This is a genomic window from Cellulomonas humilata (assembly GCF_013359775.1).
Taxonomy (GTDB): Bacteria; Actinomycetota; Actinomycetes; order Actinomycetales; family Cellulomonadaceae; genus Cellulomonas; species Cellulomonas humilata.
In genome coordinates this window covers 1-57,671 of the sequence record NZ_JABMCI010000053.1, presented here as the reverse complement: position 1 = coordinate 57,671, position 57,671 = coordinate 1, and the positions used below count along the sequence as shown (strand labels likewise).

General features: G+C 71.7%; 42 protein-coding genes (1 of these 42 running past the window's edge). 19 read left to right on the top strand and 23 right to left on the bottom strand.

What is annotated here, in order from left to right; all coding sequences use genetic code 11:
• On the bottom strand, positions 1 to 240 hold the 5' end (the start) of the coding sequence (locus HP550_RS05135; protein ID WP_175346514.1) for an MMPL family transporter. The gene continues 1,863 nt to the left of window position 1, outside the view; only the first 240 of its 2,103 coding nucleotides appear in the window; its start codon is at positions 238 to 240; its stop codon lies beyond the left edge, outside the window.
• Between the two features lie 169 nt (positions 241 to 409).
• Entirely contained in the window at positions 410 to 1,453 is a 1,044-nt protein-coding gene (locus HP550_RS05130) for an aminotransferase class V-fold PLP-dependent enzyme (RefSeq protein ID WP_246280580.1), read from the bottom strand.
• Between the two features lie 65 nt (positions 1,454 to 1,518).
• On the opposite strand from HP550_RS05130, the gene HP550_RS05125 reads away from it, so the two are divergent.
• Positions 1,519 to 1,857, top strand: coding sequence for a hypothetical protein (locus HP550_RS05125; protein WP_175346512.1), 339 nt, complete (start codon positions 1,519 to 1,521; stop codon positions 1,855 to 1,857).
• A gap of 54 nt (positions 1,858 to 1,911) precedes the next feature.
• Here HP550_RS05125 and HP550_RS05120 read toward each other — a convergent pair whose 3' ends face one another.
• The 6 genes from HP550_RS05120 to HP550_RS05095 are packed head-to-tail and all read right to left on the bottom strand — an operon-like array spanning position 1,912 to position 8,261.
• The gene (locus HP550_RS05120) at positions 1,912 to 2,442 is read right to left on the bottom strand and encodes an alpha/beta hydrolase family protein (protein ID WP_175346511.1); all 531 of its coding nucleotides are present in this window, start codon (positions 2,440 to 2,442) and stop codon (positions 1,912 to 1,914) included.
• Entirely contained in the window at positions 2,439 to 3,245 is an 807-nt protein-coding gene (locus HP550_RS05115) for a Cof-type HAD-IIB family hydrolase (RefSeq protein WP_175346510.1), read from the bottom strand. Before HP550_RS05115 ends, HP550_RS05120 begins: the two co-directional genes overlap by 4 nt.
• 12 nt (positions 3,246 to 3,257) lie before the next feature.
• Complete coding sequence (locus tag HP550_RS05110; RefSeq protein ID WP_175346509.1) at positions 3,258 to 4,502, bottom strand: allantoate amidohydrolase; 1,245 nt, start codon at positions 4,500 to 4,502, stop codon at positions 3,258 to 3,260.
• Positions 4,502 to 5,710, bottom strand: coding sequence for a pyridoxal-phosphate-dependent aminotransferase family protein (locus HP550_RS05105; RefSeq protein ID WP_246280578.1), 1,209 nt, complete (start codon positions 5,708 to 5,710; stop codon positions 4,502 to 4,504). The genes HP550_RS05110 and HP550_RS05105 overlap by 1 nt, the downstream gene beginning before the upstream one ends.
• Positions 5,707 to 7,194, bottom strand: coding sequence for an AtzH-like domain-containing protein (locus HP550_RS05100; protein WP_175346508.1), 1,488 nt, complete (start codon positions 7,192 to 7,194; stop codon positions 5,707 to 5,709). The genes HP550_RS05105 and HP550_RS05100 overlap by 4 nt, the downstream gene beginning before the upstream one ends.
• A complete protein-coding gene (locus tag HP550_RS05095) occupies positions 7,191 to 8,261 on the bottom strand; it encodes an acetamidase/formamidase family protein (RefSeq protein WP_175346507.1) in 1,071 nt (356 codons plus the stop codon). The genes HP550_RS05100 and HP550_RS05095 overlap by 4 nt, the downstream gene beginning before the upstream one ends.
• Positions 8,262 to 8,287: 26 nt before the next feature.
• Between HP550_RS05095 and HP550_RS05090 the strand changes: the two genes are divergently transcribed.
• Entirely contained in the window at positions 8,288 to 8,968 is a 681-nt protein-coding gene (locus tag HP550_RS05090; protein ID WP_343047988.1) for a YoaK family protein, read from the top strand.
• A gap of 4 nt (positions 8,969 to 8,972) precedes the next feature.
• On the opposite strand, the gene allB is transcribed toward HP550_RS05090, so the two are convergent.
• From allB to HP550_RS05075, 3 genes are read right to left on the bottom strand one after another with little or no spacing between them, the layout of a single operon-like run.
• Positions 8,973 to 10,310 carry an allantoinase AllB gene (gene allB / locus HP550_RS05085; protein WP_175346506.1) on the bottom strand — a complete coding sequence of 446 codons (1,338 nt, stop codon included), beginning with the start codon at positions 10,308 to 10,310 and terminating at the stop codon, positions 8,973 to 8,975.
• Positions 10,311 to 10,338: 28 nt separating this feature from the next.
• On the bottom strand, positions 10,339 to 11,097 hold the full coding sequence (locus HP550_RS05080; protein WP_175346505.1) for an aspartate/glutamate racemase family protein: 759 nt from the start codon (positions 11,095 to 11,097) through the stop codon (positions 10,339 to 10,341).
• A gap of 2 nt (positions 11,098 to 11,099) precedes the next feature.
• The gene (locus HP550_RS05075) at positions 11,100 to 12,695 is read right to left on the bottom strand and encodes an NCS1 family nucleobase:cation symporter-1 (RefSeq protein ID WP_175346504.1); all 1,596 of its coding nucleotides are present in this window, start codon (positions 12,693 to 12,695) and stop codon (positions 11,100 to 11,102) included.
• A 166-nt stretch (positions 12,696 to 12,861) separates the two neighbouring features.
• Between HP550_RS05075 and HP550_RS05070 the strand changes: the two genes are divergently transcribed.
• Positions 12,862 to 13,476: a helix-turn-helix domain-containing protein gene (locus HP550_RS05070; protein WP_210767689.1), complete on the top strand. Its 615-nt coding sequence runs from the start codon at positions 12,862 to 12,864 to the stop codon at positions 13,474 to 13,476.
• A gap of 315 nt (positions 13,477 to 13,791) precedes the next feature.
• Here the strand turns inward: HP550_RS05070 and HP550_RS05065 are convergent, their stop codons facing one another.
• Complete coding sequence (locus tag HP550_RS05065; protein ID WP_175346503.1) at positions 13,792 to 14,781, bottom strand: ScyD/ScyE family protein; 990 nt, start codon at positions 14,779 to 14,781, stop codon at positions 13,792 to 13,794.
• 278 nt (positions 14,782 to 15,059) lie between these two features.
• Between HP550_RS05065 and HP550_RS05060 the strand changes: the two genes are divergently transcribed.
• The 3 genes from HP550_RS05060 to HP550_RS05050 all read left to right on the top strand — a co-directional run bounded on the left by HP550_RS05060 (position 15,060) and on the right by HP550_RS05050 (position 21,592).
• Positions 15,060 to 17,639 (top strand): ATP-dependent Clp protease ATP-binding subunit, encoded by a 2,580-nt coding sequence (locus tag HP550_RS05060; protein ID WP_175346502.1) that lies wholly within the window; start codon positions 15,060 to 15,062, stop codon positions 17,637 to 17,639.
• A gap of 90 nt (positions 17,640 to 17,729) precedes the next feature.
• Positions 17,730 to 19,184 (top strand): serine hydrolase domain-containing protein, encoded by a 1,455-nt coding sequence (locus tag HP550_RS05055; protein ID WP_175346501.1) that lies wholly within the window; start codon positions 17,730 to 17,732, stop codon positions 19,182 to 19,184.
• Between the two features lie 68 nt (positions 19,185 to 19,252).
• Positions 19,253 to 21,592 (top strand): pectinesterase family protein, encoded by a 2,340-nt coding sequence (locus HP550_RS05050; protein ID WP_175346500.1) that lies wholly within the window; start codon positions 19,253 to 19,255, stop codon positions 21,590 to 21,592.
• On the opposite strand, the gene HP550_RS05045 is transcribed toward HP550_RS05050, so the two are convergent.
• The 4 genes from HP550_RS05045 to HP550_RS05030 form a co-directional block, all read right to left on the bottom strand.
• Positions 21,585 to 22,793, bottom strand: coding sequence for an MIR domain-containing protein (locus HP550_RS05045; protein WP_175346499.1), 1,209 nt, complete (start codon positions 22,791 to 22,793; stop codon positions 21,585 to 21,587). The genes HP550_RS05050 and HP550_RS05045 overlap by 8 nt on opposite strands.
• 143 nt (positions 22,794 to 22,936) lie before the next feature.
• A complete protein-coding gene (locus tag HP550_RS05040; RefSeq protein WP_175346498.1) occupies positions 22,937 to 25,516 on the bottom strand; it encodes a discoidin domain-containing protein in 2,580 nt (859 codons plus the stop codon).
• Between the two features lie 109 nt (positions 25,517 to 25,625).
• Entirely contained in the window at positions 25,626 to 27,014 is a 1,389-nt protein-coding gene (locus tag HP550_RS05035; RefSeq protein WP_175346497.1) for a DUF1996 domain-containing protein, read from the bottom strand.
• Between the two features lie 153 nt (positions 27,015 to 27,167).
• A complete protein-coding gene (locus HP550_RS05030; protein WP_343047987.1) occupies positions 27,168 to 29,801 on the bottom strand; it encodes a discoidin domain-containing protein in 2,634 nt (877 codons plus the stop codon).
• Between the two features lie 325 nt (positions 29,802 to 30,126).
• Between HP550_RS05030 and HP550_RS05025 the strand changes: the two genes are divergently transcribed.
• Complete coding sequence (locus HP550_RS05025) at positions 30,127 to 31,263, top strand: LacI family DNA-binding transcriptional regulator (RefSeq protein WP_175346495.1); 1,137 nt, start codon at positions 30,127 to 30,129, stop codon at positions 31,261 to 31,263.
• A gap of 205 nt (positions 31,264 to 31,468) precedes the next feature.
• Here the strand turns inward: HP550_RS05025 and HP550_RS05020 are convergent, their stop codons facing one another.
• The 3 genes from HP550_RS05020 to HP550_RS05010 all read right to left on the bottom strand — a co-directional run bounded on the left by HP550_RS05020 (position 31,469) and on the right by HP550_RS05010 (position 34,707).
• On the bottom strand, positions 31,469 to 32,779 hold the full coding sequence (locus tag HP550_RS05020) for an ABC transporter substrate-binding protein (protein WP_175346494.1): 1,311 nt from the start codon (positions 32,777 to 32,779) through the stop codon (positions 31,469 to 31,471).
• 61 nt (positions 32,780 to 32,840) lie between these two features.
• Positions 32,841 to 33,764, bottom strand: a complete 924-nt coding sequence (locus HP550_RS05015; RefSeq protein ID WP_082610760.1) for a carbohydrate ABC transporter permease — start codon at positions 33,762 to 33,764, stop codon at positions 32,841 to 32,843.
• Positions 33,757 to 34,707 (bottom strand): carbohydrate ABC transporter permease, encoded by a 951-nt coding sequence (locus HP550_RS05010; RefSeq protein ID WP_056087832.1) that lies wholly within the window; start codon positions 34,705 to 34,707, stop codon positions 33,757 to 33,759. The genes HP550_RS05015 and HP550_RS05010 overlap by 8 nt, the downstream gene beginning before the upstream one ends.
• A 169-nt stretch (positions 34,708 to 34,876) precedes the next feature.
• Here HP550_RS05010 and HP550_RS05005 point away from each other — a divergent pair, with 169 nt between their 5' ends.
• The 4 genes from HP550_RS05005 (at position 34,877) to HP550_RS22640 (ending at position 44,388) form a co-directional block, all read left to right on the top strand.
• Complete coding sequence (locus tag HP550_RS05005; protein ID WP_175346493.1) at positions 34,877 to 36,829, top strand: DUF6807 family protein; 1,953 nt, start codon at positions 34,877 to 34,879, stop codon at positions 36,827 to 36,829.
• A complete protein-coding gene (locus HP550_RS05000) occupies positions 36,826 to 37,977 on the top strand; it encodes a Gfo/Idh/MocA family protein (RefSeq protein ID WP_175346492.1) in 1,152 nt (383 codons plus the stop codon). Before HP550_RS05005 ends, HP550_RS05000 begins: the two co-directional genes overlap by 4 nt.
• An 11-nt stretch (positions 37,978 to 37,988) precedes the next feature.
• Positions 37,989 to 38,495, top strand: a complete 507-nt coding sequence (locus HP550_RS04995; protein ID WP_175346491.1) for a GNAT family N-acetyltransferase — start codon at positions 37,989 to 37,991, stop codon at positions 38,493 to 38,495.
• A gap of 166 nt (positions 38,496 to 38,661) precedes the next feature.
• A complete protein-coding gene (locus tag HP550_RS22640) occupies positions 38,662 to 44,388 on the top strand; it encodes a rhamnogalacturonan lyase family protein (RefSeq protein WP_281362126.1) in 5,727 nt (1,908 codons plus the stop codon).
• A 169-nt stretch (positions 44,389 to 44,557) separates the two neighbouring features.
• Here the strand turns inward: HP550_RS22640 and HP550_RS04985 are convergent, their stop codons facing one another.
• Entirely contained in the window at positions 44,558 to 45,769 is a 1,212-nt protein-coding gene (locus tag HP550_RS04985; RefSeq protein WP_175346490.1) for an alpha-hydroxy-acid oxidizing protein, read from the bottom strand.
• 300 nt (positions 45,770 to 46,069) lie between these two features.
• On the opposite strand from HP550_RS04985, the gene HP550_RS04980 reads away from it, so the two are divergent.
• From HP550_RS04980 to HP550_RS04965, 4 genes are all read left to right on the top strand, one after another.
• On the top strand, positions 46,070 to 47,395 hold the full coding sequence (locus HP550_RS04980; protein WP_175346489.1) for an ABC transporter substrate-binding protein: 1,326 nt from the start codon (positions 46,070 to 46,072) through the stop codon (positions 47,393 to 47,395).
• Positions 47,396 to 47,567: 172 nt separating this feature from the next.
• Positions 47,568 to 48,434 (top strand): carbohydrate ABC transporter permease, encoded by an 867-nt coding sequence (locus HP550_RS04975; RefSeq protein WP_246280584.1) that lies wholly within the window; start codon positions 47,568 to 47,570, stop codon positions 48,432 to 48,434.
• Positions 48,434 to 49,345, top strand: a complete 912-nt coding sequence (locus tag HP550_RS04970) for a carbohydrate ABC transporter permease (RefSeq protein WP_175346487.1) — start codon at positions 48,434 to 48,436, stop codon at positions 49,343 to 49,345. The genes HP550_RS04975 and HP550_RS04970 overlap by 1 nt, the downstream gene beginning before the upstream one ends.
• Positions 49,346 to 49,389: 44 nt before the next feature.
• Entirely contained in the window at positions 49,390 to 50,028 is a 639-nt protein-coding gene (locus HP550_RS04965; RefSeq protein WP_246280573.1) for a hypothetical protein, read from the top strand.
• 3 nt (positions 50,029 to 50,031) lie between these two features.
• Here HP550_RS04965 and HP550_RS04960 read toward each other — a convergent pair whose 3' ends face one another.
• A complete protein-coding gene (locus tag HP550_RS04960) occupies positions 50,032 to 51,030 on the bottom strand; it encodes an alpha/beta hydrolase (RefSeq protein ID WP_175346486.1) in 999 nt (332 codons plus the stop codon).
• Between the two features lie 37 nt (positions 51,031 to 51,067).
• Positions 51,068 to 52,579, bottom strand: coding sequence for an arabinosylfuranosidase ArfA (arfA, locus tag HP550_RS04955; RefSeq protein ID WP_175346485.1), 1,512 nt, complete (start codon positions 52,577 to 52,579; stop codon positions 51,068 to 51,070).
• A 161-nt stretch (positions 52,580 to 52,740) separates the two neighbouring features.
• On the opposite strand from arfA, the gene HP550_RS04950 reads away from it, so the two are divergent.
• The 4 genes from HP550_RS04950 to HP550_RS04935 all read left to right on the top strand — a co-directional run bounded on the left by HP550_RS04950 (position 52,741) and on the right by HP550_RS04935 (position 56,631).
• The gene (locus HP550_RS04950) at positions 52,741 to 54,186 is read left to right on the top strand and encodes a Gfo/Idh/MocA family protein (protein ID WP_343047986.1); all 1,446 of its coding nucleotides are present in this window, start codon (positions 52,741 to 52,743) and stop codon (positions 54,184 to 54,186) included.
• Positions 54,183 to 55,097: a DUF6807 domain-containing protein gene (locus tag HP550_RS04945; protein ID WP_175346483.1), complete on the top strand. Its 915-nt coding sequence runs from the start codon at positions 54,183 to 54,185 to the stop codon at positions 55,095 to 55,097. The genes HP550_RS04950 and HP550_RS04945 overlap by 4 nt, the downstream gene beginning before the upstream one ends.
• Positions 55,094 to 55,825 (top strand): cupin domain-containing protein, encoded by a 732-nt coding sequence (locus HP550_RS04940; protein ID WP_175346482.1) that lies wholly within the window; start codon positions 55,094 to 55,096, stop codon positions 55,823 to 55,825. The genes HP550_RS04945 and HP550_RS04940 overlap by 4 nt, the downstream gene beginning before the upstream one ends.
• Positions 55,826 to 56,118: 293 nt before the next feature.
• Positions 56,119 to 56,631: a hypothetical protein gene (locus HP550_RS04935; protein ID WP_175346481.1), complete on the top strand. Its 513-nt coding sequence runs from the start codon at positions 56,119 to 56,121 to the stop codon at positions 56,629 to 56,631.
• Positions 56,632 to 56,653: 22 nt separating this feature from the next.
• Here HP550_RS04935 and HP550_RS04930 read toward each other — a convergent pair.
• The coding region (locus tag HP550_RS04930; protein ID WP_175346480.1) for an HNH endonuclease signature motif containing protein at positions 56,654 to 57,671 on the bottom strand (1,018 nt) is incomplete at its 5' end.

Sequence of the window (57,671 nt, the reverse complement as noted above, 5' to 3'; positions counted from 1 at the left end):
ACCGGACGAGCGCTCGTAGACCATGACCGCGGGGATGGTGTTGGCGGACACGAAGCTGCCGGCGGCGTCGAGCACCTCGGTCGACTCGGCGTTGGCGGGCAGCCAAGACTTGGCGTCGTTGTCCTGCGCACCCGTGAGCTTGCCCGCGAGGGGCCCTAGGAGCGCGACCACGACGAGCCAGAAGACGATGACGGCGAACTTGAGGTAGCGATGGGTGATCCATCCGGCGACCTGAGACATGGGTGTTCCTCTGCAGAAGGGGGGTCGACGACGACTCGAAAGGTGCGGTCCGCCCGACGGGAGATACCACGTCGGGGTCCGGTCTCGGTGCTGACAGCGATCCTAGGATTTCGGGGTCGGCAGGCCCAGCGATATCAGGGAGACCCCCGAATCGACCCTCAGGTTCCCCTCAGGAGTTGCTCAGGGCAGCCACGGCGCGCGCCACGTCGTCGGCGTCGTTCCAGACGTGGAACGCGAGCCGGACCCCGCCGCCGCGGCCGGCCGCACGGACTCCCTGCGCGGCGAGCCGGGCCCGCCGGGAACCCGCCGCGTCGTCGGGCAGCGCGACGATCGCGCTGCCCCCGGGCTCCAGCCTGAGCCCGGCACGGAAGGCGTCCGCGAGGCCGACCGCGTAGCGATGGACGTCGTCCGCGGGTGCGTCGGCGAAGAGCTCCAGTGCGGGGACCGCGCCCACCCAGCAGAGCCAGGCGGGGGACACGTCGAGCCGACGGGCATCGGTGGCGAGCACCATGTGCGGGCCGTAGACCGACGACCAGATATCCTCGCCCGCGTACCAGCCCGCGCTGGTCGGGCGGAGCCGGTCGAGCACGTCCGGGCGGACCGTGAGGAACGCGGTGCCGCGCGGGGCGGACAGCCACTTGTACGACGCGCAGACGGTGACGTCGAAGGCGGTCGCGTCCACGGGCAGCCAGCCGGCGGCCTGCGTCACGTCGCAGACGGTCACGGCACCGGCTGCGGCGGCAGCCGTGCGGATGGCGTCGACGTCGGCGATCCGCCCGTCGCGCGACTGCACCAGCGAGAACGCGACGGTGTGGGTCGACGTCCGGACCTCGTCGGCCAGCGGCACCTGCCGGACGGTGACGCCGCGGTCGGCGTGCGCGAGGAACGGGAAGACCACCGAGGCGAAGTCGCCGTCGACCACGAGCACCTCGGCGCCGTCCGGCACGCTCGACGCGACCAGGCCGACCAGCGCGGACGTCTGCGATCCGATCGCCACCCACGAGGGGTCGACCCCGACCAGCCGGGCGAAGGCGGCGCGCGAGGCCGCGACCGCCTCGTCGTACACCGCGAGGTCGGCGTCGCCGGCCTGCCAGGTGTCCAGGGCGTCGCGCATCGCGTCCACGGTCGCCCGGGCCGGCAACCCGCACGTGGCCGCGTCGAGGTAGCCGGGCACGGGGGCGAACGCGGAGCGCAGGTGGGTCAGGGCGTCCATGGCGCCGATCATCTCAGCCCGAGGTCGCGCCGAATGGCGCCCGCGTCTGCGCTCCGCTCGCTAGCGTGACGTCTGGCACCGCCGCCGACCGAGGAGTCACCCCCATGCCGCCGTACTGGACCGCGCGCCGCATCCTCTGGACCGGTGTGGTCGTGGCGCTCGGCGCCAGGCTCGTCGTCCTTCCGGCGTTCTACGCCCTCGTGAACGCGGTTCCGTTCGCTGTCGACGTCTACGGCTTCGGGGTGGTCGACGTCTACGGCTGGCTCGAGGCCGTCATCTCGATCGCGGCGTGGGTGGGGGCGTCGATGGTCGCTGCCTCGTTCGTCGTGCGCGTCCTGGAGGAGCGCGGCGTGGTCCCCGAGGTGGTCCAGGGCGCCGACGCCGACCGGTCGAGCGAGCTCTGACAGGTCAGGCGAGCGTCGAGTGAAGACTTCGTCGCTCTGAACGCGACGAAGTCTTCACGCGAGCGTGCTGAGCCAGTCGCGGACCGCGGCGGCCACGGCGGTGTGGCTCGTCGGCTGGTGGGGTCCGGGCAGGAAGACCGTGCTGACCGGGCCCGGGATGACGGACAGGTGGGCGGCGAGCTCGTCGGGGGAGCCGAACGGGTCGGTGGTGCCCGAGACCGCCAGGACCGGGACGCGGAGGTCGGGCAGGTGCGCGGTGCGGAGCTGGTCCGGGCGTCCCGGCGGGTGCAGCGGGTAGGACAGCAGGACCAGGCCGGCGGCGGGCAGTCCCTGCGCGACGGCCATCGAGCACATGCGGCCGCCGAACGAGCGGCCGCCGAGCACCAGGGCCTCGGTGCCGACGCCGAGCGACGACGCGAACGCCTCGGCCTGCGCCCGGACCGCCGCGATCGCCGGAGCCGCGGTCTTCGGGAGGTCGAGCCGCAGCACGGGCAGCGGTGCGACGGCCGCCTCGACCGCGACGAGCGCCGGGCTGTCGCGGTTCCCGCCGAAGCCGGGGGTGAGCAGCAGGCCGGCGACGGTCATCGCAGCCCCAGCACCGAGGTGATCGTCCGGACCACGCCGTTGGCGGTGTTGGCGGGTGCGACGAACCGGGCGTGCGCGCGGACGTCGGGGTGTGCGTTGTCCATGGCGAACGACCAGTACGCCGCGTCGAGCATGCCGATGTCGTTGAAGTAGTCGCCGAACACCATGGTCTGCTCGGCGGTCACCCCGAGCGCGGCCTGGACAGCCCGCAGCGCGTGGCCCTTGTCGGCGGTCGGGCTCATCACGTCCACCCAGTGCTCGCCCGAGACCAGCGGATCGAACGACGACAGCAGCGGGCCGGCGCCGGACGCCGCCGAGCCGAAGTCGTAGACCGCGACCTTCAGCACCTCGTCGTCGACCTCCGTCAGGTCGCCGACCCGCTCGAGCTTCGCGTAGTAGGGCGTCGCATGGTCGAGGAACGCGTCGTCGGTGCGCTCGACGTAGGCCGAGCGCTTGCCGCACAGGACGACGCCCAGGTCGAGGTGACGGGCGGCGCGGACGACCTCGACGGCCTTGCGCGCGGTGCCCAGGTCGAGGCCGTCGGAGCTGATCTCCTCGTCGTGCTGCACCACGTAGGCGCCGTTCTCCGCGATGTAGACCAGCTCGTCGCGACCGAACTGCCGGCGCAGGGTGGCGTACTGCCGACCGCTCGCCGGGCTCAGGCGGATGCCGCGGCGGTCCAGCTGGTCGAGCAGCGGCCAGAAGTCGTCGTGGATCCGCTTCTCGTCGTCGAGCAGGGACCCGTCCAGGTCCACCGCGATGAGCCGGATGTCGGGGACGGGGTCGAAGACGAGGGGTTCCACGGGACGATTCTCTCAGGAGGCCTCGCGGGCCAGGTGCTCGACCGTCGCAGTCAGCGCGCGCAGGCCCGTCTCCACGTCGGCCAGGCTGACGTCCTCGTCGGGGTGGTGGCTGATGCCGTCGGGGTTGCGCAGGAACAGCATGCCGACGCCGGTCACCGCTCCCATGGCCATGGCGTCGTGCCCCGCACGGCTGAACAGGGCCGGGACGTGACGGCGGCCGGTGTCCTCGATCCCCGCGCGGACGACGTCCTGGAGGAGGGTGTCGCACCGGACCGCGGGCGCCTCGTGCAGCTCCCGCGCGGACCAGGTCAGCCCGCGCCGACCGGCGATCTCGTCCATGGCCGACGTGATGCCGCGCCACACGCGGTCGCGGTCGTCGTCGTGCTCGCCACGCAGGTCCACCGTGAGCCGGGCCTCGCCGGGCACCACGTTGACCGCGCCCGGGAACGTCTCCAGCCGGCCGACGGTCCCGATGATGTGGTGCTCGGCGCGGCAGAGGCGCTCGACCGCCAGCGCGACCTCGCTGGCGCCCAGCAGGGCGTCGTGGCGCTTCTCGTACCGCGCGCCTCCGGCGTGCCGGGCCTCGCCGTCGATCTGCACGGCGAACCGCCGGGCGCTCGCGATCGAGGTGACGACGCCGAGGGGAGCGCCGCCGTCGTCGAGCTCCGGTCCCTGCTCGATGTGCGCCTCGAGGTACCCCGCCAGCGAGTCGGGGGTCCGCGCGGCCGCACCGATGCGCCCCGGGTCCAGGCCGAACTCCCCGAACGCCGTGCGCAGCGTGGTGCCGTGCTCGTCGGTCAGGTCCCACCACGCCTCGTTCCAGCGACCGGCAATCGCGGAGGACCCGAGCAGGGCGGTGCCGAACCGGGCGCCCTCCTCGTCCCAGAACGCCACGACGTCGAGCCCGAAGCGCAGCGACGCGGCCTGGGGTCGCAGCGCCCGGACCACCTCGATCGCCATGAGCACGCCGAGGATCCCGTCGTACCGGCCGGCGTCGCGCACGGTGTCCAGGTGCGAGCCGAGCAGGAGCGAGGGTGCCTCGGGGTCCCGACCGGCCAGGTGACCGCACTGGTTGCCGGCCGCGTCCTGCCACGTGTCGAGGCCCACCTCGCGCATCCAGCGGGCCGCCACCCGGTTCACGCGCGCGTGCTCGGGGGACAGGTAGACGCGCTCGATCCCGCCGGTCATCGACGTGTATGCGGCGAGCTCGTCGCAGCGGGCCATGATGCGACGGGCGGCGGTGGGGGCGTCGAGCATCAGAGCTCTGCGTACGCTGCGTCGACGCCGCCGCCCGGCGGGACCTGGGCTCCCGCGCGGCGCAGCACCTGCTCCAGCGCGGCCAGCGTGGTCAGGACCGCGTCGTGCCGTGCGTTCAGACCCATGGTGCCGATCCGCCAGACGCGACCGTGCAGCGGGCCGAACGACGTGCCGATCTCGATGCCGAAGTCCTGGAGCAGCGCCCCGCGGACGGCGTCCCCGTCCACACCGTCCGGGATCTCGACCGCGACCACGTTGTGCATCTTGTGCGCCACGTCCCCGAACACCCCCAGCCCCAGCCCCCGGACCCCCGCGAGCATCGCGCGACCGGCCCGCTCATGCCGGTCGATGACGGCCTGCCGGCCCTCCTCGAGGATGATCCGGGCGCACTCGCGGGCGGCGTACAGCATGCTCGTCGCCTCGGTGTGGTGGTTCAACCGCCGTGGCCCCCAATAGTCGAGGATCATGCCGAGGTCGAAGTAGTTGGAGTGCACGGGTTCGCCGGTGTCCTCGTCGGACTCCTCACGGATCCCCGCCTCGATGCGGCGCCGTCCCCGGATCACGTCGACCGCCTTGTCCGACAGGCTGATCGGCGCGCTCCCTGAGGGGCCGGACAGGCACTTCTGCAGGCCGGCCGTGGCGGCGTCCAGGCCCCACGCGTCCATCTCGAACGCGTTGCCGCCCAGCGACGCGGTGGCGTCGGTGTAGAACAGCACGCCGTGCTTCTGGCAGATCGCCCCGAGCTCGTCGAGCGGCTGGAGCATGGTCGTCGACGTGTCGCCCTGCACGACCGCCAGCAGGTGCGGGCGCACCCGCACGATCGCCTCCTCGATGACGGACGCCGGGAACACCTGCCCCCACGGCACCTCGATGGTGTGCACCTCGGCCTGCGCGCGCAGCGCGATCTCGGCGAGCAGGTGCCCGAACCGCCCGAACACCGGGACCAGGACGCGCTCGCCCGGACGCACCAGAGACACGATCGCCGCCTCGATCCCCGCGCGCGAGGTCCCGTCGACCAGCAGGGTCGCGTCGTTGGTCGTCGCGAAGACCTCGCGGTACAGGGCCATCGTCTCGTTCATGTACCCCGTCATCACCGGGTCGTACTGGCCGACCAGCGGGGTGGACAGCGCGCGCAGCACGCGCGGGTCGGCGTTGACCGGGCCCGGGCCCATGAGCAGGCGGGCGGGCGGGTTCACCGGGGTGGTCATGCGGGTCCTCCGAGGGAGCGGGCGAGGCGGATCAGCGAGAGGTCGCTGCCGCGGGGGCCGACGAAGCAGACGCCGACGGGCGCCGGTCCCACGCGCAACGCGGGGACGGAGAGCGCCGGCAGGCCGCCGATGCCCGCCAGCGCGGTCATCCGCAGGGTGGCCGCGCGGACGTGCTCGAGGTCGTCCGTCCGGGCGGGGGCCGGACCTGGGGTGGTCGGCAGGACGAGGACGGCGTCGTCGACGATCGCGCGGATCACCCCGGAGAGCCGGTCGACCTCGGCCCGGGCGGAGGCCTCGTCCGACGCGGTCACGTCCCGCGCGATCGCGAACCGCTCGCGCACGCCGGGTCCGACGGCGTCCGGGTGCGCGTCGATCCAGGCGCCGTGCGCGCGCCACGCCTCGGCGGCCTGCACCACGCGGAACGCCTCGAACCACGCGTCGAGCGGGCCGACCTCGACCTCCTCGACTGTTCCGGGCGCCCACGACTCGAACGCCTCACGGGTGGCGGGGTCGACCAGACGCAGGACCTCCGAGGGCACGACCAGGCGCGACGGCAGCGGCGGGGCGTCGTCGTCGAGGCACCAGGCGGCGACGAGCTCCAGCGTCGCACCCGTCCGGGTCAGCCAGCCGACCGTGTCGAACGACGGCGCCAGCGGGAGCATGCCCTGCCGCGGCACCAGCCCGTGCGTGGTCCGCAGCCCCCACAGGCCCTGGTAGCTCGCGGGCACGCGGACCGAGCCGGCCGTGTCGCTGGCCAGGCCCACGTCCGCCTGCCCGGTGGCGACCGCGGTCGCGGGCCCGCTGGACGAGCCGCCCGGGAGTGCCCCCGGGACCGCGCCGTTGGCGGGGGTGCCGTAGTGCGGGTTGGCGCCCGCGATCGAGTAGGCGAGCTCGTCGGTGCGGGCCAGGCCACGGACGGACGCCCCGCCCTTGAGCAGGTCGAGCACCGCCGGGGCGTGCTCGCGCTCGCGGGCCGCCTCCCGCAGCCACGTCGGGTTGCCCGCACCGATCCGGTAGCCGCGGACCGCGAACACGTCCTTGACCGCCACGCGCAGACCGAGCAGCGGACCGTCGAACGCGCCCTGGTACAGCGGGTCGCCGACCGTGCGCCACACCGAGGTGTCGAAGCTCCGGGTCCGGCCGGTGACGTGCGCGGCGGTGATCCGCCAGCGGCCCTCGGAGAGCTGCCACACCTGCGTCTGCAACCCGGAGCCGCCGCCCTCGTAGCGGGAGGTCGCGACGATCAGCCAGCAGTCGTCCGCGAGCTGCCGGGACTCCACCCGGTCCAGCACCCGGGGGGCGATCCCGCCGCGCGTGCTGCGGAACGCGCTGATGGCGTCGTGCCCCACCAGCAGGCCGTCGCCGTCGCCGCGCAACGTCCGGGGGCCGGCCGCGAAGGCGTCGTCCAGGGCCGCGACGTCGTCGGTCGCCAGCGCGCGCTCGTACGCGTCGAACGCCTCCTGGAGGTCCGCGGGCAGGCTCATCGGGCGAGCCCGTCGAAGTCGGCGACGCGGATCCGGGCGTGGGCCCCGCAGACCTGGTCGACCACCTGCGAGATGTTGATGTCGGTGGCCGCCGACAGGTACGCGTAGGCGAGGTGCTCGTCGAGCCCCCACCGGGCCTGCAGCAGGGCGAGCGCGGCCCGGACGCACCTGCGCACCGCTTCGTTCAGATCGGGATCCATGCCGGTAGGCACCAGGTACTCGGGGGTCTCGACCAGAGGCCCCTCGAAGGGACCGAACCGGGCGAGCGCCTCCACGGCGGGCACCACGTCGAAGCGCAGCGTGACCCGCAGGGAGGCCTCCAACGCGGTGAGCGCCACCTCGCCGTCGCCCTGCGCGAAGTGCGGGTCGCCCACGTAGGCCAGCGCGCCCGGCACCTGCACCGGCAGGTAGAGCGTGGAGCCCACCTGGAGCAGGTTGATGTCGATGTTCCCCCCGTGCGCACCGGGCGGCACGGAGTGCGGTCGCTCGTCGCCGGCCACCGCGACACCCATGATCCCGAGGAAGGGGGCCAGCGGGAACTCGATCAGGCGCTCGCCGCCCTCGACCGCGGGCAGGTACCCGACGTCTCCGCGGACCGTGGCGAACACGCTGACGTTCTCCGGCCCCCGTGGCAGCTCACCGGCCAGCGCGCCGCGGCCGTGCCGGTTCGAGATGACCCCGTACGGCACCCGCGGGGTGGTCTCGAGCACCGTGATCGCCAGCAGGTCGCCCGATTGCGCGCCCTCGACGTGGATCGGTCCGGTCACCACGTGCGGGCCGTCGGTGGCCTTGCGGGTCAGGGTCCCGACGATCTCGATCGCGTCGGTCAGCACGTCGCCCGGCGCCACCCCGTGGCCGGTGAACCACGCCAGCGGGTCGCTGCCCTGGTCGTCCAGCAGGCCCTCGTGGCTGACCGTGTCGATGGTGACCTCGGTGCCGGGTGCGACGCGCAGCACCGGCTCGTCGGCGCCACAGGGCAGGCGTCCCCACAGGACGGTCTGCGGGGTCGACGGCAGGTACGCCGCCGCCCGGATCGGGCCCGTGCCCGGCTGCAACGTTGCACTCATCGGTCCTGCACCCCCACGATGACGCGGTGAGGACCTGGGACGACGCGCGCCGACACCTGGTGCTCATGCTGGCTCTGACGTTCACGACGGGCATCGTCGATGCCGTCGGCTACCTGGGCCTGGACCGGGTGTTCACCGCGAACATGACCGGCAACGTGGTCATCCTCGGCATGGGTCTCGCGGGTGCCGACGACCTGCCCGTCCTCGGCCCGGCGCTCGCGCTGGTCGGCTTCCTGGCTGGTGCCGCGGTCGGCGGACGCGTGCTGCGGACCGCCCCGGCCGGCTGGTCGCACCGCACGAGCGGCACCTTCGCGGCCACCGGGGTGCTCGCGGTCGTCCTCGGTGTGGGCGCGCTCGTGGCGACCCCGGTCGAGGGGACGTGGTGGGCGTTCGTCGTCACCGCCCTGCTGGCCGTCGCGATGGGGCTCCAGGCCGCGAGCGCCCGCCGACTCGCCGTCAAGGACGTGACCACGGTGGTCGTGACGTCCACGCTCACCGGGCTCGCGGCGGACAGCCGGCTGGCCGGCGGCGCGGGCGACGGGTGGGCGCGGCGCTCGCTGGCGGTGCTGCTGATCCTGCTCGGCGCCGGCGTCGGAGCGCTGCTGCTGAAGGTCGGGGGCGAGCAGGGCGTGGGCGTGGGGATGCTGTTCGCGGGGGTGCTGGCGCTGGTGGCGGCCGCGCTCGGGCACCGGCACCGCGAGGCCTGACGGCTCACGCACGGGCGACCTCCGGCAGGAGCACGCGGCCGGTGCCCGGAGCGGTCACCGCTCCGCCCTGCACGATCGGTGACCCGTGCAGCCACACGGTCCGCACGGCACCGGCGAGCGTGGCGCCGTCGTAGGGCGAGATCGGGTTCCGGTGCTCCAGGGCATGCACGTCGACGACGCGCTCCTGGTCGGGCGCGAACGCGACCAGGTGCGCTGGCGCACCGACGGACAGCCGGCCCAGGTCCAGCCCGGCGACGCGCGCCGGCCCGGTGGTGACCAGCGGAAGCAGGGCCTCGAGCGCGATCCCGCGCCTGCGCGCCTCGGTCCACACCACCGACAGCCCCAGCTGGAGGCCGGCGATGCCGCCCCAGGACAGCCCGAAGTCGGTGTTCTTCAGGTCGGCGGTGGACGGGGAGTGGTCGGAGACGATCGCGTCGATCGTGCCGTCGAGCACGGCCTCCCACAGCAGGTCCTGGTTGCCGGCGTCGCGGATGGGCGGGCAGCACTTGAACTGCGTGGCGGCGGCCGGCACGTCCTCGGCCCGCAGCGCCAGGTAGTGCGGGCAGGTCTCGACGGTCAGCGGCAGGCCCTCGGCCTTGGCGGCGCGCACCAGGTCGAGCGAGCCGGCGTCGGACAGGTGCAGGACGTGGGCGCGGGCGCCGGTGCGGCGCATCGCGTCGATCACCCGGCCGATCGCGTGCCGCTCGCTCACGGCGGGCCGGCTGGCCAGGAAGTCGGCGTACCGCTCTCCCAGCGCGCCGTCGCCGCGCAGGTCCGCGGGGTCCTCCGCGTGCACGATCAGGACGCTGCCGAGGGTGGCCACCTCGGCCAGCGCGGCCTCCAGCTGGGCGGCGTCGAGGTGCCCGAACTCGTCGACGCCCGACGGCGTGAGGAACGCCTTGAACCCCCGGACCCCGGCGGCGTGCAGCGGCGCGAGCGATCCCAGGTTGTCGGGCACGGCCCCGCCCCAGAACGCGACGTCCACCGTGAGCTTGTAGGCGGTCGCGGCTCGTTTGGCGTCCAGCGCCCGGACCGTCGTGGTCGGCGGGACGGAGTTGAGCGGCATGTCGACCAGCGTCGTCACCCCGCCCGCCGCCGCGGCGCGCGTCGCCGACGCGAAACCCTCCCAGTGCGTGCGGCCCGGCTCGTTGACGTGCACGTGGCTGTCGACCAGGCCGGGCAGCAGGACCTCGTCCTCGGCGAGGTCGAGAATGCCGGCGCCGTCGGCCACCGGCCCGTCGAGCGCGCTGATCCGGCCGTCGGTCACCTGCACGACAGCCGGACGGAACGCACCGTCCACCCACGCGCGCGCGGCACGGACGACAAGGTCGGGCACGGTCATGGCGGCTCCCAGGTGGTCGTCTGCTGCGTCAGGCTACGGCCACGGGCAGCACCGCGTCCGCGCGGATCTCGAAACCCGCCAGCAGCCCCGCCATCGGCTTGTCCGGCGGCCGCGCGTACTCCCCGCGCGTGCTCGGCCGGAGCCCCAGCGCGACGAGGGACTGCGCGAGCACCGTCCCCGCCGCGACGCCGTCGACCACGGGCACGCCGATCTCGTCGGCGATCGCGGCGCACCACGCGGCCATGCCGGCGCAGCCCAGCACGACGGCGTCGACCTCGTCCTGCTCGACGGCACGGCGGCACTCCGCGGTGAGCCGGGCCAGGGCGCCGGGGTCCTCCAGCGCGAGCACGGGGACCTCGCACGCGCGCACCGCGACGCACGCCTCCCGGAACCCGTACCGGTCGGCCAGCTCCCGCGCACGGGCCCGCGTCCGGCCGAGCGTGGTGACCACGCTGAACCGCCGGCCGAGCAGCGCGGCGGCGTGCATGGCCGCCTCCGCGATACCGACCACCGGACCGTGCGCCAGCTCGCGGGCGGCGTCGAGACCGGGGTCCCCGAAGCACGCGACCACGTAGGCGTCGACCCCGTCGGCCTCCCCGAGCGCGATCTGCTCGAGCAGCCCGGGGACGGCCAGCGCCTCCTCGTAGTGGCTCTCGATCGACGCCGGCCCCATGGTCGGCTGGACGGCGTCGACGACGGTCCCCGGTGCCGCCACCACCCGGGCGGACCGACCGATGAGGTCGGTCATCGCCCGGGTGGTGTTGGGGTTGATGACCCGGATGTGCATGCTCAGACCGTGACGCCCGCGCCGGTGCGCTCGCTGACGGTTCCGTCCGACACGTGCTCGTCGGACGCGTCCAGCACCGGGATCTGCGGGTTGCGCCGCTCGAGGAACACGAAGATCGCGTACCCGAGCCCGCAGCCGATGAACCAGCTGTAGCTGGCGATCCAGGTGACGTCGAACGCGCCCATGTCCGCGAACGCCTTGGGCAGCACGGCGGCCGCCACGGAGACCAGCCCGGCGGAGATGACCGTGGCCACCGCGTTGCGGTTGTAGCCGCCGGAGTACCAGTACTTGCCGGTGGTGGACATGGTGAACATGTCGTCCACGTGCACCCGCTGCTTGCCGATCACGTAGTAGCCGGCGATGAGGATGCCGAACAGCGGGCCGATGAGGGCGCCCAGCACGCCGAGCGTGTAGTGGATGGCGTTCGCGTTGGAGTACCAGTTCCACGGGGTCAGCAGCACCGACCCGACGGCCGCGATCATGCCGCCCATGCGCCAGCTGATCTTCTGCGGGGACACGTTGGAGAAGTCGAACGCGGGGGAGATGAAGTTCGCGACGATGTTGATGCCGACGGTCGCGGTGACGAACGTGAGGCCGCCGAGCAGGATGGCGAACGGCGTGTCGATCTGCTGGACCGTGTGGATCGGGTCGGTGATCAGCTCGCCGAACACCGGGACCGTGGCGGACGCGCAGATGACGGTGAGCAGCGAGAAGAACAGGAAGTTCAGCGGCAGCCCGAGGAAGTTGCCCTTCTTCACGGCCGTGAAGCTCTTGCCGTACCGGGCGAAGTCGCCGAAGTTCAGCATCGGCCCCGAGAAGTAGGAGACGACCAGCGCGATCGCCCCGAGCATCACCGGGATCGACGCCCAGAAGCCCATGGGCGGGCCGGACGACAGGTTGAGCGAGATGTTGCTCCACCCGGCCTCGGAGACCAGGTAGATCGCCAGCGCGATCATCACCACGTAGACCGCGGGGCCGGCCCAGTCGATGAACTTGCGGATGGTCTCCATGCCGGTCCAGAACAGCGCCGCCTGGGCCACCCAGAGGATCGCGTAGGAGATCCAGCCGAGCGTCGACAGCCCGAGGAAGCTGGTCTCCAGGAGCTCCGCGGAGCTCGGGATGAACTTCAGGAAGATGATGTTCAGCGCCTCGGCGGCGAGGAACGTCTGCACCCCGTACCAGGCCACCGCGATCAGGCCGCGGATGATCGCGGGGATGTTGGCGCCGAGCACGCCGAACACCGCGCGGTTGATCACCGGGTACGGCACGCCGGTCTTCTGGCTCGGCTTGGCGACGAGGTTGCAGAACAGCTGCACGATGACGATGCCGACGATGAGCGCGACGAGCACCTGCCAGCTGGCGATGCCGAGCGCGAACAGGCTGCCGGCCGTGACGTAGCCGCCGACGCTGTGCACGTCGGACATCCAGAACGCGAAGATGTTGTACGACGACCAGGTCTGGTTCTTCAGCGGCGCCAGGTCCTCGTTGGTGAGCCGCGGGTCGTAGCCGGGCTTGATCGTGCCGGCGCCGGGGGGCAGGCCGGCGGCCTCGACGACGTCGTTCGGGAGCTCGTTGAGCGCGGTGGTCTCGGGGTTCATGGTGGTCCTCACGCGGGGTCGTGGTGGGGGTCTGTCCGTGCGTGTCCGTCATCCCGTACGGTGAAGCGATCGCTGAACGCGTGTGAATCTATGACTTCACAACCCGCGATCGGTTACCGGTTTGTGAACTTTGGGGTTCAGTCGTGAGTCCGGACAGAGGAGTGCTGTGACCGCAGTCGACGAGGCCGGCCGGCTCCTCGATGCCTTCGACTCCGAGCAGCTGGGCGCGCGCCTGCGCCAGCTGCGCGAGGACCGCGGGCTGACCCTGCGCGAGGTGGGCCGACGCGTGGGCATCTCCACCAGTGCCGTGTCCCAGATCGAGCGCGGTGTGTTGCGCCCGTCGGTGAACCGCCTCTTCGCGCTCGTCACGGCACTCGACGCCAGCCTGGTCGACGTGTTCGGCGGCCCGTCGCCGAGCGCTCCCCAGCCGGTGCTCGACGGCTACGTGGTGCGCCGCGCGGTCGAGGCCGACGTGGTCCGCCTGGCCGGGGGCGTGGTCTTCCGACGCCTGTCGCCCGGGCCGTCGCGGGACGTCGACTTCTTCGAGTCCACCTACCCACCCGGCTCCACGGGCGCCGAGCAGAACGAGCTGCTCACCCACGTGGGCTACGAGATCGGCACCGTGACGCAGGGGGAGCTGACCATCGACTTCCCCGACGAGCGCGTGGTGGTCCGCACCGGCGACACGATCTCCTACGCGTGCGGCACACCCCACCGGCTGAGCAACCAGTCCGCCGGCGTCACGGTGGCCACGTGGGTGATCGTGCACCCGGTGGGTTGACGAGCCCGCGATCCGCCGCGGACCCGGTGCGCCGACCGCTACCGTGCCTCCGACGAAGGAGGCCCGATGTCGCGACGGACGCCCGCGCCGACGCGCGAGCCCGCGTGATGGAGGTGCAGGACGCGGTCCGGTCGGCGGCGTCCGGTCAGGTCTCCGACGACCGCCTGGTCACCCTCGTCGCGGCACCACCCTTCCTGGCCGCCGCCGGTGTGATCGTGGTGCGGCTGGTCGCCCCGCTCGGCGGCGGGCGGCGGGGGGCGTCGTCCGCGCGCGACGAAGGGCCGGGCAGCTCCGCCCGGCCCCTCGCCCGCGCGATCAGTGGTGGCCGTGCCTCGAGGAGAGGTCGACCGTCCAGACCTCGCCGCCGAGCGTGACCACGTAGGCCGTGCCGCGGATGATCTGGAACGAGACCGGCTGGTCCAGACCGTCGGCGACGACCTGGAGCGAGCCGTGCCGCCCGACCTTGAGCAGCTGCCCGGTGTCCGGAGACGCCGGCGAGCCCTCCGGGCCGCCGAGCGGCCAGATCCCCTGGGCGAGCCCGTACAGCTGGCGTCCGCGGTCCACCGTGACGTCCACCATGAGCGGTCCGCCCGCGGCGACCTCGGTCGCGGTGGTCGAGCGCTTGCCGAAGGTGACGATCTTCCCGTCCGCGGCGAGGTGCGGAAGAGCACCGGCCTGGGCCATGTAGACCCGGGACCCGACGGCGTCGATGCCCGTGGGCACGATGTTGTCGAACGCGATCCGGACGGACACCGAGCCGTCGAGGGCCACCTGGTAGACGCGGTTGTGGTGCCCGTCGGTGACGAGGAAGCCGCCCGCGTACGGCTGGAGGGCGTACGGCACCCCCGTCGCGATGAAGTAGTCGGTGGTCGGCGGGTTCTCCTTGGCGAACGTCCCGATGTCCGCGACCAGCGTGAACGTGCTCGGGCCGTCCATCCGGTAGATGCCGTCCACGTTGCCCGGCGCGCCGCCTGCCTCCGGCGTGATGAAGCCGACGAGCACGTAGGCGGTCCCCCGCACGAACGCGATGTCGTGGGGGCCGCCGTTCGGGGCGGTCGGGAGGCCGGAGGCGAACGTCGTCGTCGCGCCGGTGCGCGGGTCGATCCGGGAGACCTCCCCGGACACGGACTCCGCCACGTACAGGGCGCCGTCGGGACCGACGGTGCTTCCCCACGCGCCGGAGAGGCCGGTCGTGAGCAGCTGCGGCTCGGGCGACGGCGTCGGGTGGTGCGCGGAGGCGGTGGACGGCGCCAGGACGAGCAGCGCAGCGGAGGACAGAGCGAGCAACAGTCGTCGGGGACCCATAGGACCCCTCCCCTCGAGGACAACCAGGAGACGTGCGGGTTCGGGTGGCCGAGGCGTCGTCGCCCCTGCTCGCCCGAGACGCCCTTCGGGCACATCGACGCTAGACCCGGACCTCGTCGGCGATCCATGACCCCGGGCAACCGGGGGCCGTCGTCACGCCTGCGGCGAACAGAGGCAGTTCCGGCCGCACCCCGCCGTTAGCATCGAACAACGCCGCCGCCCGTCGTCCCCCGGTGCGCCAGCCAGGGGAGCCGGCACGCAGCTCGTGAGGAGTGCACATGTTCGAGAGATTCACGGACCGAGCCCGCCGCGTGGTCGTCCTTGCCCAAGAAGAGGCACGGATGCTCAACCACAACTACATCGGGACGGAGCACATCCTCCTGGGCCTGATCCACGAGGGTGAGGGTGTCGCGGCCAAGGCTCTGGAGTCGCTCGGCATCTCGCTCGAGGCCGTCCGCGCCCAGGTGCAGGAGATCATCGGCGAGGGCCAGCAGGCTCCGTCGGGGCACATCCCCTTCACCCCGCGCGCCAAGAAGGTGCTCGAGCTCTCGCTGCGCGAGGCGCTCCAGCTGGGCCACAACTACATCGGGACCGAGCACATCCTGCTCGGCCTCATCCGCGAGGGCGAGGGCGTCGCCGCCCAGGTCCTCAACAAGCTGGGTGCGGACCTGAACCGCGTGCGTCAGCAGGTCATCCAGCTCGTCTCCGGCTACCAGGGCAAGGAGCCCGTCGCCGCCGGCGGTCCGCAGGAGGGGCAGCCCTCGGGCAGCGCCGTCCTCGACCAGTTCGGCCGCAACCTCACGCAGGCTGCGCGCGACGGCAAGCTCGACCCGGTCATCGGTCGCGAGAAGGAGATCGAGCGGGTCATGCAGGTGCTGTCCCGCCGCACCAAGAACAACCCGGTCCTCATCGGGGAGCCCGGCGTCGGCAAGACCGCCGTCGTCGAGGGCCTCGCGCAGGACATCGTGCGCGGCGACGTGCCCGAGACGCTCAAGGACAAGCAGCTCTACACGCTGGACCTGGGCGCGCTCGTGGCGGGTTCCCGTTACCGCGGTGACTTCGAGGAGCGCCTGAAGAAGGTGCTCAAGGAGATCCGAACGCGCGGCGACATCATCCTGTTCATCGACGAGATCCACACCCTCGTCGGGGCGGGTGCCGCCGAGGGCGCCATCGACGCCGCGAGCATCCTCAAGCCGATGCTGGCGCGCGGCGAGCTCCAGACCATCGGAGCCACCACGCTCGACGAGTACCGCAAGTACGTCGAGAAGGACCCGGCCCTGGAGCGTCGCTTCCAGCCGATCCAGGTGGCCGAGCCCAACCTGGCGCACGCGATCGAGATCCTCAAGGGTCTGCGCGACCGGTACGAGGCGCACCACCGCGTGTCCATCACGGACGCCGCGCTGGTCGCCGCAGCCACCCTGGCGGACCGGTACGTCAACGACCGCTACCTGCCGGACAAGGCGATCGACCTGGTCGACGAGGCCGGCGCCCGCCTGCGCATCCGCCGCATGACGGCTCCCCCGGAGCTGCGCGAGCTCGACGAGCAGATCGCCGAGACGCGCCGCGACAAGGAGTCGGCGATCGACGAGCAGGACTTCGAGAAGGCAGCCCGTCTCCGCGACGCCGAGAAGCAGCTCGGTCTCAAGCGCGTGGAGAAGGAGAAGGCCTGGAAGTCCGGCGACCTCGACGCGGTGGCCGAGGTGGACGAGGAGCTCATCGCCGAGGTGCTGGCGATCGCCACGGGCATCCCGGTGTTCAAGCTCACCGAGGAGGAGTCCAGCCGTCTGCTCCACATGGAGGAGAACCTGCACAAGCGGGTCGTCGGCCAGGACGCCGCCATCAAGGCGCTCTCGCAGGCCATCCGTCGGACGCGTGCCGGGCTCAAGGACCCGAAGCGTCCCGGTGGGTCGTTCATCTTCGCCGGGCCCACGGGCGTCGGGAAGACCGAGCTGGCCAAGGCGCTCGCGGAGTTCCTGTTCGGTGACGAGGACGCGCTGATCCAGCTCGACATGTCCGAGTTCTCGGAGAAGCACACGGTCTCGCGGCTGTTCGGCTCGCCCCCCGGCTACGTCGGGTACGACGAGGGCGGTCAGCTCACGGAGAAGGTCCGTCGCAAGCCGTTCTCGGTGGTCCTCTTCGACGAGGTCGAGAAGGCGCACGCGGACATCTTCAACTCGCTCCTCCAGATCCTCGAGGACGGTCGCCTGACCGACTCGCAGGGCCGGGTGGTCGACTTCAAGAACACCGTCATCATCATGACCACGAACCTCGGCACCCGGGACATCGCCAAGGGCCTCATGACCGGCTTCCAGGCCGGCGGGGACCTGTCGACGTCGTACGAGCGCATGAAGTCCAAGGTCAACGACGAGCTCAAGCAGCACTTCCGGCCTGAGTTCCTCAACCGCGTCGACGACGTGGTCGTGTTCCCGCAGCTGTCCCAGCCGGAGATCTTCGCGATCGTCGACCTGATGATCGCCAAGCTGGCCAAGCGCCTGCGGGACAAGGACATGGACATCGAGATCACGCCTGCGGCCAAGACGCTGCTGTCGGAGAAGGGCTACGACCCGGTCCTGGGTGCTCGGCCGCTGCGCCGCGCCATCCAGCGGGACATCGAGGACGCACTGTCCGAGAAGATCCTGTTCGGCGAGCTCAAGGCCGGTCAGCTGGTGATCGTGGACGCCGAGGGCGAGGGTCTGCTCGGGGAGTTCACGTTCCGTGGCGTCCCGCGCGGCGCGTTCACGTCGGAGCCGGTCCCGGTCGGCGCCTCCTACGGCACGCCGGGGTCGGGCACCGACCTGCCCGCGGCGGGCCCGGTCATCAGCGACGGCGGCACGGGCACCCTGCCCCAGGTGGGCTGACCCGCACCGCACGCACGCACGGCGAACGCCCCGGTCCCTCGCGGACCGGGGCGTTCGTCGCGTGTGGGTAGGCGGTGACAGGGTGGGGGCATGCCCGGACGCCGACGCCTGCCCCGATCCACGCCCGAGGAGCAGGGGGTCGACCCGCGGGCGCTGTCGCGGCTGGTCGATGCGCTGGTCGCGTGGCCCGAGCTCCACTCGCTCATGGTGCTGCGCCACGGCGCGGTGGTCGCGGAGGGCTGGGCGGCGCCGTACGCGTCCGACCGCCTGCACGAGCTGTACTCGCTGAGCAAGAGTGTCACGTCGACCGCGGTGGGGTTCGCCGTGGCGGACGGGTTGCTGACGGTCGACGACCTGGTGCTGGACCACTTCCCTGATCAGGCCCCGGCCACGCCCGACGCGAACCTGCGGCGGATGCGGGTCCGGCACCTGCTGACCATGACGACCGGGCACGCGCAGGACCCGACCGACCGGGTCTTCCCGACGGCCGACTGGGTGGCGTCGTTCCTGGCGCAGCCGGTGGAGCACGAGCCCGGCACGTTCTTCGCGTACAACACCGCGGCCACCTTCATGCTCTCGGCCATCGTGCAGAGGCTCACCGGCCAGCGCCTGCTCGACTACCTCGGCCCGCGCCTGCTCGAGCCGCTGGGGATCGAGGGGGCGACGTGGCAGCAGTCGCCGGACGGGATCGACACCGGCGGCTCGGGCCTGTCCGCGACCACGGAGGACGTCGCGGTGTTCGGCCAGGTGTACCTCCAGGGCGGGGTCTGGCAGGGGAGCCAGGTGGTGCCGGCGGACTGGGTCGCCGAGGCGACGCACGCCCAGGTGCCCAACGACGGGGGACCGGACCCCGACTGGACGCAGGGCTACGGCTACCAGTTCTGGCGCGGCCGCCACGGCAGCTACCGCGGGGACGGCGCGTTCGGGCAGTTCTGCGTGGTGCTCCCCGAGCAGGACGTCGTCGTGGTGACCACGTCGGGCGTCGCCGACATGCACCACCAGCTCGAGCTGGTCTGGGAGCACCTGCTGCCGGGGCTGTCGGACGCACCCCTGCCCGCGGACGACGAGGGGCGCGCGCTCCTGGCGGACCGCCTCGGGAGCCTGCGCCTCGACCCGCCCACCGGTGCTCCGACCTCGCCGACCGCCGCGCGGCTGAGCGGCCGGACGATCACGTTCGAACCGCACCCGCTCCAGATCCGCAACGCGGTCCTCGAGGTGGGCCGAGAGCAGGACCGCCTCACGGTGGACCACGGCGAGGACACGGTGATCGTCACGGTCGGGCACGCGCAGCCGGCGCTGACCCGCACCACGCTGCGGCGACGTGAGCCGGAGGACGTGCTGGTCAGCGGCACGTGGACGTCGGTGGACACGTACGTGCTGACCCTGCGGTTCGTCGAGGCCCCGTTCGTGGCCACCGTGACCATGACCGTCTCGGGCGACGACGTGGTGGTGAGGTGCCAGATGAACGCGGCCTTCGGTCCGACGACGGCCCCGCCCCTGGTCGGCACCTTCGTGCAGGCGGTCGACGACGTGTGGGTCGGCTGAGCGTCGAAGCGTTTCACCTGGCTCTGAACCGTTGTAACCGACAGCTGTCGGTCCTAGCGTCCGTCCCCATGCGCACCCCCCGCACCCTGACCTGGGCGGCCTCACTCGTCGCCGCCGTCGCCCTCGCGCTCTCGGTCGGCGTCGCCGCCGCTGGCCCCGCGACCGCCGCGCCCGGCGATCCCGTCACCGTCCAGGCCGGCACCTACGTCCTGCGCTCCGGGGCGTCGGGCAAGTGCCTGGAGGTGCCTGGTGGGTCGACGACCAACGGCACGCTGCTGACGGTCGCCACCTGCGTGACGGGCGCGACGCGCCAGCAGTGGACCGTCACCGCGCAGGGCGCCGGGTTCCGGCTGGCCAACGTCGCCTCGGCGCGGTGCCTCGACGTGCCCGGTGCCTCGACGACTGCCGGCGCCCGGCTGCAGCAGTGGGGCTGCGCCAACCAGACCAACCAGACCTGGACCGCCAAGGCGTCAGCCGGGTCGGGCAAGGCGATGGTCGCCTCGCTCGCCAGCGCGCTCTGCGTCTCCGTCGAGGGCGGGTCCACCGCCTCGGGTGCACCCGCCGTGCAGGACACGTGCGACGACGCGTCGAAGGTGCAGTGGTCGCTGCCCAGCTCGGGGGGCACCTCCACCGGTCCGTGGTCGGACGTCCCCGACGGCTTCGCGCAGGGCACGACCGGCGGCACCGGCGGCACGACCGTGACCGTCACGACCCTCGCGGACCTGCGCAAGTACGCCGCGGCGAGCGGCAAGTACGTGGTGCGGGTGGCGGCGGCGATCACCGTGACGCCCTACGGCGACGAGATCCCGGTGGCCTCCGACAAGACGATCGTGGGCGTCGGCACCAGCGGCCAGATCGTCAACGGTGGCTTGCGCCTCAACGCCGGCACCACCAACGTGATCATCCGGAACCTGACCATCCGCGACACGAAGATGGCCGACGACGACCCCGACGACAAGGTCTACGACTACGACGGCATCCAGATGGACACCGCGTCGAACGTGTGGATCGACCACAACCGCATCCTGCGGATGAACGACGGCCTGATCGACAGCCGCAAGGACACCACCAACCTCACGGTGTCCTGGAACGAGATGGGCGGCAGCAACAAGTCGTTCGGGATCGGGTGGACGGAGAACGTCACGGCCCGGATGACCATCCACCACAACTGGATCCACGACACCAACCAGCGCAACCCGAGCACCGACAACGTGGCGTACGCGCACCTGTACAACAACTACCTGCAGAACATCACCTCGTACGGGAACCTCTCCCGCGGCGCGACGAAGATGGTGCTGGAGAACGGCTACTTCGACAACGTGAAGAACCCGTACGCGCCCCAGGACACCGCGGAGCTGAAGCAGTCCGGCAGCGTCGTGGTGAGCTCCACGGGCAGTCAGACCACGCGCGGCTCCGCGTTCGACCCGAAGAGCTTCTACTCGTACACGCTCGACCAGGCGTCGGCGCTCCCGGCCCTGCTGAAGACAGCGACCGGACCACAGGCGAGCATCGGAGGATCGACGCCGCCGGCCGCGACCCCTGTCGTCGCAGCCGACGGGACCGGCACGTACCGCACCATCCAGGCGGCGATCGACGCCGTGCCCGCGAACAACACCACGCGGCGGACCATCACGATCAAGCCCGGGACGTACCGCGAGATCGTCACGGTCCCGTCGAACAAGCCGTTCGTCACGCTCCAGGGGCTGGGTGGGTCGGCGGCGGACACCGTGCTCGTCAACAACCGCAGCAGCGCCGGTGGGTACGGGACCTCCGGGAGCGCGACCTTCTTCGCCAACGGCGCCGACCTGGTCGCCACCAACCTGACGATCGCCAACGACTACGGCGAGGGCAGCCAGGCGGTCGCCGCCAACCTGAACGCCGACCGGCTCGTGTTCCGCAACGTGCGGTTCACCGGCAACCAGGACACGCTGCTGGTGAACGACGCCGCACGGGCCTACGTCGTCGACAGCTACGTGGACGGCACGGTCGACTTCATCTTCGGCGGCGGGACCGCCGTGTTCGACCGAGCCTCGATCTACCAGCGACGCACCACGGGCGGACCGATCACGGCCGCCCGCACGGACCCCGCCAAGCCGTACGGGTTCCTCTTCTACAAGAGCACGATCACCGGCAGGACGGCGGCCACGACGCAGCTGGGTCGTCCCTGGGGCGCCGCCGCGCAGGTGCTCTACCGCGAGAGCTCGCTGAGCAACACCATCGCCACCGGGCAGCCGTGGACGAACATGTCCTCGAACGTGTGGAGCGCCGCACGGTTCTCCGAGTACAAGAACACCGGGGCCGGCGCCGGGACGGGCACCAACCGGCCGCAGCTCAGCGACGCCCAGGCGCCGAGCTACACGCCGCAGAAGTACCTGGCGGGCACGGACGGCTGGAATCCCCTCAGCTGAGCTCGAGGACCGTCCACCAGTCGTTGACGTCGCGCTCCGGATAGCCGGTGACCTCCTGCTGGCCGGCGGTCAGCCGGGGGTCCGAGGCGCGGTGGGAGTGCAGCGCGGCGCCGGTGGCTACGTGCACGAGGCGGACGCGGGCGCCCGCGGTCCAGGGCCGGTCGTCGATGACCTCGACGCGCCAGTCGGTGGAGGCGTCGGCGGTGTCGACGGCGCTGACCTCCTGCTGGCGCGTCAGCGGGGACGGGACGCCGCGTGCGCTGCGGAGCCATCGGCCCGTCGACACGTGCCTCAGCCGGAGCACGGACCCGTCGCGCAGCGGGGTGCCGGCGGGCGTGCCCGCGGTGCCGACGAGCAGCCACCGGTCGTTGTCGTCGGACCCCCCGAAGCACGTGACCTGCTGGAGGCCGTCGGTGTCGCGATGGGTGTACGGGTGGTCGTGGGAGTGCAGGGTCAGACCGGTCCACACGTGCGAGAGCTTGACGGTGTCCCCGGTGGACACCTGGTCCTTGACGCCGGGTGGGCGCTTGGTCAGGACGCGGGGGCGCCGGGGCGTGTAGTCCTGGAGGAAGAACCCGCGCCAGGTGTGACCGTTGGACGCGGTCCAGTCGGGCTGGTCGCGGTCGGACGTGAGCGTGACGACCTTGCCCACGGAGTTGTTGTCGTAGACCTGGAGGGTGGTCCGGCCCGAGGCGCGGTCCTGCTCGTAGCCGTACGCGATGACCTGGTGGTTCTCCCCGATCGCGGCGAGGGTGCGCGCGACGACGAGCCCGAGGACGACCGGCCGGCCGGCGTCGATGGACCGCATCAGCCGGGGGAGCTCCTCCTCCTTGGTCCAGCGCGTGACGCCCTTGAACACCCAGGTCTCGTCGTCGGAGTGCATGGACCAGGTGACGAACTTGGCGGCCGACCCGGTGAAGAACGAGTCCCGCAGGCGCTGGGTGAACAGCTGCGCGAGCCAGTGCCCGTCGGGCGGGACTCGGCTGGGGGCCCACAGGTCGGCGCGCCAGGCCGGTACGGGCTGCCCGGCGAGGAAGTAGTCGAGCGACGCGTAGGCCATCCCGCCGCACCGCCCGGCCGTGGTGATCTTGGCGCCGTTGGGCAGCGTGAGCACCTCGTTGACGAAGGCGTTGGCGAACGCGAACCCGTGGGTGGCGGGGTCGAACGCGACCGCCCCGCGGAGGAGGACCTGCTCCGGCATCGACATCCCTCTCGTCCCCGTGAGCCGCACCCGACCAGCGGCACCCCCGTGTGATCGAGGGTGCCACGAAGGAGCGCGCGGGGCGGGGTGAGATACGACGACGGCCCCGGCTCGTCGGGAGCCGGGGCCGTCGTCGCTCGGGGTCAGCCGCCGTAGCTGACCAGGTACGCCGGGATGGTGGCCGTGCCCTGCGCCACGCCGCCGGTGTCGTTGATGACGTGCGCGATCACGCCGTTGCCGCCGAGCGACACCGTGAGGATGTTGTGGAACCGCACCCCCGGCTTGACCGGCACCTGGAACCCGCTGTCGACGACGATGCTGGGGTCGACGTTGAAGAAGCTGTACACGCCGCCGCCCCACAGCTCGTGGGTGGTCACGGCGTCGGCCACGCGGTAGCCCGCGTAGCCGCGGCGGGTGCCGTTCTGCCACGCCGCCTGGTTGGGCACGTCGTACGGCAGCTCGTTCTGGTAGAAGATCGTCCGCCCGCGGTCGCCGTTCCAGAGGGTGTTCTCCTTCTGGTAGTGCTCCACGAACAGGCCCAGCCCGAGCACGTCGTTGCCGTTGACCACCAGGCCGTACGCGGACGGGTTCTCGTTCCAGCCCACCCCGGCCCCGTGGTCGCCCCGCCAGGACCAGATGTGGTCGATGAGCGTGTCGTCGGAGTTGACGACGATGGCCGACGTCACCTTGCCGGGGATCCGGCCGCCGACGCGGACGAACACGTCGTGCAGCGAGACCGGGTTGGCGGCGCGGTCGGTGTGGTTGCCGGCCGACCCGACCTCGAGCATCGCCGGGGAGTTGGTGACGCCCGCGTCGAACAGGACGCCGGCGATCCGGACGCCGTTGACGTCGCCGACCTTCATGGCCGTCTGGCCGGCCGTCGGGACGATCGTCGCGTAGCCGAGGCCGAGCACCACGGTGTCCGCTCGGTTGACGTCGATCGTCTTGTCGAGCGTGTAGATCCCGGGGGTGAGCAGCAGGTGCAGGCCCTGCGCCAGCGCGGCGTTGATGCGGTCCGCGCTGTCACCGGGCTTGGCGACGTAGAACTGGCTCAGCGGGATCGACGGGCCCGGAGTGTTCGGCCACGAGACGCCGCGGGCGTTGGTCCGGGCCGACGGGACGAACACCGCGTAGCTGGAGCCGTCGAGGTACAGGTACGGCTTCTCCCGGCTGATCGGCGTCGTGTCGAGCACGGTGTGCGACGGGTTCGGGAAGCTCGGCGCCGGTGACCCGGTCACGCCCGAGAACACCATGTTCCAGACCGAGCCCTCCCAGCGGCCCAGCGCCGAGTCGCGGGTGTACCACTGCTGCTGCGAGGCCGACTTCATCGCGCCGTCGACCTTGGAGTCGGCCGTGAAGCCGCCCGACGCCCAGCCGTACGAGGACGGGAACACCGCGAGGTCGCCCGCGACGTGGATGCGCCGCATGGGCGCCGCCTGCGAGACCGCCCAGCGGTTCTCCCCGGTGAACGGCGTGATCTTGAGGTTCTCCATCGAGCGCCAGAAGTTCTGCGTCGCGTTGCCGTCGAACCACTGCGCGTCGGCCCACACGCCGCCGGTGATGTTGACGTCGTCGGGGTTGCGGCCGAGGCCGTTGATGGACGTGTTGAACCCGATGTGCGCCTGCACGTCGTAGGTGCCGGGGGCGAAGAGGAACTGGTCGCGGCGGGTGCCGAACTGTGCCTCCTCCTGCGCGGTGAACGTCTCGTCGAGCTTCGCCTGGATCGCGGCCTGCCCGGTGGTCGGCGTGAACACGTGGACGTTCGGGCCGAGGTCGCCGCCGCCCGGGATCGGGTCGGTGGGGGTGGTGGTCGTGCCGGTGCTGATCTGGACCTCCCAGAGCGAGTAGCCGTAGCCGGTGCCACGGGCCGTCAGGTCGAGCCGGACGTAGCGCGCGGTCGCGGCGACGTCGAGCGTCTGGACTCCGCCGGTGCCGTTGGTGACCGTAGCCGCCGTCGTCCAGGTGGTGCCGTTGGTCGACGTCTGGACGCCGAACGCCTTGCCGTACGCGCCCTCCCACCGCAGCGTGACCTTGCAGACGCTCTGCGACGAGCCGAGGTCGACCTGCCACCACTGCGCGTCCGCGAACGTGCTGGACCAACGGGTCCCGAGGTTGCCGTCGACCGCCGCGCTCGCAGGCGTGCCGCCGTTCTCGGTGGTCGACGCGGTGGCCGTCTTGCCCTGCGCGACGTTGGCGGTGCCGCACGCGGGCGGCGTGACCGTCCCGGCGGTGCCGAACACCTGGAACTCCCACAGGGAGTAGCCGTAGCCGGTGCCGCGGGCGGTCAGGTTGAGCCGCACGTACCGGGCCGTTCCGGCGACGGCGACGTCCCGCGTGCCGCCGGTGCCGTTGGTGACCGTGGCGGCCGTGGTCCAGGCCGTGCCGTTGGTGGACGTCTGGACGGTGAACGCCTTGCCGTACGCGGCCTCCCACACGAGGGTGACGTGGTCGAGCGTGGCGGTCTGGCCGAGATCGACGGACAGGGTCTGCGGGTCGGCGGGGAGGCTGGCCCACCGGGTGCCGGCGTTGCCGTCGACCGCATAGCGCGCGGGGGTGTAGTCGGCGTTCTCCGTGGAGGACGCCGTGGCGGTCTTGCCTTGCGACAGGTTGACGGGTGCGGCGTTCGCGGCGGTGGCCGCGGTCAGTGCTCCGACGGCGACGACGCCGGCCGCGAGCACCGCGGCGACCCAGGCGCGGGCCCGGGAGTGGACAGGGGTGTGCATGGGGTTCCTCACGGATCGGGTGCCGGCCTCGTTGCCGGACACCGGTGGGAGCACGGCCCGGCCGGGCCTGATGCGGGGACGGCCGGGCCGTGCGTCGAGGGGTGTCGGACTACGGGATGAGGTTGTAGCTGGCGTCCAGGACCGCTCCGGCCCACGGCTTGTACAGGTCGTAGCCGCGCGGGTTGCACTGCAGACCGCCGTTGATGCAGTGCTCGGTCAGGGCCTGGAGCACGGCCGGGTCCCACGCGTTGAAGAAGTCGTAGTGGAACGAGAACCCACGACCGCTGGAGAACCGGACGTCCGACATGTTCCCGTCGGCCGGCCAGGAGAGCTTGAACTCGATCATCGGCACCGCGACCGGGTGGCTCGCGGTGCACTCACCGTTGACCGGGTACGCCATGTGGCTCCTGTGGTTGGCGGAGTCCAGGTTGACGCCGTCCCAGCAGCTGGGTGCCTGGTAGCGGACGTTCAGCTGCGAACCGATGGGGCAGGTCGCAGGGATGTCCCAGTTGAACGAGCTGTTCCCGCACTCGAAGCCCTCGACCGTGCCGGGGGCCGTCCGGAACTCCTCCTGCGTGGCCGTCATGCTGCCGACGAGGTACCGCAGACCCTGCGGGAACGGGACGACCTTCTTGTAGTCGATGATCCCGGCCTTGTAGTAGATGGTCTGCTCGTTGCTGGCGACGACCTTGTTCTCGCCGCGCATGAGCGTCGGGAACCAGTACGCCGACTCGTCCTGCGGGACCGTGCAGCTGGTGCTGTTGGCGGCCAGGAGCGACGCAGTCGTGGTGTTCGCGTTGGTCGAGCGGTTGCCCAGGAACGTGTGGCTGTGCGACGCGCCCGCCTGGCCCGGGTAGACGATCGGGTCGTCGTTGAGCGTGTGCGTCGGGGTGCAGTTGGCCTGGAACTCGTGGTGCGTCACCGACGTGTCGGCGCCCGGCGGGGCCGGAGGCAGCGGCTTCGGCGTGTGCGGGGCCGTCGTCGCGCCCCCCGTGCCGAGCACCGCGAGGTCCCACAGCGAGTAGCCGTAGCCGGTGCCACGGGCGGTGAGATTGAGGCGCAGGTAGCGGCCGGTGCCCGGCGCTGCGACCGTCTGGTTGCCGCCGGTGCCGTTGGTGACCGTGGCGACCGTCGTCCACGTGGTGCCGTTCGGGGAGAGCTGCACCTGGAACGCCTTGGCGTAGGCCGCCTCCCAGCGCAGCTCGACGCGGTCGACCGTGGCGGTGGCGCCCAGATCGACCTGGATCCACTGCGCGTCGGAGAACTGGCTGGCCCAGCGGGTGCCGTTGTTGCCGTCGACCGCCTTGGACGCGGTGAAGTCCGGGCCCTCCGCCGACGAGGACGTGGCGAGCTTGCCCTGCGAGATGTTGACGGGTGCGGCGCTCGCGGCCGTGGCGATCGCGACGCCGAGACCGGTCGCGACGAGCACCGCGGACAGCGTCCCAGCCAGCCAGGCCCGGGCCTTCCGGGAGCGTGGTGCGTGGAGATGGGTGGGCATGAGGTCTCCTTCAGGAGGGATCGGACAGACCCGAAGGAGGTGCGACGATGCACACGAACCTTCGGCGTATCGGCTCTGTGAGGGGTTGGCCGAGGGGTGGTGCCCGGGGCGGGTGGCCGCCCGCCCCGGGCACGCTCTAGTGGCTACGCGTGGCTACGCGTAGATCCCCAGCTCGTACAGCGAGTAGCCGTACGCGGTACCGCGGGCTGTCCCGTGCACCCGCACGTAGCGGGCCGAGCCGGCGGTGTTCAGGGTGTCGACGTTCCCGTCGCCCGCGGTTACCGTGGTCAGGGTCGACCACGTGTTCCCGTCGTTCGACGTCTCGATGCGGTAGCCCTTGCCGAACGCGGACTCCCACACCAGCTGCACCGAGGAGAACGACCGGACCGAGCCCAGGTCGACCTGGATCCACTCGTCGTCGGCCCAGCTGCTGGCCCATCGCGTCGAGTAGCTGCCGTCCGTCGCCTGACCCGGCGTGAAGTTGCCGTTGTACGGGTCGAACGACGACGCGGTGGTGGTGCGGCCCTGGGCGATGTTGGTGCCGCCCACGGCCGGCGGGACGACGCGGAACGACTTCGTCTCGACGCCCACGTTGCCCTTGCCGTCCTCGGCGAACACGTAGACCTTCCAGACGCCCAGCGTCTGCGGGGCCGTCACCGAGAACGTCGTACCGCTGCGCGTGAACGTCGCCGGGGCCAGGCCGCCGGAGTCGTTCACGTACTTGCTGTTCAGCAGCACGTTGTAGGTGATCGGGTCACCGTTGGGGTCGGTCGCGGCCGCGTTGACCGTGAACGTCGAGCCGGCCACCACGTTGCCGCTGTTGGGCACGGTCATCGCGCTGAACGTCGGGGGAGTGTTGGTCCCCGCCGCTCCGGCCGAGCCGCCGTACGCCTTGGCGATCGCGTAGTACGAGAGGCGCTTGTTGTTGCCCGGCTTCACGTTGAACCAGATGCCGCCGAAGTCGCCCTCGTTGCCGTAGTGGAACAGGGTGGCGCCCAGGGCGACCCCGGGGTGCGCCTTGATGCAGTCCCACGCCCGCGTGTAGCCGGCCGCGTTCTGCACGTCGGTCCCCTGGTCGGGCACGCCGTTGGCGTCGTTCGGGACCTCCCACTCGCCGGCCGGACCGCCCTCGGTGATGAGGTACGGCTTGGTGTAGCCGCTGGCGATCCATGTCGCCTTGGCGTCGCACACCGCGTTGTAGGCGTTCAGGCCGTAGAGGTCCAGGTCGGGAGCGCTCGCCTTGTAGTACGGCCACGCGCCGCTCCAGGCGTCGGTCGACGTCACCGGGTGGGTGGGGTCGATCTGGTGGATCCGCTTGGCCGCGTCGTTGACGAACGTCGCGTAGGCGGTGCGCTGGGCCTCGAGCTCGGCACCGGAGTAGCAGTTGCCGAGGCCGAGCAGGGACTCGTTGCCGACGTTCCACATGAGCACGCCGGGGTTGTCCTTGTAGGCGGTGACCCAGGTGACGATGTCGTTCATCGAGGCCGTCTTGTACGCCGTGTCGGTGACGTAGTTCGGGCAGCCGCCCGAGCCGGGGCCGCCACCGGGGGCGAGCCAGAAGCCGGCCACCGTGCGCATGCCCGCGGCCGCGGCCGCGTCGAGCAGCACCTTCGATCCCGCGTCGGTGCCCCACGTGCGGATGGTGTTGACGCCCATCGCCTTGAGGTTGGCGGCGTGCTGCGGGAAGTCGGCCGGGGCCGGCCCCCACGTCATGCCCTTGGTCACCCACGGCTGGCCGTTGACCAGCAGCGCCCAGTTCCCCTGGCTGCCCGCGACGCGGACCTTGCCGTCCGCCGGACCGGTGGGGCCGGTCGGGTCGGGGGTAGGCGTCGTCGTGCCGGTCGTGCGGACGGCGACCTCCCAGAGCGAGAAGCCGTAGCCCGTGGCGCGGGTCTGCAGGTCGAGCCGCAGGTACCGGGCCGTGCCGCTGACCGCGATCGACTGCGTGCCGCCCGTGCCGTTGGTGATCGTCGACAGCGTCGTCCACGTGGTCCCGTCCGCCGACCCCTGGACCCGGAACGCCTTGCCGTACGCGCCCTCCCAGCTGAGCGTGACGTTGCAGACCGCCTGGCTGGCGCCGAGGTCCACCTGCCACCACTGGTTGTCGGCGAACGTGCTCGCCCAGCGCGTGCCGGCGTTGCCGTCGACCGCGAGGCCGGCCGCGGTGCCGGCGCCCTGCTCGGACGACGACGCGGTCGCGGTCTTGCCCTGCGCCACGTTGGCCGTCCCGCAGGTGCCGGTCGGGGGCTGCGTCCCGCCGGGGGTGCCGTAGACCTGCACCTCCCACAGCGAGTAGCCGTAGCCGGTGGCGCGCTTGGTGCCCAGCAGCTGCACGTACCGGCCGCTGCCGGTCACGTTCAGCGTCTCCTTGCCGCCCTTTCCGGTGGTCGTCGTGTAGATGCTCGTCCAGGACGTGCCGTTGTCCGAGGTCCGGAGCTGGTAGCCCGACCCGTAGGCCGCCTCCCAGGTCAGGACGACCTGCTCGACCTGCGCGGTCGCCCCCAGGTCGATGGTCAGCCACTGGGCGTCGGACGCCAGGCTGGCCCAGCGGGTGCCGGCGTTGCCGTCCACTGCGGCGGAGGCCGGCGTGTAGTCGGCGCTCTCCGTGGACGAGGCCGTCACGGTGCGGCCCTGCGAGAGCAGCACGGGCGCTGCCTGCGCGGCGGCGACGGGGATGCCGATGCCGGCGGCGACGAGCGCGGCGGCGGCCAGGACACCCAGCAGTCGCCGACTGCGGCCGGGTGGGGGTGCGGTCCTGGTGGGGCGAGGGGTGGTGGTCGTGAACACAGGTGTCTCCTCCGGGGCCTGCCTGGCCGGGGGACGGGAGGTCGCTCCGCAGTCGATCTCGTCGTCGGTCCGTGTGCCGGGCGTGCAGTTCGTCGTTGAGCTGATGCCGGTGGTGCTGGGAGAGCGCTCTATCGCCGAGACCGAGTCTGGGGCGGCGATATCGCACGTGGTGGGGGTGGGTTGTGCCCGCTTTGACTCCCGGACGGACGGTATACCCCTTCTCACCCGCTCGCATAGCCCAGGCGATGGGAGAACTCCTTGCGGAAACGCCTCGACGAGTCCTCGAATTCGCGAGAGCGCTCTCCGGCACTGGTAGCCTGCGGGCATGGCAGACGACCCCGCCGACGCGCCACCGGCTGCGGCCGCGCGCGTCCACGCGGGGACGCTCGAGGCGACCCCGCCGACGGGCCTCCCCGTGGCCGGCGCCCCCCGCGCGTCCGGCTCGGGTGCACCCACCCTCGAGGACGTCGCCCGCGTGGCCGGCGTCTCACGCGCCACCGTCTCCCGCGTGGTCAACGGGCAGCGCCGGGTCGCCGCCGAGATCCAGGCGGTCGTCCGGGAGGCCATCGCCACCACGGGCTACGTGCCCAACCTCGCGGCCCGATCCCTGGTCACCCGGCGGACCGGGGCGGTGATCGTCGTGGTGTCCGGCGCGGAGGAGCAGGGGAAGCCGTCGACCATCGACTTCGCCGACCCGTTCTTCGGACGCGTCGTCGGCGGCATGCTGCGCGCCCTGCGACCGCACGCCGTCGACCCGATCCTCATGCTCGCGGAGACGGACGCCGACCGGTCGCGCGTGCTCTCGTCGCTGCGCAACGGCAACGCCGACGGCGCGCTCGTGGTGTCCACCCGGGGTGACGACCCCATGCCGGGGCTGCTCGTCGAGGCCGGGCTGCCGGCAGTCGTGTTCGCCCGGCCCGGCCGGCCGATCCCGCTGAGCTTCGTGGATGTCGCCAACCGTGACGGAGCCCGGCTGGCCGCCGAGCACCTGGTGACGCGGGGGTGCCGGCACGTGGCGGCCATCTCCGGCCCGCTCGACGTGCCGTCCGCCCAGGACCGGCTGTCCGGGTTCCAGGACGCGATGGCCCGGCACGGTCAGGCGTTCGTGCCGACCGCCGGGGGCAACTTCACGTACGAGAGCGGGGTGGCTGCCATGACCGCGCTGCTCGACGGGTACGGGGACCTCGACGGGGTGTTCGCGTCCAACGACCTCATGGCGCTCGGCGCGATCCAGGCACTGCAGACCGCCGGCCGCCGGGTGCCCGAGGACGTGCGCGTCATCGGGTTCGACGACAGCTCGCTCGGCGCCCTGTCCCGTCCCGCGCTCACGTCCGTGCGGCAGCCGATCGAGGAGATGGCCGCGGAGATGGCCCGCATCCTGCTGGACACCATCGCGGACCCGGGCCGCCGGGTGACGTCGACGATCTTCGAGCCGACCCTCCGCATCCGCGCCAGCGCCTGAGCCCCGCCACCCCGCAACGTCCGCACTCCTGCGGGTGGGAACCCACACGAGTGCGGACGCAGCGGCTCTGCATGCAGCAACGTCCGCACTTCTGCGGGTGGGAACCCGCACGAGTGCGGACGCAACCGCCCTGCATGCAGCGACGTCCGCACTCCTGCGGGGTGGGGGCCCCGGGAGTGCGGACGTCGCCGGTGGTGCTGGTGGGTCAGCTGCCGATGGCCGACTCGACCTCGAGGCGGTACTGCTTGGCGGCGTCGGCCGGGGTCATCCGGCCGAACAGGACCTCCTGGTTGATGCGGCGCGTGATCTCGGCGACCTGACCGGCACCGACGGGCGGGACCGCAGGGCCGTCGACGATCTCGCCCTCGAGACCGGCGAGGAACTCGGCGGCTTGCTTGTCGGTGGCGGAGAACTTGTCCTCCACGGCGGCGCGGACGTCGGTGTTCGCCGGCAGACCGCGGTCGGACAGGATGATCTCGCCGGCGATCGGGTCGTTGAGCAGGAAGTCGATCAGCAGCGCGGACTCCTCCGGGTGCTCGGACTTGGCGGAGACGGAGTAGAACATGGCCGGCTTGAAGTACATGCCGGTGCGGTCCTCCTCCGACTCGCCCGGGACGCGGAGCAGCTTGAGCTCCTTGCCGGACGCGTTGGTGATCGCGGTCAGCTGGTTGGTCCAGAACCACGCCATGGCGCCCTTGCCGGTGGCGACGAGCGACAGCTCCGGTCCGCCGGCGTCGACCTCGACCGTGGTGGCGGCGTCGGGCTGGCCGCCACCCTCCTGCAGGTCGAGCGAGTGCTGCCACCACTCGGCGATCGTCTTGTCGTCGTACCCGAGCTTGCCGTCCTCCGTGTACAGCGACTCACCGCGCTGGCGGGCGTAGATCGAGAACCCGGGCTCGTTGAAGCCGTAGTCCTGCGCGCCGTACACGGCCTTGCCGGTCGCCGCGGAGATCTGGTCGGCGATCTCGACGTAGTCGTCCCAGGTCCACGTCTTGTCGTCGGGCAGCTCGACGCCGGCCGCCTCGAACGCGGTCGGGTCGGCGACGATCGCGTACGCGTTGACGCCGGTGGCCACGCCGTAGAGGGCGTCGTCGATGGTGCCGGACTGGAGGACGCCCTCGTCGATCTTCGAGGTGTCGAGGCCCAGCTCGTTGAGGTCGGCGAGCACCCCGCGCGAGGCGTACTCGTTGAGGAACCGCTCCTCCTGCGTGATGACGTCGGGTGCGTCCCCGCCGGCGACCGCGGTGCCCAGCTTGTCGAAGTAGCTGTTCCAGTCGGTGTAGTCCGGGACCACGGTGATGTGCGGGTACTTCTCCGTGAACTTGTCGAGCACCTGCTGGGTCAGCTCGTGGCGGGTGTCGGAGCCCCACCAGGAGAAGCGGATCTCGACGGGCTCCGGCGGGCCGGACGAGGTGGGCGTGGCGGCGGGCTCGTCGGACGAGCCCGCGCAGGCGGTCAGCGCGAGGGCCGCGACGGCAAGCACGGCAGCTGCGCGGAAGGACGGACGGGGTCGCATGGTTCTCCTTGGGTGACGAGGACGACGGTGTGCTGTCTCAAGGCCGGCGGAACTAGGACTGCTACTTGATGCCCGTCGTCGCGATCCCCTTGACCAGGTACTTCTGGCCGAAGAGGAACGCGAGGAAGACGGGGATGAGCGAGACGATCGACATGGCGAACATCGGGCCCCACGAGCTGGCGCCCGTGGAGTCCATGAAGGTGCGCAGTGCTACCGGAGCGGTGTACATGTCCGGCCGGATCAGGAAGATGAGCTGGCTGAAGAAGTCGTTCCACGTCCAGATGAACGTGAAGATCGCCGTGGTGGCCAGGGCGGGCAGCGACAGCGGGAGCATGATCCGCAGGTAGATGCGGCCGTGCCCGCAGCCGTCGAGACGCGCGGCCTCGTCGAGCTCCTTGGGGATCCCGCGGAAGAACTGGACCATGAGGAAGATGAAGAAGGCGTCCGTGGCCAGCAGCTTCGGCACGATGAGCGGCAGGAACGTGTTGATCCAGTCGAGCTTCGAGAACAGCACGTACTGCGGGACGATGATCACGTGGATCGGCAGCATGATCGACATGAGCATCACCGCGAACCACAGCTTGCGTCCCCGGAACTCCAGCCGGGCGAACGCGTAGGCCGCCATCGAGCAGGCCACCAGGTTCCCCAGCAGTGAGCCGAGCACGATGATCGCGGAGTTCATCAGGTACCGCCCGAAGGGGTACTGCAGCGCGTTCCAGCCCACCGAGTAGTTGGTCATGTCGATCTCGCTCGGGATGAGCGACACGTCCCGGAAGATCAGCTCGGTCGGCTTGAACGAGCTGACCAGCAGCCAGATCAGCGGGTAGAGCATCAGGACGCAGAGCGCGATGAGCCCGGCGTGCTTGAGCGCGGAGCGCCGGCGGTCCGGCCACGGGGAGCGGCGGTGCTGCACCGGGGGGACCTCGTCGGCGAGGGCCGACAGCGTGGTGGCAGTGGGCGTGGGGCGCACGTGGACCTCAGTCATCGTAGAAGACCCAGAACTTGGAGGCGAAGAAGTTGATCAGGGTCATCGCCGCGACGATGAGGACGAGCAACCACGCCATGGCGGACGCGTACCCCATGTCGAAGGCCGTGAAGCCCTTCTGGTAGAGGTAGAGCGTGTAGAACATCGTCGAGTCGGCAGGTCCGCCCGTTCCGCCGGAGACGACGAACGCCTGCGTGAAGCTCTGGAACGCCCCGATCACCTGGAGCACCAGGTTGAAGAAGATGATCGGCGTGAGCAGCGGCAGCGTGATCGAGCGGAACCTGCGCACCGCGCCGGCCCCGTCGATCGCGGCGGCCTCGTAGTACATCTCCGGGATCTGCCGCAGGCCGGCCAGGAAGATGATCATCGGAGCGCCGAACGTCCAGATGTGCAGCAGGACGAGGGTCCAGAGCGCGGTCTCCGGGTCGGACACCCAGCCCTTGCCCTGGATGCCGAACAGCGCCAGGAACTGGTTCACCAGACCGTCGATGCCGAACACCTGCCGCCACAGGATGGCGACAGCGACGGAACCGCCGAGCAGCGAGGGCAGATAGAGGACCGACCGGTAGAACGGCAGACCCTTCAGGCCCCGGTCGAGCATCAGCGCGAGCCCCAGAGCCGCGGCGAGCTGCAGCGGCACCGCGGTGAACACGTACGTGAACGTGACGCGCAGCGAGTTGGCGAGCCGGGGGTCCTCGAACAGCCGCGTGTAGTTCTCGAGCCCGATCCAGGTCGGCGGCTGCAGCAGGTCGTAGTCCGTGAAGGACAGGTAGCCCGACGCGACCATCGGGCCGATGGTGATCAGACCGAGGCCGAGGAACCAAGGCAGCAGGAAGAGCGCGGCCGCCTTCCCGTCACCGTTGCGCAGGCTGCGCCGCGAGGGCGTGCCCTTCTCGCCCCGGGCGGACCTGGCGGTCCGGCGTAGCTCCGTCACTACGGACATGTCGTCGACACCTCACTGTGTTCGCCGTGGAGGACCCGAACGAGAAACCGGTTCCTCGGCGGTACCGTAGCACCGCTTTCTGTTGGTTGGGAACCGGTTTCCCGTGGTGTATGTTCGGCGCGGAGCCACCCCCACGTCGGTGGCTCGAGGGTGACCGCGGGAGGCTGCAGTGACGCAGAACGGGTGGACGCGCAGCGCGTCGACCATCGCCGAGGTCGCGCATGCCGCGGGCGTCTCCCGGGCGACCGTGAGCCGGGTGATGAACGGCCGCGCCACGGTGGACCCGGAGCTCGCCGCACGCGTCCGTGACGTGGCCGAGCAGCTGCACTACCGGCCCAGCAACACCGCGCGGAGCCTGTCGCTCGGACGCACCAACACCGTCGCCGTCGTCGTCCCCGACCTGGCCAACCCGATGTTCCAGCAGGTCCTGCGGGGGGTCGCGTCGGCCGCCGCCGAGGAGGGGTACCGGGTGCTCGTGGCCGACACGGCCGAGCACGCCGACGACGAGGAGCGGATCGCGCTCGACGCCCGGCTGCGCTGCGACGCCCTCGTGCTGGTCTCCCCGCGCATGTCCGAGGCGACGCTGCGCGCGCTGCTGCCCGAGATCCGCCCGGTGGTCGTCGTCAACCGTGCCGCCGACGGCACCACCCCCACCCTGGCCATCGACTACGCGGCCGGCATCGACCAGATCGTCGAGCACCTCACGGGCCTGGGCCACCGGCACCTGCTCTACCTGGCAGGCCCGCCGGACAGTGCCTCGCACGGTGCGCGGCTCGACGCCCTGCGCGCCGCGGCCGCCCGCCGCGAGGACGTCCGGCTGAGCGAGCGTCCGGCGGGCTCGTCGGTCGATTCCGGGTATGCGGCCGCGCAGGACGTGCTCGCCTCCCGGGCCACGGCCGTCGTCGCCTACAACGACCTCGTCGCGTTCGGCCTCCTCGCCCGCCTGAACGAGCTCGGCGTCGCGGTGCCCGGCGACGTGTCGATCACGGGGTTCGACGACATCGAGCTCGCGCGGTTCGCGACGCCCTCCCTGACCACCGCGACCGTGCCGCAGGCCGAGCTGGGCCGGCAGGCCTGGGCGCACCTGCGCTCGCTCGTCGGCGGCGACGCCCTGGACCCGACGCCCCCGCTGATCACCCCCGTGCTCGCGATCCGCGCGAGCAGCGGCCCGGTGCCCCCGGCGGCGCGGCTCGGCCGACGCGCGGCGACGGACCCGGTGGGTCCGCAGGTGCCTGACCTCACCGCGGCCGGCTGGGCCGCCGACCTCGGCTCGTTCCTGCTCAGCGGCACGGCCGCGGACGCGTCGACGGTCCCGCTCGCCCGCTACGAGTCGGGGGAGCGGGTGCCCCGCGTGCACGCCCCGCGCCCGTACCTGCACCCGGTGCACTCGGCGGCGGGCACGGCGCTGACCGAGACCAGCCCGGTCGACCACCGCCACCACTACGGCGTCTCCATGGCGGTGCCGGTGGTCAACGGCACCAACTACTGGGGCGGCCGCACGTTCCTGCGCGACGAGGGCCCGACCCTGCTGCCCAACCACGGCCGGCAGGTCAGCGGCGGGGCGCGGCTGGCCGACGCGGGCGCGACGCTGGTCGACGACATCGAGTGGCGCGACGAGCGCGACCGGTCCCTGCTGACGGAGGACCGGCGGCTGAGCGCAGCACCCCTGGCGGACGGTCGCGGGTGGACCCTGCGCTGGTCCAGCGTGCTGCACGCCTCCCACGGGGCGCTGCGGATCGAGAGCCCCGGCACCAACGGCCGGCCGAGCGCCGGGTACGGCGGCATCTTCTGGCGCCTCCCGTCGGCCGACGTCACCACGGTGCTCGGCGAGGGGCTCGTCGGCGAGGAGGCCGTGCACGGCAGCCTGTCGCCGTGGCTCGCGTTCGTGCAGCGCCGCGAGGGGGCGACGACGACCGTCCTGCTGGTCCAGCACCCCGCGGTGCTGCGGCCGTGGTTCGCACGTGTCGCCGAGTACGTGGGTGCCGGGCCGGCCCTGGCGTGGGACCGGGTGGTCGACGTGCCCGACGGCGGCCGGCTCGACATCGGGCTCGCCGCGGTCGTGGTGGACCGCGCGCTCGGCGCCGACGAGGCGGGACTCCTCGCCGCGCAGGCGTGGGGATGACCACGCAGGTGCCCCGCGGGGCGACGCCTGTGAGCGACCCGGCGACGGACCTGCCGACGATCGCGGTGGTGGGCGTGCACGGCCACGGCGCCACGCACGTCCGCAAGGTCGCCGACCTGCAGGAACGCGGCCTGGCCACGCTCTCCGCCCTGGTCGACCCGCGGCCGGTCGACGGCCCCTGGTACCCCGACCTCGACGCCCTCCTGCTCGCCGACCCCCCGGCCGTCGTCGTCATCGCCACGCCGATCCACACCCATCTCCCGCTGGCGTCCGCCGCGCTGCGCGCCGGCTGCGACGTGCTCCTGGAGAAGCCGACCACCGCCTCGCTGGCCGAGCACACGGAGCTGCTGGCCGTGGTCGAGGAGACCGGGCGGCTGTGCCAGGTGGGGTTCCAGACGTTCGGGTCCGGGGCGGTGGACGAGGTCGCGCGGATCGTCGCGACGGGCGAGCTGGGGGAGATCACCGGGGTCGGCGCGGTGGGCACGTGGGTGCGCGGTGCGGGGTACTTCGCGCGCGCCCGCTGGGCCGGCCGGCGCACCCTGGACGGCGTCGAGGTGGTGGACGGCGTGGTCACCAACCCCCTCGCGCACGCCGTCGCGACCGCGCTGCTGGTGGCCGGCGCGCGCACGGTGGACGACGTGACCGACGTGCGCGTGGACCTGCACCGTGCGAACCCGATCGAGGCCGACGACACCTCGGCGGTGATCGTCGAGACGCGCGGCGGTGTGCGGGTGTCGGCGGGGCTGACCCTGTGCGCCCCCGTGCGCTCGCCCGCACGCGTCACCGTCCGCGGCACGCAGGGCACCGCGACCCTGTTCTACGAGACCGACGAGATCGAGGTGACCTCGCCGCGTGGCACGCGCCGGATCCGCTGCGGACGGGTGGACCTGCTCACGCAGCTGCTCATCGCGCGCACCCACCCGGCGGTCACGCTGCGGTGCTCGGTCGCGGACACCGGCGCGTTCCTCCGCGTCCTCGAGGCCGTGCGGACCGCGCCGGACCCGGCGCCCGTGCCGGAGGCGCTCGTCGAGTGGCGCGGCGAGGGCGACGAGCGGCACCCGGTGGTCGCGAACGTGGAGCACTGGTGCGCGCGGGTGGCGGACGAGGGCGCGACGTTCACGGAGCTCGGGGCGCCGTTCGGCGCCTAGGCTCGGTGGTCGTGATCCTGCGTCCCTTCCGCGAGTCCGACGCTGCCGCGACGCTCGAGGTCTTCCTGCGGGCGATCCGCACCACGGCGAGCCGCGACTACTCGCCGGAGCAGGTCGCCGCCTGGGCGTCGGACGAGATCGACGTGGCGGGCTGGTCGGCGCGGCGGGCGGCCCTCCGGACGCAGCTCGCGGAGGTCGACGGGCGGGTGGTCGGGTTCACCGACGTGGACGAGAAGGGGTACGTCGACATGCTCTTCGTCGACCCGGACGTCGGGCGGACCGGGGTGGCGTCGGCCCTGTTCGGGTGGGTGCTGGAGACGGCGCGGGCGCTCGGCGCCACCGAGCTCACCACGCACGCGAGCCTGACCGCGCGGCCGTTCTTCGAGCGGCAGGGGTTCGAGGTCGTGCTGGAGCAGCACCCCGTCTTGCGCGGCGTCGCGCTGACGAACTTCGTGATGCGGCGCGACCTCACTGGAGGCGCATCGCCCCTGATCAGCGGTGATACCGGATCGGCATGACTGCGTAGTCGTCGGGAAACCGCGACGGCGAGCGCTTTCCCCAGTTTCCCCGAAACTCTTGCGCCGCCGGGGACCGGTCTGTAGGAATGTCCCTGCTTGCTCGGGTGAATCGTTCCAAGACGCCCGATCGGGCGCTGCTCTCAACGACGAGACAAAGGGTGATGCCATGCGCTCGACGCGCGCGCACGACGAGGGACGACAGGCACCACGCACGACCCGGGCAATGCTGGCCGGCGCGGCCGTTCTCGCGCTGACCGCGACGGGGGGCCTGCCCGCGCTGGCGGCCGATCCCGTGACCACGTGGAAGTTCGACATGGGCACCGCGACGAGCCCGGTGGCCGACGGCTACCAGCAGGTGACCGACGCGACCCGATACTCCGTCGCGACCGGCTTCGGCATCGTGCCGGCCGAGGGCATCACCCCGATCTCCCGGGACCGTGGCGCCGAGGACCCGGCGGACCGCGACTTCGTGCTCGCGACGGCGTGGACCTTCGTGCTCGACGTGCCCAACGGCACCTATGACGTGACGGTCCGCTCGGGCGACCTGCTCGCGGGGAGCAGCTCCACCAAGACCACGGTGACCCTCGAGGGTGCGGGCGGCGGCTCGCTGAGCACCAAGACCGCGACCGTCTCCGGCACGTGGCCGGCCACGGTCGCCGACGGCCAGCTCACCGTCGGCATCACGGGCAGCGGCGCGGGCGGGTACGTGAGCTCGATCGTCGTCGCGCAGACCGGCACCACACCCGTGGAGCCGGACCCCGGCACCTCGACGATCGCCGCCCCGACGTCGGTGCGCCTGGCGCACGTGACCCCGACCGCCGTGACGCTCCGGTGGAACGAGGTCGCCGGTGCGACCGGGTACGCGGTGTCGCGGTCCGACACCGTGGACGGCGCGTACACCGAGGTCGCCCGGACGGGCGCTCGTGGGGTGCTCGCCACCGACGCGGTCGACACCTCGGCCCTGCGCTACTACCGCGTGCAGGCGATCGACGCGGCCGGCCTGTCCGTGCCGTCGGCCGCTGCGGTGAGCAGCCTGCCGACCGCGCCCACCATCCCCGACGTCCTCGACTTCGACCTGGGCAGCGGAGCCCTCTCGCCCGGTTCCACGAGGCTCGACGCCACCAGCGCGTACAGCGCGACCACCAGGTACGGCTTCGTCGACACCCGCGCGGTCACGGCCACCGACCGTGGCACAGCCGACGCGCTGCGCTCCGACTTCGTGAGCGTGGGCGACACCGAGCTCGTCGTCGACCTGCCCGACGGCGACTACACGGTCAGCCTGATCGCCGGCGACGCCACCGAGGCGACCGACGTCGCGATCACGGCCGAGCAGATGGCCAAGGTGGCTGCGACCGCCAAGGCCGCGGGCCAGTTCCTCGAGATGTCGTTCGACATCGCAGTCGTCGACGGCCAGCTCAACCTCGACTTCTCCGGCACCGCCCCCAAGCTCAACCAGCTCCGGATCGCCGCGCAGAGCCCGCGGGCCCCCGGCAGCGAGCCGACCGTCTGGCTCACGGGCGACTCGACCGTGCAGACCTACACCGCGGACTACGTCCCGCAGGCCGGCTGGGGCCAGATGCTCGGCCGGTTCCTGTCCGACGGGGTCGCGGTGGACAACCGCGCGATCGGCGGGCGCTCGTCGAAGAACTTCATCAGCCAGGGTCGGCTCGACGAGGTGCTGCGCCAGGTCAAGCCGGGCGACTACCTGTTCGTGCAGTTCGGCCACAACGACGCCACCTACGGGGTCGACGACCGGTTCGCCGCCCCCGCCGACTACGCGGAGTACCTGCGGACGTTCGTCGACGGCGCCACCCAGCGCGGCGCGCAGCCGGTGATCGTCACCCCGGTGTCGCGACGCAGCTTCGACGCGGCGACGGGCACGTTCAACGTCTCGTTCCCCGAGTACGTCGCCGCGGCCACGGCGCTGGCCACCGAGACCGGCACGCCGCTGGTCGACCTGTCGGCGTCCAGCCGCGCGTACCTCGACGAGATCGGTCCCGAGGCGTCGACGAGCGTGTTCCTGCACGTCCCGGCCGGGGTGTACCCGAACCGGCCGACGGGCACGGTCGACGACACCCACTTCCAGGAGTACGGGGCGATCCAGCTCGCGCGACTGGTCGCGACGGAGGTCGCGTCCCTGCAGATCCCGCTCGCGGACGAGGTGGTGGATGTCGAGCCGCCCGCCGAGGTGCCCGCCGCCCCGGCCGGGGTCGCGGCCGGCAGCGTCTCCAACGCCGGCGTGCAGCTCACCTGGACGGCGAGCGAGGGCGCGGACATCTACCGCATCTACCGCAAGGCCGCCGCGGACGGGGACGACGCCTACGCGCTCGTCGCCACCTCGACGCTCCCGCAGGCCGCGGTCGGCGGGCTCGTGGAGGGCGCGTCGTACGACCTGCGGGTGGTCGCGGTGAACGGTCGCGGTCCGTCGGCACCCTCGGCCGCCGTGCGCGTCACGACGAAGGCCGCGCTGTACAAGTTCGACGTGCAGCTGGCCGGCAACGTGCTCATGCCGGGGTACACCGAGGTCAACCAGAACTCCCGGTACACGCCCGAGATCGGCTGGGGCTGGCTGGACCCGACGGGTCTGGGCGGTCGAGACCGTGGCATCAACTTCACGCCCCCGCCGAACGCCCTCCAGCGCGACTTCCTGCTGCCGGGCACCCAGCACGTGTTCGCGGTGGACGTGCCGGACGGCAGCTACGCCGTGAAGACGTACAACGGCGACTGGATCGGCACCAGCCGCTCCAACGTGCAGCTCGAGGGCAAGGACTTCGGCGCCTCGAACGCGGGGGCGGGGTCGGTGTCGGAGAAGGTCAGCCAGCCGGTGCTCGTCACCGACGGCCAGCTGAACCTGGTCATGACGGGGACGTCGAGCCGGCTGAACGGCATCGAGATCACGCCACTGCTGCTGGCGCCGTCCGCCCTCACGCTCGACGACCTGAGCATCGACGGGTCGAGCGTGAGCGTCTCGCTCAGCTGGACCGGCACGTCGGACTCCGCCAGCTACCGCGTCTACCGCAAGGCCGCGGGCGCGTCCGCCCCGGTCGCGCTCGGTGACGTCAGCACGACGACGTTCGTCGACACCACGCCCGACGTCGGCCTGGAGTACGAGTACCACGTGGTGGCGCTCGACCCGAGCGGGCTCGAGTCGGTGCCGACGGACACGCTCGACGTGACGACGGTCGACCCGGACGTCCCGACGGCCGCCGTGCCGACGGGCCTGACGCTCGGCGCCGTGCACAAGAACGACGTCACGTTCACGTGGGACGCCGTCGACGGGGCGCTGTTCTACCAGGTGTACCGGCAGGCCAGGGACGGCTCGTTCGTCGTCGTCGGCCGCGCGTCCGGTCCCTCCTACACGGACACCACCGTGCTCACCACGATCGAGTACACGTACCGCGTGGCCTCGGTGAACGCGGGCGGCGTCTCGGCTGCCTCGGAGACGCTCACCACCCCGGCCGTCACCACCCTGGCCCGGCAGGCCGAGCGGCTCGACCGGTCACCGGTGGCCGTGCAGACCGACGGCGGCGTCTACCTCGGCTGGCGTCAGCTGGGCCTGGACCCCGACTCGATCGCGTTCCACGTGTACCGGGACGGCACCCGCATCACGACCAGACCGGTGAAGGCCAGCACCAACCTGCTCGACGCGGGCGGCACGGCGACCTCGGTGTACCGGGTCAGCTCCGTGGTCGACGGGATCGAGCGCTGGGCCACCGCCGAGCTCCGCGTGTGGGACAGCCAGCACCTCGACGTGCCGCTGGACAAGCCCGCGGACGCGTACACCAAGGACGGTCAGCCGTACACGTACCACGCCAACGACGCCTCGGTCGGGGACGTCGACGGCGACGGCCAGTACGAGATCGTCGTGAAGTGGGACCCGTCGAACAGCAAGGACAACTCGCAGGCCGGGTACACGGGCAACGTGTACGTCGACGCCTACGAGCTGGACGGCACGCGGCTGTGGCGGATCGACCTGGGGCACAACATCCGGGCCGGCGCGCACTACACGCAGTTCCAGGTGTTCGACCTGGACGGGGACGGGAAGGCCGAGGTCAGCCTGAAGACCGCGGACGGGACCGTCGACGGCCTCGGCGCCGTGATCGGTGACGCGCGGGCGGACTACCGGAACAGTGGCGGCTACGTGCTCACCGGGCCGGAGTTCCTCACGGTCTTCCACGGTGCCACGGGCGCGGCGGTCGACACGATCGACTACACCCCGCCGCGCGGGGACGTCGGCGCCTGGGGCGACGCCTACGGCAACCGGGTCGACCGGTTCCTCGCCGGAGTCGCCTACCTCGACGGCGAGCACCCGAGCGTGATCTTCAGCCGCGGCTACTACACGCGCACCGTCCTGGTCGCCTACGACTTCGACGGCTCGGCGCTGACGAAGCGCTGGACGTTCGACTCCAACGAGGCCGGGTCGCAGTACACCGGCCAGGGCAACCACAACCTGTCGGTGGCCGACGTCGACGGGGACCAGAAGGACGAGATCGTGTTCGGCTCCATGACCATCGACGACGACGGCACGGTGCTCTACGGCACCGGGCTCGGGCACGGGGACGCGCTGCACGTCAGCGACCTCGACCCCGGCCGGCCCGGCCTCGAGGTGTTCGCGGTGCACGAGGAGGCACCGCACAGCAAGGGGATCGGCGCGACGTTCCGCGACGCCGCCACCGGGGAGGTGCTCTGGTCGATGCCGGCCACGGCCGACACCGGTCGCGGGGCCTCGGACGACATCGACGCGTCGCACCCCGGCGCCGAGTCGTGGGCCGTGGTGGCCGACGGCACGTGGAACTCGCGCGCGGGTCAGCTGCGGGCGGCCGACGGGGAGCTGCTGGGGACCACCATCCCCGCGGCGAACTTCCTCACCTGGTGGGACGGCGACCTGCTGCGGGAGATCACCGACCACGACTGGAGCACGACGACGCTCACGGGGGTCCCGACGATCTCGAAGTGGGATCCGTCGTCGGCCTCGTCGGACGAGATCTACCGGGCCACCGGAACTCTCTCCGACAACGGCACCAAGGGCACCCCCGCCCTGCAGGCCGACCTGTTCGGCGACTGGCGCGAGGAGATCGTCACGCGTCTCGACGACTCCTCCGCCCTGCGGATCGCCACCACGGTGGACCTCACCGACCACCGGCTGCGCACCCTGCAGTCCGACCCGGTGTACCGCCTGGGCGTCGCGTGGCAGAACACCGGCTACAACCAGCCGCCGCACACCGGGTACTTCCTCGGTGACGGCATGGCGATGCCGGCGGCGCCGAGCATCGTCTACACCGGGCCGTCCACCGGTCCCGGTGAGCGGGTGCCCGGTCCGGCCACCGCCAAGCCCGGCAAGGCCGTCCTGTCCAGCGACAACTGGGACAACGACAGCAGCTTCACGGTCGCCTCGACCCTGTGGTGGGGCCAGAACGCCCAGACCGTGACCCTGCTGGAGAACGGCGTGGCGATCGCCACCCGCGACCTCGTCGACGCCACCCCGGCCGCGCAGTCGGCGGCGTTCCAGCTCGCCGGCAAGCCCAACGGGACGTACGTCTACACCGCGGTGCTGACCAACCAGCACGGGTCGACGACGACCGCCCCGCTCACCGTCAAGGTCACCGCGGCCAACCCGGGCACCCCGGCGCTCAGCCACGACAACTGGGACGGCGACGGGTCGTACACGCTCACCACCAACCTGTGGTGGGGCACCAACGCGACGACCTACCGGCTGTACGAGGACGGGGTGCTCATCGACACCCAGTCCCTGACCGCCAACGGCACGAACGCGCAGAAGGCCACCACCACGGTGAACGGCCGCGCGATCGGCACGCACGTCTACCGCGCGGAGCTGTCGAACGCGCTCGGGTCGACCAGCAGCCCGGACGTGAAGGTCAAGGTCACCCGCTAGTCAGTACCGATCAGGCCGGCCCGGGCGCCCCCTCTCGCCCGGGCCGGCCTGTGTCCGCACTCCCGCGGGTTGGAGGCTGCCCGAGTGCGGACGTCCCGCCTGGGCACAGCGCAACGTCCGCACTCGAACGGCTTCCTGGCCGATCCAGTGCGGACGCTGTGCGTGTGGGTCAGGGGAGGCGGACGTGCTGCGGGCCGAGCTCCTTGACCGTGGAGACGCCCAGCAGGGCCATCGTGCGGCGGACCTCGCGCTCCAGGATGTCGACCGCCCGCTCGACGCCCCGCTCGCCGCCGGCCATGAGCCCGTACAGGTACGCGCGCCCGACGAGGGTCGCGTCGGCGCCCAGCGCGAGCGCGGCGACCACGTCGGCGCCGGACATGATCCCGGTGTCCACCCAGACCTGCGTCCGGTCGCCGACGGCCTCCGCGACGTCCGGCAGCAGGCGCAGCGGCACCGGTGCGCGGTCGAGCTGGCGGCCGCCGTGGTTGGACAGGACGACGGCGTCGGCGCCGGCGTCGGTGACCCGTCGGGCGTCCTCGACGGTCTGGATGCCCTTGATGATCAGGGGCCCGTCCCAGGAGGCGCGGATCCACTCGAGGTCCGCGATCGTCATGGTCGGGTCGAACAGCTTGTCCAGCAGGTCCGCCACGGTGCCGGACCAGGTGGACAGGGACGCGAAGGTCAGCGGCTCGGTGGTCAGCAGGTTCAGCCACCAGGCGGGGTGCGTCGCGGCGTCCAGGACGGTCTTGACGGTCAGCGCTGGGGGGATCGAGAAGCCGTTGCGGGCGTCGCGCAGCCGGGCACCGGCCACCGGCACGTCGACCGTGAGCATGAGCGCCTCGTAGCCGGCGGCCTTGGCGCGGGCCATGAGGTCCTCGCCGGCGGAGCGGTCCTTCCACACGTACAGCTGGAACCACTTGCGCGCGTCGGGGCCGGCCTTGGCGACCTCCTCGATCGACGTGGTGCCCATCGTGGACAGGGCGTACGGGATGCCGCGGCGCTGGGCCACCCGGACGACGGCGCGCTCGCCCTCGTGGTTCATCATCCGCGTGAAGCCGGTGGGGGCGAACGCGAACGGCAGGGCCGACGGGGTGCCGATCATGTCCGTGGTCGGGTCGACGTGGGAGACGTCGTGCAGGATCGACGGCTGGAACTCCAGCTCGCGGAACAGGTGGCGTGCCCGGCGCAGGCTGATCTCCGCCTCGGCGGCGCCGTCGGTGTAGTCGAACACCGAGCGGGGGGTGCGCCTGCGCGCGGCGGTCCGCAGGTCGGCGATCGTCAGCGCGTCGGACAGGCGTCGCTCGGTGGCGTTCAGGACCAGAGGCTTGGGGCGCAGCAGCGGCTTGAGCTCGGACCACGAGGGGATCTGACGGTCGGTCACCGGGGGCTCCAAAGTGTGTGGCGCGTCGTCGGGCAGCACAGGAGATTGAAACGATACAACACCGCGACCTCGGGCTCTAGGCCGCGCGGGACGCCGTATCCCCGACCGTACCGACCCGGCCCGCGCTCGACACCTTCGCGGGACGCGCGCCCGCCTCTGCGAGCCGACCGGAACGGTGGCACCGTAAAGCAGGACCACCTGGGTTTGTAACGATTCAGTGCCAGCCGTTGACAGTCCGGCAAGCGCTCGCCTAACGTCCGGAATGCGCTTTCACCCCCCGAGCAAGGAGGCTCAACGACGATGAAGCGAACCCTATGGAAGACGGCTGCAGTTGTTGCCGTCGCCGCCCTCGCCCTGACCGCCTGCTCCTCTGGCGACTCCGGCGAGGCCGAGCCCACGGCCAGCACCACCGGCCCTGACACGTCCCCCGTCACCCTCAACTTCACGTGGTGGGGCAACGACGACCGAGCAGCCCGGTACAACGAAGCACTGGCGCTGTTCAAGGAGAAGTACCCCTACATCACGGTCCAGACCAGCTTCGCCGGGTTCCCGGACTACTGGACGGCGCGGTCCACCGAGGCCGCCGGCCGCTCGCTGCCGGACGTCATGCAGTTCGACCTGTCGTACCTGCGTGAGTTCAACCAGAACGGTCAGCTGCTCGACCTGCAGGAGTGGGTCGACAACGGCACGATCGACCTCGCCGGGTTCGACGAGACGCTCACCACGGCGGGCGTCCTCGAGGACAAGATGATCGGCATCCCGACGTCGACCAACACGTTCGCGATGTTCCAGAACCCCAACGTGATCGAGGCGACCGGGGCCACGTTCCCCGACGAGGCCGAGTACACGTGGGAGGACTACAACGAGTTCATCGCCGACGTCTCCAGCGCCGGCACGACGACGGCCGACGGCTACGCCCTCTACGGCGCCGTCGACTACACGGCCACGTTCTGGTTCTTCATCCAGTGGCTGCTCCAGAAGGGCAACACGCCCTTCGAGGACGACGGCACGTTCGGCTTCGACGAGGCCGACGTGGTCGAGTTCCTCGAGCTCACGGCCGACCTGCGGGCGGACAAGCAGGTCTACCCGGTCGACCGCAACCTCGCGCTCGCACCCAAGGGCGGCTTCACGGTCAACGAGACCGCGTCGGAGATGAGCTGGGACAACTTCCTGGCCGCCTACGTCGCCGACTCGGGCACCCAGAACCTGTCCATGGCGCAGATCCCGTCGATCGAACCGGGCGAGAAGGCCCTGTTCTTCAAGCCGTCGATGCTCCTGTCCTCGGGCGCCAACACGAAGTACCCGGAGCAGGCCGCCACCCTGATCAACTTCCTGCTCACGGACCCCGAGGTCGGCACGATCTTCGGGACGTCGAAGGGTGTGCCGGCCGACGCCGACCAGCGCGCCGCCGTCGACACCACCGAGGGCAGCGTCGACGCCCAGGTGATCGCGTACGAGGAGAAGGTCGCCGAGCAGGTGACCGAGTCCACGCCGATCCCCGTCAAGGGCTTCGGCACGATCGAGGCCAAGTGGCGGACCCTCGCCGAGGAGCTCGCCTACGGCACGCTCTCGCCGGACGAGTTCGCCGAGCAGTGGTTCGCTGAGGCCGAGTTCTCGACCCAGTGACACGGGGTGGGCCGCCCGGTGATCTCACCGGGCGGCCCACCACCCGCACCTGCACCACCTAGAAACCGACGAACGGATCACGCTCGTGACCCTCACTGCCGAGGCTCCGACGACAGGCCCCTCGACCGCCGCGCACTCCGCAGCCCGGAAGCGCCGCAAGCGGTCCGAGTCCCTGGCCGGGTACGCCTTCCTGAGCCCGTGGCTGCTCGGGTTCGTCCTGCTCACCGCAGGCCCGATGCTGGCCTCCTTGTACCTGGCGTTCACGAACTACAACCTGTTCGCGCCCCCCGAGTGGATCGGGGTGGAGAACTTCCAGCGGCTGGCCCAGGACCCGAACTACCTGCAGGCCTGGAAGGTCACGCTCACCTACGTGCTGCTGGGCACCCCGGTCAAGCTGCTCGCCGCCCTGGCGGTGGCGATGCTGCTGAACAACGCGTTCAGCGGCAAGGGCTTCTACCGGTCCTCGTTCTACGCACCCTCGCTGATCGGGGCCTCGGTCTCCATCGCGATCGTGTGGAAGGCGATGTTCATCGACAACGGCATCGTGGACCAGGTCCAGCAGTTCTTCGGCTTCGAGGCCGGCGGCTGGGTCGGTGACCCGTCGCGCACCATGCCGATGCTCATCCTGTTGACCGTCTGGCAGTTCGGTGCGCCGATGGTCATCTTCCTGGCGGGGCTCAAGCAGGTCCCGACCGAGCTGTACGAGGCCGCCGCGGTCGACGGCGCCGGGCCCTGGCGCAAGTTCGTGAAGATCACGCTGCCGATGCTCTCGCCGGTCATCTTCTTCAACCTGCTGCTCGAGATGATCCACGCGTTCCAGATCTTCGCCTCGGCGTTCATCATCTCCAACGGCACGGGTGGTCCCGCCCGGTCGACGCTCTTCTACACGCTCTACCTCTACTTCCGCGGCTTCCAGGACTTCCAGATGGGCTACGCCTCGGCGATGGCCTGGATCCTGGTGATCGTCGTCGGCGCACTCGCGGCCGTCTTCTTCAAGACCTCGAAGTCCTGGGTCCACTACTCGGGGGAGGGCAAGTGATGAGCACCGTCACCTCCGCTGCCGACCACCTCGTCAGCGCGCACGACAGCGCAGAGCTGCGCAAGTCCACCAAGAACCGCAAGCGCGGCCGGGCCCTGGTCTTCCACCTGTGCTCCCTGGCACTGGTCGCGATCGTGCTCTACCCCGCGGTGTGGATGCTGATGTCCTCGTTCAAGCCGTCCAGCCAGATCGTCGGCAACGTCAGCCTCATCCCCACCGACGCCAGCCTGGCCAACTTCACCAAGGCCCTCGAGGGCATCGGCGGGGTCTCGTTCTGGACGTTCTTCACCAACTCGGTGATCCTGGCCGTCGGCTCCGTCATCGGGATCACGATCTCGTGCTCGATCAGCGCCTACGCCTTCGCGCGCATCGAGTTCCCCGGCCGGAACGTCTTCTTCGCCCTCATGATCGGCACGCTCCTGCTGCCGTTCCACGTGGTGATCATCCCGCAGTACATCGTGTTCAACCGGCTCGGCCTGGTCGACACGTTCGTGCCGCTGCTGATCGGCAAGTTCCTGGCCGCCGAGGCGTTCTTCGTCTTCCTCATGGTCCAGTTCATGCGCAACCTGCCGCGTGAGCTCGACGAGGCCGCGCGCATCGACGGAGCCGGGCACGTGCGGATCTTCCGCTCGATCATGCTGCCGCTGATGAAGCCCGCCCTGGTCACCAGCTCGATCTTCGCGTTCATCTGGTCCTGGAACGACTTCTTCGGGCCCCTGCTCTACCTGAAGAAGCCCGACCTGTACTCGCTGCCGATCGCGCTGCGACTCTTCGTCGACCAGACCACGACCTCCGACTACGGCGCGCAGATGGCCATGGCCGTCCTCGCCCTCGTCCCCGTGATGCTCTTCTTCCTGATCTTCCAGCGCTACCTGGTCGAAGGCGTCGCCACGCAGGGCCTCAAGGGCTGATGGGGGTTTCCGCAGGGCGGGCCGAGCGTGTGAGGCTGGATGCCATGAGCACCCCGCTTCCCGACGACGACGCCGGCCGCCCCGCGGACGCCACCCCCGGCCCCGACCAGAAGCCGCTCCTCGGCGGCGGCCGGTTCGGGCTGTTCAGCGAGGCGCTGCTGGTCGGTCTCGGCGTCTCGGTGCTCAGCCTCCCGATCGTCACCGCGGTTCCCGCGCTCGCCGCCGGGGTGTCCCACGTCCGACGCCACCTCGACGGCCGCCCCGACACCGTCGCGGCCCTGTGGGAGGACTTCCGCGCGGCCTGCCGCGGGGTCTGGCTGGTGTCGATCGGCATGCCGGTCCTGCTGCTGGTCCTGCTGTTCAACCTCCAGCTCATCGGCCAGGGCGAGATGCCGGGCGGCGCGGGGGTGCGGATCGCCACCGTGTTCCTGGTCGCCATCCTGCTGGTCGTCGTGCTGCGCGCGGCAGCCGGCTGGTCACCCGGCGCGCGGTGGGGGACCGTCGTGCAGACCGCCGCCAAGCGCGCCGGCGACGACCTGGCCGGCACGTTCCTGCTCGTCGTGGCGATCGGGCTGTGCGCGGTGATGGTGTGGATGCTCGCGCCACTGGCCGTGATCGTGCCGGGCCTGCTGTCGCTCGCGGTGGTCGCGGTGGAGCACCGCGCGGCGGTCCGGGGCGCCTGAGCCTCAGTCCAGCCCTTCCACGAACTCCTGCATCGTCGCCAGCGCCAGCTGGCCCGCGTCGGTGTAGACGTGGAACTGGTACTCGTGCCCGAGCGGCGGCTCGTGGTCGGGCTCGAAGAGCAGGGTCTCGTGCGGCACCCCGAGGGCCTCGAGCGTGGTGAGCAGCGACTGGGAGTGGCCGATCAGCGGGTCGGCGTTGCCGCAGGACACCAGCGTCGGGGGGAACGCGGCGGTCAGGTGGTTGACCACCGAGATGCCCGCGAAGCGGGGGTCGTCGAGGTAGTCCGCGCTGCCGGTGAACGAGCGCATCACGGAGTCGACGAACCACCGGGGGCGGCCTCGGAGCCCACGCGCGAGGGACATGTCGAAGACGCCGCAGAACAGCACGGCGCCCGCGATCTGGTCCCGGGTGACGCGCGGGTGGGCACCGATCGAGGCCGCGTACCCCGGGTCGATCACCACGCCGATCACCTGCGCCGCGATCTGCGCGCCCGCGGAGTCGCCGGCGAGCACCAGCCGGTCCGCGTCGACTCCCAGCTCGTCGGCGTGCTCGGTGAGGAAGGCGAGCGCGTCGAGGACCTGGAGCACGGGTGTCGGGTAGGTGGCGCGCGGGGCGATCGAGTAGTCGACGCCCACCACCGTGCACCCCTCGCCGGCGACCACCCGCAGGTAGTTGGCGATCAGGTCCTTGCTCCCCGACAGCCACGCGCCGCCGTGCACCCACACGATCGTCGGCAGCGTGCCGTCGGACCCCGTCGACCGGTGCACGTCGAGGCGGGCGTCGCGGTCGCCGGGGCGGTACGGGATGTCGATCTCGGACACCACGTGCGCGGGGACGAAGGGCGCGGTCGCCACGAACCGCGCGGAACCGTGGCGGTCCATGTTCCGGCGCAGCACCACCGACGCCGGCCGGGGGCTGATCGTGGCGGCGATGCCGACGCCGACGAGGCCCGCGACGAGCGCGCCGAGCAGCCATCCGAACCCGAGCGCGATGCGCCTCATCCCTCGATCGTGCCACCGGCTGCTCGATCGGTGACCCTCAGGTGCGGGTGAGGACTCCCGGCAGGGCTGTCCAGGACTCGGGCGGGAGGGTGACGAGCGTGCTGCCGGTCGAGGCGTCGGGGCCGTCGACCTCCGACACGTGACGCTCGGCGACGGCGGCCGCGTGCTCGGGCCCCTCCACCGCGGGCTCCTCGTCGGCCGTCACCTGCACGCCTCGACCCAGCGCGAGCGTGACGCCGGGGTGCGAGAGCTCGACCTCCACGGGCTCGGCGGACCGGTTGACCAGGAACACCGCGACGTCGTCGCCGTCGAGGGTCGCCGCCGCGGTGACCACCGGGACGTCGCCGTGGGCACTCGTCGCGAGCGAGGGGCCGGACACCCGCAGGTCGAGGGCGGTGCCGCGGGCGAGCCGGGCCGTCGTCGCGAAGGGGTGGAACGTGGGCTGGCGCCAGGCCGGTCCGCCGGGCTCGGTCATGATCGGCGCGATCACGTTCACCAGCTGGGCCAGGCACGCGACCGGCACGCGGTCGGCGTGGTTGAGCAGGGTGACCAGCAGGTCGCCGACGACGACGGCGTCGAGCGCCGAGTAGACGTCCTCGATGATGCGCGGGGCGTCGCGCTGGAGCGGCAGGTTCTTCTCGCCGGGGAAGCGCGACTGCAGGTACCAGACGTTCCACTCGTCGAACGAGATCGTGACGACCTTGTCGGAGCGGCGGCGCGCGGCGACGGCGTCGGCGGACGCGACGACCCGGCGGATGAACCGGTCCATCGAGGTGCCCGACCCCAGGAACGAGGCGCGGTCGCCGTCGAGCTCCTCGTAGTACGCGTGCATCGAGAGGTGGTCGACCACGTCCCAGGTGTGCTCGAGGACGGTCTGCTCCCACGAGCCGAAGGTGTCCATCATCATCGACGACGACCCGCAGACGACCAGCTCGATCGACTGGTCCACCAGCCGCATCGCCTTGCCGGCCTCGGCGGCGAGCTTGCCGTACTCGTCGGCGTCCTTGTGCCCGATCTGCCACGGGCCGTCCATCTCGTTGCCGAGGCACCAGAGCTTCACCGCGTACGGCTTCTCGCGACCGTTCGCGATCCGCAGGTCCGCCCAGCGCGACCCGGCTTCACCGTTGCAGTACTCGACCAGCGCCGCCGCCGCCGCGACCCCGCGAGTGCCCAGGTTGACGGCCATCATCGGCTCGATGCCCTCGCGCTCGGCCCACTGCAGGAACTCGTCGGTGCCGACCGTGTTGGGCTCGATGGTCCGCCACGCCAGGTCGATGAACGGCAGGCGGTCCTCCACCGGGCCGACCGCGTCCTCCCACACGTAGTTGGAGACGAAGTTGCCGCCGGGGTAGCGCACCATGCTCACGCCGAGCTCGCGGGTCAGGTCGGCGACGTCGCGGCGGAACCCGTGCTCGTCGGCGGTGTCGTGGCCCGGCTCGTAGATGCCCGTGTAGACGGCGCGCCCGAGGTGCTCGACGAACGAGGCGAACAGGCGGCGGTCGACCTCGCCCACGCGGAAGTCGGGGTGGAGCAGGACGGTGGCGCGCATGGTTCTCTCCTGACGGTCGGGCCGCGGTGCTGTGGTGGTCGAGGACCCTCGTTCATGATCCGTCGGCCCTCGGGCCTGTGCGAGACGGGCTCCACGGCTTAGGCTACCTACTGGCGGACAACGCTTTCCGCAACGAGGCGACGATGACACCGAGGACTCCCGTGACCGACCAGAACCCGACCGCTCCCCGTCCCGCATCGAGCAGCAGCACGGCCGCCGGCCCCGGCGTGATCCCCGAGTTCGCCCCTGCGCCCGGCGGTGAGCAGCTGCGGTACGCGGTCGTCGGCACCGGGCACCGCGCCGGGATGTACATCGGCGCGATCACGGGCGAGCACGCCGACGTCGCCACGTTGGTCGCCCTCCTCGACACCAACCCGGGCCGCATGGCGCACTACGAGTCGGTGGTCTCCGAGGAGCTCGGTCGGCCCGCGTCCCTGCCCACCTACGCGCCCGACGGGCTCGAGAAGATGATCGCCGAGCAGTCGGTGGACGTCGTCGTCGTGACCGCTCCGGACCACGCCCACGCGGAGCTCGTCGCGCGGGCGCTCGCCGCGGGGGCGGACGTCGTCGTCGAGAAGCCGCTGACCATCGACCGCCCCGGCTGCCGCCGGATCACGGGCGCGGTCCGCGAGACCGGCCGCGACGTCGTCATGACCTTCAACTACCGGTACGCCCCGCGGAACTCCTCGCTGCGCCAGGTGATCGCGTCCGGACAGATCGGCGAGGTCACGTCGGTGCACTTCGAGTGGGCGCTGGACACCGTGCACGGCGCCGACTACTTCCGCCGCTGGCACCGGGACAAGAGGAACTCCGGCGGCCTCCTGGTGCACAAGTCGAGCCACCACTTCGACCTGGTCAACTGGTGGCTCGGCGACGTCCCGTCCCGCGTGTACGCGCGCGGCGCGCTCCGGTTCTACGGCGACCGCAACGCCGCCGACCGCGGGCTCGGTGCCCGGCCGGCCCGCGGCACCGGGGTCGTCGGCGACCCCTTCACGCTCGACCTCAACGACGACCCCCGCCTGAAGTCCCTCTACCTCGACGCGGAGCAGCACGACGGCTACCTGCGCGACCAGGACGTCTTCGGCCCGGGCATCACCATCGAGGACAACATGGCGCTGCTGGTCGACTACCGGCGCGGCGCCACCCTGACCTACTCGCTGAACGCGCACAGCCCCTGGGAGGGGTACCGCGTCACGGTCAACGGCACCGCCGGCCGCGCGGAGCTCGAGGTGGTCGAGCGCGGTGCGATCGAGCTCGACGAGGACGGCAACGCGCTGCTCGACCCGTCGGCCACCCCCACCTACGTCGGGGACGCGCTGCGCCCCGAGGGGGAGCGGCTGCTCGTGCAGAGGCACTGGGAGCGGGCCACCGAGGTCGCGATCCCCGACGGCATCGGCGGCCACGGCGGCGGGGACGCGATCCTGCTCAAGGACGTGTTCCGACGCCACCTGCGGGTCTCCGCCGACGAGCTGGGCCGCCCCGCGGGGTACCTCGACGGGCTGCGCGCCGTGGCGGTCGGCATCGCGGCGAACCAGTCGCTGGTCACGGGGCTGCCCGTGACGATCGCGGACCTCGACCTGGGCGTCTCGCTCGAGGACGCCCGATGACGCTCTCCGCCCTGCACGGCATCGGCCGCGCGGTCGACGTCGTCGCCGACGGGATCACCCTGGCCCAGTACGTCTACGTCCCCACCGACGTGCAGCTCGAGAGCCCGCGCCCGTACCTGCACCCCGTCCGGACGCGCGGCGGCGACCTGGTCACCGGGTTCCGGCCGCACGACCACGTGTGGCACAAGGGCATCGCCTGGTCGCTGCCCGTGGTCGGCGAGCACAACTTCTGGGGCGGACCCACCTACGTGCACGGGCAGGGGTACGTGCAGCTGGAGAACGACGGGTCGATGGACCACGTCGCGCTCACGTCGCTGTCGGTGGGCGCCGACCGGGTCGACCTCGCGCACACCCTCGCCTGGCACACGCAGGCCGGCGAGCACGTCATCGACGAGACGCGGTCGCTCGGGTTCGTCGTCCCGACGGGTCGCGACGACGCCTGGGTGCTCACGTTCGCGACCACCATGACCAACGTGTCGTCCGCCGACCTGACCATCGGCTCACCGACCACCCGCGGACGCGAGAACGCCGGCTACGGCGGGCTGTTCTGGCGCGGCCCTCGGTCGTTCACCGGCGGCACCCTGCTCGCCCCCGACTTCTCCGGTGGCGAGGAGATCCGCGGAACGCGCGGACCGTGGATGGGGTTCGTCGGCCAGCACGACGAGACCGGGGGAGCATCGACCGTCGTCATCGTCGACGGTGCGGGCAACCCCTCGCACCCGCCGCAGTGGTTCGCCCGCACCGAGCAGTTCGGCTGCCTCAACCCGGCACCGTTCTTCTCGACCGAGGTCCCGTTCGCGCCCGGCGACACCCTCCGGTTCCAGTACGCGGTCGTCATCGCCGACGGCTCAGCCGACCCCGCGTCCGCCGCCTCGCTCGCCACGCTCGGCAGCGGGATCCTGGCCCTATGAGCGGACTTCCCGGGGGCGTCTCGGTCAGCAACCTGCGCGTCTACGACTGGCCCGCGCCCGACGGGGTCGGCCTCGCCGGCAGCGGGTCGCCGCACCTGCACGTCGTGTCGTCGGAGGCGTACGTCGTGCTCGGCGGCTCCGGCTCCGTGCACACCCTCGGGCCCGCCGGGTTCGCCGTGCACCCGCTCCAGCCCGGCGCGATCGTCTCGTTCGGGCCCGGCGTCGTGCACCGCGCTGTGAACGACGGCGACCTCGAGGTTCTCGTCCTCATGTCGAACGCGGGGCTGCCCGAAGCCGGGGACGCCGTCCTGACCTTCCCCGCCTCCGTGCTGGCCGACCCCGCGGCCTACCGCGCAGCCGCCACCCTGCCCGGCGCCGGAGCGTCCGACGACGACATCGCCGCGGCGGCCCGTCGCCGACGGGATCTGGCGCTCGAGGGGTACGCCCAGCTCGGCGAGGCAGTCGATCGGGTCGGCGCGGCCGCAGCCCTGAAGCCTCTCTACGACGCCTCGACACGGATCGTCCGGACCCTGGTGCCGCGGTGGCAGGACGTGTGGACGCGCACCGTCTACGCCGAGACCGAGACCACGGCGGGGGCGCTCGAAGGCCTGATCCGGGGCGTCGGGCAGCACCTCGCCCGGGGATCGGTCTCCGCCAGCCAGGCAGCTCCGATGCCCCGCCGGTACGGCATGTGCGGGCGGCTCCAGACCTGGCCGACGTCCGTCTGAGCCCGCTCGCGCCGAGAGGCTCGTCGGTCGCCGCGGAGGCGCTGGCCCGGTGTCGTCGCGCTGAGCCTGTGCGCCGTGGCGTTGCCGGGTCCGGGTCCGGGTCTGGGTCTGGTTGCGGCGAGCGCGGCGTCGCGGCGTCGTGGCGTTGCCGGGTTCGGCTGTCGACGCGGCGAGCGTGTCGTGCCGTGGCGCCGCTGTTCGGCGGTAGTGGCGACCAGGCTGTTCGGCGGTCGGGGCGACCAGCCGACGGTTCTGCGCCACGATAGGAGCCCACGTCGGGTCGCGGAGGACACATGGACGTCGAGCACCAGAGGTTCACCCGTGTTGACCGATTCATGCGGAACAAGGGTCCGGCGGAGATCCTCTACGGCGCGCTCGTGTCGAGTGTCGTCCTGGCGGCGACGAGCGCAGGCGCCGAGACCGGTGACATCGTCCTGCTCGCCACCGCCCTGGTGTCCGTCACCTATTGGCTCGCGCACGTGTACGCCGACGCGGTCGGTGGACGCTTCGACGACGTCGACCACAGCGCCGGTCACCGTCTGAGGCATGCCCTGCGCAACAACACCGGGGTTCTGCTGGGCAGCCTGCCGGTGCTCGTCGTCTTCGCGATCGGCAGGCTCGTCGGCATGGACGTCTACCGGGCGGCGTTCCTCGCTCTCTGGTTCACGGTGGCGATGCTCGCAGCGGTCGCCGCACTCGCGGCTCATCGCGCCGGCGTCCGAGGGCGTGCTCTGGTCGGTGAGGTTGCGCTCGCGGCGGCGTTCGGTCTGTTGGTGATCGTGCTGAAGTACTGGTTCATGCACTAGCCGCGGGAGCCCGACTGCGTCTTCACTCGCGGAGGAGCCCGGGTGCTGGTGGGGGCGGCGGCCGTTCGTTGGTGGCGATGATCCGTCCGGTGGGGTCGCGGAAGGTGTAGCGGGTGCCCGGTGGTTCGAGCGTGTGCCGGTCGTGGGCTCGCAGGGTGGGGTGTCGGTGGATGGTCAGGTTGTGTTGGTGGACCTGGTGGTGGTGGAACGAGCAGAGCAGGACACCGTTGTCGATCGAGGTGTCTCCGTTGTCGCGGTCCCACCAGGTGATGTGGTGGATCTGGCTCCAGCGGGCGTGCCGGTCGCAGCCGGGGAAGGTGCAGTGTCGGTCGCGGGCGATGATGGCGCGGCGGTGGGCGCCGGTGTAGAGGCGCACGGAGCGGCCGAGGTTGATCGGTTGGTCGGCGGCGTCCATCACGATGCGGGTGATCTCGCAGTCGCACAGGATCTTGGCGACCTCGCTGGCCGTGACCGGGGTGCCGTCCTCCAGGGTGACCGCGGGGACCCCGGCCAGGGCGGAGGTCGGGTCCGCGACGGTGCGGGCGGGGTCGGTGGTGGCCGGGTCCGTGGATGTGGGTCGGCGCCGTGCGGCGTGGGAGCGCAGGGCGGCGAAGGTGTCTTCGGTCATGAGCAGGCTGATCTGGGGTGGCACGGCGGCGCCGGACGCGGTGGTGGGCAGGGCCAGGATGCGCCCGGCGATCACGTCCAGGGCGTCCGCGCGGGCTTGGTCGGCGGTCCGCTCCTCCAGCACCATCCCGTCGCTCCCAGTGCTGGCCTCGCCTGGGCTGTCGGCCGCGTGGGTGGTGGTGCCGGGGCGTTCGCCGGTGGCTTCCAGGGCCAGGCGCAGCCGGTGTCCGGCGACCCGGTCGAGCAGGCCGCGCAGGTGGGTGCCGTCGGCCTGGTCGGACAGGTGCAGGAACCGGCGGGCGCGCTGGTTCTCGTGCGCGCGGTCCCGGGCGGCCGGGTCGAGCTCGGCGACGAGGCGCTGCACGGACCGGGTGAACGTGGGCGCGTCCTGGGTGGTGCCCAGGTGCACGATG

Excerpts from the sequence above, each read along its gene's own strand:
- HP550_RS05120 (WP_175346511.1), bottom strand. The coding sequence starts at position 2,442 with ATGACCGTCGCCGGCCTGCTGCTCACCCCCGGCTTCGGCGGGAACCGC.
- HP550_RS05130 (WP_246280580.1), bottom strand. The coding sequence starts at position 1,453 with ATGGACGCCCTGACCCACCTGCGCTCCGCGTTCGCCCCCGTGCCCGGC.
- HP550_RS05040 (WP_175346498.1), bottom strand. The coding sequence starts at position 25,516 with ATGCACACCCCTGTCCACTCCCGGGCCCGCGCCTGGGTCGCCGCGGTG.
- HP550_RS05020 (WP_175346494.1), bottom strand. The coding sequence starts at position 32,779 with ATGCGACCCCGTCCGTCCTTCCGCGCAGCTGCCGTGCTTGCCGTCGCG.
- HP550_RS05010 (WP_056087832.1), bottom strand. The coding sequence starts at position 34,707 with ATGTCCGTAGTGACGGAGCTACGCCGGACCGCCAGGTCCGCCCGGGGC.
- HP550_RS05100 (WP_175346508.1), bottom strand. The coding sequence starts at position 7,194 with ATGAGCCTGCCCGCGGACCTCCAGGAGGCGTTCGACGCGTACGAGCGC.
- HP550_RS05095 (WP_175346507.1), bottom strand. The coding sequence starts at position 8,261 with ATGAGTGCAACGTTGCAGCCGGGCACGGGCCCGATCCGGGCGGCGGCG.
- HP550_RS05075 (WP_175346504.1), bottom strand. The coding sequence starts at position 12,695 with ATGAACCCCGAGACCACCGCGCTCAACGAGCTCCCGAACGACGTCGTC.
- HP550_RS05025 (WP_175346495.1), top strand. The coding sequence starts at position 30,127 with ATGGCAGACGACCCCGCCGACGCGCCACCGGCTGCGGCCGCGCGCGTC.
- HP550_RS05110 (WP_175346509.1), bottom strand. The coding sequence starts at position 4,502 with ATGCTCGACGCCCCCACCGCCGCCCGTCGCATCATGGCCCGCTGCGAC.
- HP550_RS04980 (WP_175346489.1), top strand. The coding sequence starts at position 46,070 with ATGAAGCGAACCCTATGGAAGACGGCTGCAGTTGTTGCCGTCGCCGCC.
- HP550_RS05015 (WP_082610760.1), bottom strand. The coding sequence starts at position 33,764 with ATGACTGAGGTCCACGTGCGCCCCACGCCCACTGCCACCACGCTGTCG.
- HP550_RS22640 (WP_281362126.1), top strand. The coding sequence starts at position 38,662 with ATGCGCTCGACGCGCGCGCACGACGAGGGACGACAGGCACCACGCACG.
- HP550_RS05060 (WP_175346502.1), top strand. The coding sequence starts at position 15,060 with ATGTTCGAGAGATTCACGGACCGAGCCCGCCGCGTGGTCGTCCTTGCC.
- HP550_RS04945 (WP_175346483.1), top strand. The coding sequence starts at position 54,183 with ATGACGCTCTCCGCCCTGCACGGCATCGGCCGCGCGGTCGACGTCGTC.
- HP550_RS05065 (WP_175346503.1), bottom strand. The coding sequence starts at position 14,781 with ATGGGTCCCCGACGACTGTTGCTCGCTCTGTCCTCCGCTGCGCTGCTC.
- HP550_RS04960 (WP_175346486.1), bottom strand. The coding sequence starts at position 51,030 with ATGAGGCGCATCGCGCTCGGGTTCGGATGGCTGCTCGGCGCGCTCGTC.
- HP550_RS05000 (WP_175346492.1), top strand. The coding sequence starts at position 36,826 with ATGACCACGCAGGTGCCCCGCGGGGCGACGCCTGTGAGCGACCCGGCG.
- HP550_RS05050 (WP_175346500.1), top strand. The coding sequence starts at position 19,253 with ATGCGCACCCCCCGCACCCTGACCTGGGCGGCCTCACTCGTCGCCGCC.
- HP550_RS04965 (WP_246280573.1), top strand. The coding sequence starts at position 49,390 with ATGAGCACCCCGCTTCCCGACGACGACGCCGGCCGCCCCGCGGACGCC.
- arfA (WP_175346485.1), bottom strand. The coding sequence starts at position 52,579 with ATGCGCGCCACCGTCCTGCTCCACCCCGACTTCCGCGTGGGCGAGGTC.
- HP550_RS04935 (WP_175346481.1), top strand. The coding sequence starts at position 56,119 with ATGGACGTCGAGCACCAGAGGTTCACCCGTGTTGACCGATTCATGCGG.
- HP550_RS04940 (WP_175346482.1), top strand. The coding sequence starts at position 55,094 with ATGAGCGGACTTCCCGGGGGCGTCTCGGTCAGCAACCTGCGCGTCTAC.
- HP550_RS05035 (WP_175346497.1), bottom strand. The coding sequence starts at position 27,014 with ATGCCCACCCATCTCCACGCACCACGCTCCCGGAAGGCCCGGGCCTGG.
- HP550_RS05080 (WP_175346505.1), bottom strand. The coding sequence starts at position 11,097 with ATGCACATCCGGGTCATCAACCCCAACACCACCCGGGCGATGACCGAC.
- HP550_RS05055 (WP_175346501.1), top strand. The coding sequence starts at position 17,730 with ATGCCCGGACGCCGACGCCTGCCCCGATCCACGCCCGAGGAGCAGGGG.
- allB (WP_175346506.1), bottom strand. The coding sequence starts at position 10,310 with ATGACCGTGCCCGACCTTGTCGTCCGTGCCGCGCGCGCGTGGGTGGAC.
- HP550_RS05105 (WP_246280578.1), bottom strand. The coding sequence starts at position 5,710 with ATGACCACCCCGGTGAACCCGCCCGCCCGCCTGCTCATGGGCCCGGGC.
- HP550_RS04970 (WP_175346487.1), top strand. The coding sequence starts at position 48,434 with ATGAGCACCGTCACCTCCGCTGCCGACCACCTCGTCAGCGCGCACGAC.
- HP550_RS05045 (WP_175346499.1), bottom strand. The coding sequence starts at position 22,793 with ATGCCGGAGCAGGTCCTCCTCCGCGGGGCGGTCGCGTTCGACCCCGCC.